At 43.4% G+C, this 55,928-nt stretch carries 63 protein-coding genes and 7 pseudogenes (1 of these 70 only partly in view); 45 read left to right on the plus strand and 25 right to left on the minus strand.

Annotated features, from left to right (window positions below):
• From AACL31_RS11020 to AACL31_RS11070, 11 genes and pseudogenes are all read left to right on the plus strand, one after another.
• Window positions 1-2,140, plus strand: a pseudogene (locus AACL31_RS11020) (phage tail tape measure protein); it begins 246 nt to the left of the window's first position.
• Window positions 2,140-3,021, plus strand: a complete 882-nt coding sequence (locus AACL31_RS11025) for a phage tail protein (protein ID WP_310513020.1) — start codon at window positions 2,140-2,142, stop codon at window positions 3,019-3,021. The pseudogene AACL31_RS11020 and the gene AACL31_RS11025 overlap by 1 nt, the downstream one beginning before the upstream one ends.
• A 14-nt stretch (window positions 3,022-3,035) precedes the next feature.
• The gene (locus AACL31_RS11030; protein WP_310513019.1) at window positions 3,036-3,278 is read left to right on the plus strand and encodes a tail protein X; all 243 of its coding nucleotides are present in this window, start codon (window positions 3,036-3,038) and stop codon (window positions 3,276-3,278) included.
• Window positions 3,266-3,502 carry a hypothetical protein gene (locus AACL31_RS11035; protein WP_339053131.1) on the plus strand — a complete coding sequence of 79 codons (237 nt, stop codon included), beginning with the start codon at window positions 3,266-3,268 and terminating at the stop codon, window positions 3,500-3,502. The genes AACL31_RS11030 and AACL31_RS11035 overlap by 13 nt, the downstream gene beginning before the upstream one ends.
• A complete protein-coding gene (locus tag AACL31_RS11040) occupies window positions 3,481-4,299 on the plus strand; it encodes a phage late control D family protein (protein WP_339054011.1) in 819 nt (272 codons plus the stop codon). Before AACL31_RS11035 ends, AACL31_RS11040 begins: the two co-directional genes overlap by 22 nt.
• Window positions 4,256-4,897 carry a phage baseplate assembly protein V gene (locus AACL31_RS11045; RefSeq protein ID WP_339053132.1) on the plus strand — a complete coding sequence of 214 codons (642 nt, stop codon included), beginning with the start codon at window positions 4,256-4,258 and terminating at the stop codon, window positions 4,895-4,897. Before AACL31_RS11040 ends, AACL31_RS11045 begins: the two co-directional genes overlap by 44 nt.
• A gap of 19 nt (window positions 4,898-4,916) precedes the next feature.
• Complete coding sequence (locus AACL31_RS11050) at window positions 4,917-5,279, plus strand: GPW/gp25 family protein (protein WP_310513017.1); 363 nt, start codon at window positions 4,917-4,919, stop codon at window positions 5,277-5,279.
• Window positions 5,270-6,393 (plus strand): annotated as a pseudogene (locus AACL31_RS11055) (baseplate assembly protein). The gene AACL31_RS11050 and the pseudogene AACL31_RS11055 overlap by 10 nt, the downstream one beginning before the upstream one ends.
• On the plus strand, window positions 6,383-6,949 hold the full coding sequence (locus AACL31_RS11060) for a phage tail protein I (protein WP_310513015.1): 567 nt from the start codon (window positions 6,383-6,385) through the stop codon (window positions 6,947-6,949). Before AACL31_RS11055 ends, AACL31_RS11060 begins: the two are co-directional and overlap by 11 nt.
• Window positions 6,950-7,045: 96 nt before the next feature.
• Window positions 7,046-7,912, plus strand: coding sequence for a phage tail protein (locus tag AACL31_RS11065; RefSeq protein WP_339053133.1), 867 nt, complete (start codon window positions 7,046-7,048; stop codon window positions 7,910-7,912).
• Complete coding sequence (locus AACL31_RS11070; RefSeq protein ID WP_339053134.1) at window positions 7,912-8,445, plus strand: tail fiber assembly protein; 534 nt, start codon at window positions 7,912-7,914, stop codon at window positions 8,443-8,445. Before AACL31_RS11065 ends, AACL31_RS11070 begins: the two co-directional genes overlap by 1 nt.
• 226 nt (window positions 8,446-8,671) lie before the next feature.
• Here the strand turns inward: AACL31_RS11070 and AACL31_RS21035 are convergent.
• A pseudogene (locus AACL31_RS21035) lies at window positions 8,672-8,894 on the minus strand (phage tail protein); the annotation flags it as partial.
• Between the two features lie 224 nt (window positions 8,895-9,118).
• Here AACL31_RS21035 and AACL31_RS11080 point away from each other — a divergent pair.
• The gene (locus AACL31_RS11080; protein ID WP_339053136.1) at window positions 9,119-9,709 is read left to right on the plus strand and encodes a recombinase family protein; all 591 of its coding nucleotides are present in this window, start codon (window positions 9,119-9,121) and stop codon (window positions 9,707-9,709) included.
• A gap of 85 nt (window positions 9,710-9,794) precedes the next feature.
• On the opposite strand, the pseudogene AACL31_RS11085 reads toward AACL31_RS11080, so the two are convergent.
• The 8 genes and pseudogenes from AACL31_RS11085 to AACL31_RS11115 all read right to left on the minus strand — a co-directional run.
• A pseudogene (locus AACL31_RS11085) lies at window positions 9,795-10,100 on the minus strand (anti-CBASS protein Acb1 family protein); the annotation flags it as partial.
• On the minus strand, window positions 10,097-11,719 hold the full coding sequence (locus tag AACL31_RS11090) for a TerL protein (protein ID WP_339053137.1): 1,623 nt from the start codon (window positions 11,717-11,719) through the stop codon (window positions 10,097-10,099). The gene AACL31_RS11090 and the pseudogene AACL31_RS11085, both read right to left, overlap by 4 nt.
• Window positions 11,720-11,882: 163 nt before the next feature.
• Complete coding sequence (locus tag AACL31_RS11095) at window positions 11,883-12,356, minus strand: DUF2280 domain-containing protein (protein WP_339053138.1); 474 nt, start codon at window positions 12,354-12,356, stop codon at window positions 11,883-11,885.
• A 69-nt stretch (window positions 12,357-12,425) separates the two neighbouring features.
• Window positions 12,426-12,491: a hypothetical protein gene (locus AACL31_RS21040; protein WP_409014156.1), complete on the minus strand. Its 66-nt coding sequence runs from the start codon at window positions 12,489-12,491 to the stop codon at window positions 12,426-12,428.
• 131 nt (window positions 12,492-12,622) lie between these two features.
• Complete coding sequence (locus AACL31_RS11100; RefSeq protein WP_339053139.1) at window positions 12,623-13,003, minus strand: hypothetical protein; 381 nt, start codon at window positions 13,001-13,003, stop codon at window positions 12,623-12,625.
• Entirely contained in the window at window positions 12,973-13,455 is a 483-nt protein-coding gene (locus AACL31_RS11105; protein WP_339054012.1) for a lysozyme, read from the minus strand. The genes AACL31_RS11100 and AACL31_RS11105 overlap by 31 nt, the downstream gene beginning before the upstream one ends.
• Window positions 13,456-13,512: 57 nt before the next feature.
• Window positions 13,513-13,581: pseudogene (locus tag AACL31_RS11110) on the minus strand (hypothetical protein); the annotation flags it as partial.
• Entirely contained in the window at window positions 13,572-13,763 is a 192-nt protein-coding gene (locus AACL31_RS11115) for an HP1 family phage holin (RefSeq protein WP_339053140.1), read from the minus strand. The gene AACL31_RS11115 and the pseudogene AACL31_RS11110, both read right to left, overlap by 10 nt.
• A 200-nt stretch (window positions 13,764-13,963) precedes the next feature.
• On the opposite strand from AACL31_RS11115, the gene AACL31_RS11120 reads away from it, so the two are divergent.
• Window positions 13,964-14,113, plus strand: a complete 150-nt coding sequence (locus AACL31_RS11120; RefSeq protein ID WP_339053141.1) for a hypothetical protein — start codon at window positions 13,964-13,966, stop codon at window positions 14,111-14,113.
• Here AACL31_RS11120 and AACL31_RS11125 read toward each other — a convergent pair.
• Together AACL31_RS11125 and AACL31_RS11130 are read right to left on the minus strand one after the other, a co-directional pair.
• Window positions 14,094-14,663 (minus strand): hypothetical protein, encoded by a 570-nt coding sequence (locus AACL31_RS11125; RefSeq protein ID WP_339053142.1) that lies wholly within the window; start codon window positions 14,661-14,663, stop codon window positions 14,094-14,096. The genes AACL31_RS11120 and AACL31_RS11125 overlap by 20 nt on opposite strands.
• 115 nt (window positions 14,664-14,778) lie before the next feature.
• Window positions 14,779-15,210: an antiterminator Q family protein gene (locus AACL31_RS11130; protein ID WP_339053143.1), complete on the minus strand. Its 432-nt coding sequence runs from the start codon at window positions 15,208-15,210 to the stop codon at window positions 14,779-14,781.
• 225 nt (window positions 15,211-15,435) lie between these two features.
• On the opposite strand from AACL31_RS11130, the gene AACL31_RS11135 reads away from it, so the two are divergent.
• Window positions 15,436-15,669 carry a hypothetical protein gene (locus AACL31_RS11135; protein ID WP_310513069.1) on the plus strand — a complete coding sequence of 78 codons (234 nt, stop codon included), beginning with the start codon at window positions 15,436-15,438 and terminating at the stop codon, window positions 15,667-15,669.
• Here the strand turns inward: AACL31_RS11135 and AACL31_RS11140 are convergent.
• Window positions 15,638-15,877 (minus strand): hypothetical protein, encoded by a 240-nt coding sequence (locus AACL31_RS11140; RefSeq protein ID WP_310513645.1) that lies wholly within the window; start codon window positions 15,875-15,877, stop codon window positions 15,638-15,640. The two genes, AACL31_RS11135 and AACL31_RS11140, sit on opposite strands and share 32 nt — an antisense overlap.
• Window positions 15,878-16,254: 377 nt before the next feature.
• Here AACL31_RS11140 and AACL31_RS11145 point away from each other — a divergent pair, with 377 nt between their 5' ends.
• The gene (locus tag AACL31_RS11145) at window positions 16,255-16,554 is read left to right on the plus strand and encodes a hypothetical protein (RefSeq protein ID WP_310513657.1); all 300 of its coding nucleotides are present in this window, start codon (window positions 16,255-16,257) and stop codon (window positions 16,552-16,554) included.
• A gap of 141 nt (window positions 16,555-16,695) precedes the next feature.
• Here AACL31_RS11145 and AACL31_RS11150 read toward each other — a convergent pair whose 3' ends face one another.
• A complete protein-coding gene (locus AACL31_RS11150; protein ID WP_339053144.1) occupies window positions 16,696-17,010 on the minus strand; it encodes a hypothetical protein in 315 nt (104 codons plus the stop codon).
• Here AACL31_RS11150 and AACL31_RS11155 point away from each other — a divergent pair.
• The 6 genes from AACL31_RS11155 to AACL31_RS11180 all read left to right on the plus strand — a co-directional run bounded on the left by AACL31_RS11155 (window position 17,001) and on the right by AACL31_RS11180 (window position 20,660).
• Window positions 17,001-17,225 (plus strand): hypothetical protein, encoded by a 225-nt coding sequence (locus AACL31_RS11155; protein ID WP_310513635.1) that lies wholly within the window; start codon window positions 17,001-17,003, stop codon window positions 17,223-17,225. The genes AACL31_RS11150 and AACL31_RS11155 overlap by 10 nt on opposite strands.
• Window positions 17,226-17,237: 12 nt before the next feature.
• Window positions 17,238-18,191 carry a hypothetical protein gene (locus tag AACL31_RS11160; RefSeq protein WP_339053145.1) on the plus strand — a complete coding sequence of 318 codons (954 nt, stop codon included), beginning with the start codon at window positions 17,238-17,240 and terminating at the stop codon, window positions 18,189-18,191.
• Window positions 18,184-19,482 (plus strand): DUF2800 domain-containing protein, encoded by a 1,299-nt coding sequence (locus tag AACL31_RS11165; RefSeq protein ID WP_339053146.1) that lies wholly within the window; start codon window positions 18,184-18,186, stop codon window positions 19,480-19,482. The genes AACL31_RS11160 and AACL31_RS11165 overlap by 8 nt, the downstream gene beginning before the upstream one ends.
• 15 nt (window positions 19,483-19,497) lie before the next feature.
• Window positions 19,498-20,052: a DUF2815 family protein gene (locus AACL31_RS11170; protein WP_310513679.1), complete on the plus strand. Its 555-nt coding sequence runs from the start codon at window positions 19,498-19,500 to the stop codon at window positions 20,050-20,052.
• Between the two features lie 134 nt (window positions 20,053-20,186).
• A complete protein-coding gene (locus AACL31_RS11175) occupies window positions 20,187-20,381 on the plus strand; it encodes a hypothetical protein (protein WP_310513699.1) in 195 nt (64 codons plus the stop codon).
• A gap of 45 nt (window positions 20,382-20,426) precedes the next feature.
• Window positions 20,427-20,660 (plus strand): hypothetical protein, encoded by a 234-nt coding sequence (locus AACL31_RS11180; RefSeq protein ID WP_310513681.1) that lies wholly within the window; start codon window positions 20,427-20,429, stop codon window positions 20,658-20,660.
• A 36-nt stretch (window positions 20,661-20,696) separates the two neighbouring features.
• On the opposite strand, the gene AACL31_RS11185 is transcribed toward AACL31_RS11180, so the two are convergent.
• Window positions 20,697-21,209: a hypothetical protein gene (locus AACL31_RS11185; protein WP_339053147.1), complete on the minus strand. Its 513-nt coding sequence runs from the start codon at window positions 21,207-21,209 to the stop codon at window positions 20,697-20,699.
• A 105-nt stretch (window positions 21,210-21,314) separates the two neighbouring features.
• Between AACL31_RS11185 and AACL31_RS11190 the strand changes: the two genes are divergently transcribed.
• The 12 genes from AACL31_RS11190 to AACL31_RS11245 all read left to right on the plus strand — a co-directional run bounded on the left by AACL31_RS11190 (window position 21,315) and on the right by AACL31_RS11245 (window position 31,469).
• Window positions 21,315-22,127 carry a BRO-N domain-containing protein gene (locus AACL31_RS11190; RefSeq protein ID WP_339053148.1) on the plus strand — a complete coding sequence of 271 codons (813 nt, stop codon included), beginning with the start codon at window positions 21,315-21,317 and terminating at the stop codon, window positions 22,125-22,127.
• A 286-nt stretch (window positions 22,128-22,413) separates the two neighbouring features.
• Window positions 22,414-23,322, plus strand: coding sequence for a BRO-N domain-containing protein (locus AACL31_RS11195; protein WP_339053149.1), 909 nt, complete (start codon window positions 22,414-22,416; stop codon window positions 23,320-23,322).
• Window positions 23,323-23,386: 64 nt separating this feature from the next.
• Window positions 23,387-24,085, plus strand: a complete 699-nt coding sequence (locus AACL31_RS11200; RefSeq protein ID WP_339053150.1) for a hypothetical protein — start codon at window positions 23,387-23,389, stop codon at window positions 24,083-24,085.
• A gap of 12 nt (window positions 24,086-24,097) precedes the next feature.
• Entirely contained in the window at window positions 24,098-26,161 is a 2,064-nt protein-coding gene (locus AACL31_RS11205; RefSeq protein WP_339053151.1) for a DNA polymerase, read from the plus strand.
• 28 nt (window positions 26,162-26,189) lie between these two features.
• Window positions 26,190-26,411, plus strand: coding sequence for an ANR family transcriptional regulator (locus AACL31_RS11210; protein ID WP_310513200.1), 222 nt, complete (start codon window positions 26,190-26,192; stop codon window positions 26,409-26,411).
• Window positions 26,402-26,683 (plus strand): VRR-NUC domain-containing protein, encoded by a 282-nt coding sequence (locus AACL31_RS11215; protein ID WP_339053152.1) that lies wholly within the window; start codon window positions 26,402-26,404, stop codon window positions 26,681-26,683. Before AACL31_RS11210 ends, AACL31_RS11215 begins: the two co-directional genes overlap by 10 nt.
• A 61-nt stretch (window positions 26,684-26,744) precedes the next feature.
• On the plus strand, window positions 26,745-27,533 hold the full coding sequence (locus AACL31_RS11220) for a KilA-N domain-containing protein (protein ID WP_339053153.1): 789 nt from the start codon (window positions 26,745-26,747) through the stop codon (window positions 27,531-27,533).
• 307 nt (window positions 27,534-27,840) lie between these two features.
• Window positions 27,841-28,614: a BRO-N domain-containing protein gene (locus AACL31_RS11225; RefSeq protein WP_339053154.1), complete on the plus strand. Its 774-nt coding sequence runs from the start codon at window positions 27,841-27,843 to the stop codon at window positions 28,612-28,614.
• A gap of 64 nt (window positions 28,615-28,678) precedes the next feature.
• Entirely contained in the window at window positions 28,679-29,425 is a 747-nt protein-coding gene (locus AACL31_RS11230; RefSeq protein WP_339053155.1) for a Rha family transcriptional regulator, read from the plus strand.
• A gap of 20 nt (window positions 29,426-29,445) precedes the next feature.
• A complete protein-coding gene (locus tag AACL31_RS11235) occupies window positions 29,446-30,828 on the plus strand; it encodes a DEAD/DEAH box helicase (RefSeq protein ID WP_339053156.1) in 1,383 nt (460 codons plus the stop codon).
• 195 nt (window positions 30,829-31,023) lie between these two features.
• Window positions 31,024-31,200 (plus strand): hypothetical protein, encoded by a 177-nt coding sequence (locus tag AACL31_RS11240; RefSeq protein ID WP_310513667.1) that lies wholly within the window; start codon window positions 31,024-31,026, stop codon window positions 31,198-31,200.
• 23 nt (window positions 31,201-31,223) lie between these two features.
• Window positions 31,224-31,469: a hypothetical protein gene (locus AACL31_RS11245; RefSeq protein ID WP_339053157.1), complete on the plus strand. Its 246-nt coding sequence runs from the start codon at window positions 31,224-31,226 to the stop codon at window positions 31,467-31,469.
• 235 nt (window positions 31,470-31,704) lie between these two features.
• On the opposite strand, the gene AACL31_RS11250 is transcribed toward AACL31_RS11245, so the two are convergent.
• Entirely contained in the window at window positions 31,705-32,937 is a 1,233-nt protein-coding gene (locus tag AACL31_RS11250) for a site-specific integrase (RefSeq protein WP_339053158.1), read from the minus strand.
• A gap of 166 nt (window positions 32,938-33,103) precedes the next feature.
• A complete protein-coding gene (locus AACL31_RS11255) occupies window positions 33,104-33,364 on the minus strand; it encodes a Gfo/Idh/MocA family oxidoreductase (protein ID WP_310512740.1) in 261 nt (86 codons plus the stop codon).
• A gap of 252 nt (window positions 33,365-33,616) precedes the next feature.
• Here AACL31_RS11255 and rsxA point away from each other — a divergent pair, with 252 nt between their 5' ends.
• The 9 genes from rsxA (at window position 33,617) to osmB (ending at window position 42,157) form a co-directional block, all read left to right on the plus strand.
• Window positions 33,617-34,198, plus strand: coding sequence for an electron transport complex subunit RsxA (gene rsxA / locus AACL31_RS11260; RefSeq protein WP_310512739.1), 582 nt, complete (start codon window positions 33,617-33,619; stop codon window positions 34,196-34,198).
• A complete protein-coding gene (gene rsxB, locus AACL31_RS11265; RefSeq protein WP_310512738.1) occupies window positions 34,198-34,812 on the plus strand; it encodes an electron transport complex subunit RsxB in 615 nt (204 codons plus the stop codon). The genes rsxA and rsxB overlap by 1 nt, the downstream gene beginning before the upstream one ends.
• A complete protein-coding gene (gene rsxC / locus AACL31_RS11270; RefSeq protein ID WP_310512737.1) occupies window positions 34,805-36,565 on the plus strand; it encodes an electron transport complex subunit RsxC in 1,761 nt (586 codons plus the stop codon). The genes rsxB and rsxC overlap by 8 nt, the downstream gene beginning before the upstream one ends.
• A 26-nt stretch (window positions 36,566-36,591) precedes the next feature.
• A complete protein-coding gene (gene rsxD / locus AACL31_RS11275) occupies window positions 36,592-37,677 on the plus strand; it encodes an electron transport complex subunit RsxD (RefSeq protein WP_339053159.1) in 1,086 nt (361 codons plus the stop codon).
• 9 nt (window positions 37,678-37,686) lie between these two features.
• On the plus strand, window positions 37,687-38,313 hold the full coding sequence (gene rsxG, locus AACL31_RS11280) for an electron transport complex subunit RsxG (RefSeq protein ID WP_310512735.1): 627 nt from the start codon (window positions 37,687-37,689) through the stop codon (window positions 38,311-38,313).
• A gap of 5 nt (window positions 38,314-38,318) precedes the next feature.
• Window positions 38,319-39,053 carry an electron transport complex subunit E gene (locus AACL31_RS11285; protein WP_310512734.1) on the plus strand — a complete coding sequence of 245 codons (735 nt, stop codon included), beginning with the start codon at window positions 38,319-38,321 and terminating at the stop codon, window positions 39,051-39,053.
• Window positions 39,046-39,687, plus strand: coding sequence for an endonuclease III (gene nth / locus AACL31_RS11290; protein ID WP_310512733.1), 642 nt, complete (start codon window positions 39,046-39,048; stop codon window positions 39,685-39,687). The genes AACL31_RS11285 and nth overlap by 8 nt, the downstream gene beginning before the upstream one ends.
• A gap of 140 nt (window positions 39,688-39,827) precedes the next feature.
• On the plus strand, window positions 39,828-41,777 hold the full coding sequence (locus tag AACL31_RS11295; RefSeq protein WP_310512732.1) for an exoribonuclease II: 1,950 nt from the start codon (window positions 39,828-39,830) through the stop codon (window positions 41,775-41,777).
• Window positions 41,778-41,935: 158 nt separating this feature from the next.
• Window positions 41,936-42,157, plus strand: coding sequence for an osmotically-inducible lipoprotein OsmB (gene osmB / locus AACL31_RS11300; RefSeq protein WP_310512731.1), 222 nt, complete (start codon window positions 41,936-41,938; stop codon window positions 42,155-42,157).
• A gap of 59 nt (window positions 42,158-42,216) precedes the next feature.
• Here the strand turns inward: osmB and yciH are convergent, their stop codons facing one another.
• The 4 genes from yciH to AACL31_RS11320 are packed head-to-tail and all read right to left on the minus strand — an operon-like array spanning window position 42,217 to window position 44,809.
• Window positions 42,217-42,537, minus strand: coding sequence for a stress response translation initiation inhibitor YciH (gene yciH, locus AACL31_RS11305; RefSeq protein WP_032115011.1), 321 nt, complete (start codon window positions 42,535-42,537; stop codon window positions 42,217-42,219).
• Window positions 42,534-43,271, minus strand: coding sequence for an orotidine-5'-phosphate decarboxylase (gene pyrF, locus AACL31_RS11310; RefSeq protein WP_310512730.1), 738 nt, complete (start codon window positions 43,269-43,271; stop codon window positions 42,534-42,536). The genes yciH and pyrF overlap by 4 nt, the downstream gene beginning before the upstream one ends.
• Before the next feature lie 44 nt (window positions 43,272-43,315).
• The gene (gene lapB, locus AACL31_RS11315; RefSeq protein ID WP_310512729.1) at window positions 43,316-44,485 is read right to left on the minus strand and encodes a lipopolysaccharide assembly protein LapB; all 1,170 of its coding nucleotides are present in this window, start codon (window positions 44,483-44,485) and stop codon (window positions 43,316-43,318) included.
• A 6-nt stretch (window positions 44,486-44,491) separates the two neighbouring features.
• Window positions 44,492-44,809, minus strand: coding sequence for a LapA family protein (locus tag AACL31_RS11320; protein WP_310512728.1), 318 nt, complete (start codon window positions 44,807-44,809; stop codon window positions 44,492-44,494).
• A gap of 543 nt (window positions 44,810-45,352) precedes the next feature.
• Between AACL31_RS11320 and ribA the strand changes: the two genes are divergently transcribed.
• Window positions 45,353-45,955, plus strand: coding sequence for a GTP cyclohydrolase II (ribA, locus tag AACL31_RS11325; RefSeq protein WP_310512727.1), 603 nt, complete (start codon window positions 45,353-45,355; stop codon window positions 45,953-45,955).
• 64 nt (window positions 45,956-46,019) lie between these two features.
• Here ribA and acnA read toward each other — a convergent pair whose 3' ends face one another.
• From acnA to AACL31_RS11340, 3 genes are all read right to left on the minus strand, one after another.
• Entirely contained in the window at window positions 46,020-48,698 is a 2,679-nt protein-coding gene (acnA, locus tag AACL31_RS11330) for an aconitate hydratase AcnA (RefSeq protein ID WP_310512726.1), read from the minus strand.
• Window positions 48,699-48,935: 237 nt separating this feature from the next.
• Complete coding sequence (gene cysB / locus AACL31_RS11335; protein ID WP_310512725.1) at window positions 48,936-49,910, minus strand: HTH-type transcriptional regulator CysB; 975 nt, start codon at window positions 49,908-49,910, stop codon at window positions 48,936-48,938.
• 224 nt (window positions 49,911-50,134) lie between these two features.
• Window positions 50,135-50,599, minus strand: coding sequence for a superoxide dismutase family protein (locus AACL31_RS11340; RefSeq protein ID WP_339053160.1), 465 nt, complete (start codon window positions 50,597-50,599; stop codon window positions 50,135-50,137).
• A 23-nt stretch (window positions 50,600-50,622) separates the two neighbouring features.
• On the opposite strand from AACL31_RS11340, the pseudogene AACL31_RS11345 reads away from it, so the two are divergent.
• Window positions 50,623-51,288, plus strand: a pseudogene (locus tag AACL31_RS11345) (topoisomerase DNA-binding C4 zinc finger domain-containing protein); the annotation flags it as partial.
• Window positions 51,289-51,389: 101 nt separating this feature from the next.
• Window positions 51,390-51,713, plus strand: coding sequence for a superoxide dismutase family protein (locus AACL31_RS11350; protein ID WP_339053161.1), 324 nt, complete (start codon window positions 51,390-51,392; stop codon window positions 51,711-51,713).
• A gap of 55 nt (window positions 51,714-51,768) precedes the next feature.
• Here the strand turns inward: AACL31_RS11350 and topA are convergent, their stop codons facing one another.
• Both topA and sohB read right to left on the minus strand, forming a co-directional pair.
• Window positions 51,769-54,369 (minus strand): type I DNA topoisomerase, encoded by a 2,601-nt coding sequence (gene topA, locus AACL31_RS11355; RefSeq protein WP_339053162.1) that lies wholly within the window; start codon window positions 54,367-54,369, stop codon window positions 51,769-51,771.
• Window positions 54,370-54,906: 537 nt separating this feature from the next.
• Window positions 54,907-55,827, minus strand: a pseudogene (gene sohB / locus AACL31_RS11360) (protease SohB).
• Between the last annotated feature and the right edge of the window lie 101 nt (window positions 55,828-55,928).

A 55,928-nucleotide genomic window follows, 5' to 3' on the forward strand; every position in this document is an offset into this window, starting at 1 on the left:
CATCGCCGTTTGCATCGCACGCTGATGGCCAGTCAGATGGCCGGGCAACAACGCCACGCCCTGATGGGGCAAGGATTGGCGTTAGGGGCCACCACGGCGGCAGCGGTGGGCGCGGTCGCGCCGTCTGTCAAGCAGTCGATGACCTTTCAGGACAATCTGGTCGATATGGGTATCACCGCCGGTTACGACGGAGCCACCCAGGCCGCACTGGGCAAAGATATCCGCGCCTGGAGCCAGCAATACAACCAGACCCAGGCCGATTTACAGGCCGCCACCAGTGCGCTCATTGGCAATAACATTGACAGCCTGGACGATATTCGTGCCTATCTGCCACATATCGCCCGAGGCGCAACCGCCACCCGCACCTCCGCTGAACTGTGGGCGCAGGCGGCGGTGACCACCCAGCAGTCGCTGGGCATTGCGGCAAAAGATTTTGCTGCGGTACAGAACATCATGGCGCAAGGGGGCAAGGCCGGGTCATTTGAAATTGCAGACCAGGTGAAGTGGTTGCCTGAGCTGGCCCCACAAATGGCCAACATAGCCCAGGGTAAAGCGGCGGTGGCCGAGATGGTCGCTGCCTTGCAGGTAGCCAAAATGGGTGCCGGTAGCACCGATAAAGCGGCGAACAATTTTAATAACTTTCTTGAAAAACTGTATGCCCCGGAAACCCAAAAACGTTTTGGGGATGTCGGTATCGATATTGAAAAATCCTTGATGCAGCAAAAAGCGCACGGGATTTCGCCGATTGAAGGGATGATGAATACCCTGCAACGCTATCTGGCGCAGAAGAGTCCCGAGGCGCTGGCACAATTTAAATCGGCGATGGCGCTGCAGGACGATACTGCCCACGATAAGGCGTTACTGGCCCTGCAGCAAAACTTTGGCTTAGGTGAACTGTTTGCCGATATGCAGGTGATGGCCTTTGTGCGTCCGATGCTGGCCAATATGGACAAGTACCGGCAAATCCGCGCACAAGCCCTGGCAGCCGCGGACAAGGATGTATTAGGCAGTGACTATAAAAAACGTCTTGAATCACCGATTGAGCAGATGAAAAAGCTGGGTATCGCCAGTCAGGATTTGTCGCTGAGTCTCGGTGATGCCCTCAAACCGGCGGTAGGGAGTTTAGCCGCGACGGTACTCCCTTATGTGCGCGCCGCCAATGCCTGGGTCAAAACCCACCCGCAACTGATTAGCGGTATCGCCAAAACCGTGGGCGGTCTCCTGCTGTTTAAGGGCGCACTGCTGGCTGTTCGTCTGGCACTTAATTTGCTGGGTTCATCGATACGCCTGCTGTGGGGCGGGTTTACCCGGCTGCGTACCGGCTGGTTATTACTCCAGAGTGCTTTCGGCATGGGTGGACGCTTAAGCCGCCTGGCGGGTGGGGTAGGTCGATTGGGTAAGGTCTTGGCCGGTGGGCTGGTGACGGGCCTGCGCCTGGCCGGACAGGCGCTGCTGTGGCTGGGGCGGGCACTGATGTTTAACCCTATCGGCCTGACTATCACCGCAATTGCCGCCGGCGCTTACCTGATTTACCGCTACTGGACGCCGATAAGCGCTTTCTTTCAGGCGCGTTGGGCTGAGGTGAAACAGGCGTTTTCCGGCGGTATTGCGGGCGTTGGCGCACTTATCCTTAACTGGTCGCCGTTGGGTCTGTTGTATAAAGCCTTCGCCGGTGTGATGGGGTATTTCAATATTGAACTGCCCGCTAATTTTACCGATGCGGGTCGCCAGCTGATTGAGGGTCTGGTCAACGGGATCAAGAGTCGTTTAACCGCCGCCAAAGAGACCATTGTCCATTTTGGTGACAGTGTGTCGGGCTGGTTTAAGGAGACGCTCGGCATACACAGCCCCTCAAAGGTCTTTGCCGGATTGGGGGATAATATTGTGCAGGGGGCGGTGCTGGGCATTACCCGCACCACGCCCGCGTGTGCCCCACTGGCCTGATACCCCGATCTCCCCTGCCGGTCAGGGGAAGGCATTTTCAGGCATACAGATCACCTTTGCGCCGCAGATTGTGATGAACGGTCAGTCGCAGACGACCCCGGCGGCGTTGCGTGATGCCTTGGCTATCAGTGTACGTGAGCTGGAAAAACGCCTGGCGCAGCTGATGCACCAACAACAACGGCGGGGCTTTTACTGATGCTGGCGATCCTGGGTGAGATTGAAGTGCAGTTACAGACCGGCTTTACCGCGCTGGAAGCCACCCTCGGCGGTGAGTTTGCCGAGCAGGCGCGCATTGGCCGTAAACCGGGTCTGCAGTGGGTCGGTGACAAGTGCGATGAATACAGTTTAAGTGTGCGGTTTCATCAGCAGTACTGTCAACCGACCGCGCAATGGCAACGGCTACAGGCCGCCTGTCGTGCCCATCAGGCACTGGCGTTTGTGCTCGGTAATGGCGAGTACCTGGGGCATTTTGTGATCAGCACGCTCACGGGCCGCACGGTGTTGGCGCATGCCGACGGGTTTGCCCAATGCCTGGAGGTCGATATCAGTCTGCGTGAATTTACCGGCGATCTGCGCCAACCACTTAAGCCGCCGGCGATGGCCACGACACTGAACAGAAAAGCCACCGGGCTAACCCGGACGATCGCCACCGGTACACCGCTATCGCGGGCGGTGGGTCTGGCCCGTCAGGCGCAGTCGGCACTGGCCACGGCCTCACAGGCGATCCGGGTGGCGCGCCAGATGAAAGCGGATCCGGTCGCGGCGTTAACGCGCGTCCCTGGGGTCATGAATAGCTTAGGTGAGGTGGCCACCCCCTTGATACAGGCGCACCCGTTGTTGGCCGGCCTAGAAGCCCATTTCCCTGCGGCCAGTCACCTGACCCGTGCGGCGGGCAAGGTGGCGACCACGGCCAGCGAGGCGAAAAACACGCTCAGTGCCCTGACCCCCAGTACCGGCCAGGCACTGCCCGGTGCACTGGATACGGTGGCCGGTCAGGTGGGCGGTGCCCTCAGTACCTGGAACGACGTCGCACCGGTGCTGAGCCGTCTGACGAGCCATCTGGTGACGCGCCGCTAAAGGAGAACAGGACGATGTCTGCAAGCCAACATGAACAGGAACATAACCCAGGCCTCTGGCAACATATTACCCGTGAGGGCGAGCGCTGGGATACGCTGGCCGCCCACTATTACGGTGACGCCTTGGGCTATGTGCGGATCATTGCCGCCAATCCGGCTATTCCGATCACACCGGTGTTGCCTGCCGGCATCACCCTGGCTATCCCGCTGATTAACACCCAGGACAGCGTGGAGGAGACACCGCCATGGTTACGTTAACGACACAACGACAGCAGGCGGTACCGACCCCGACCTGGACCCTGCATTATGGCCAAAAAGACATCACGCACGATATCACCCCGGACGTGCTCGGGATCCGCTTTACCGATCAGCTCAGTGGCCAGTCTGACGAGCTGACGGTCGAACTGGAAGACAGCGCCGGGCATTTGAGCAGACCACCCTGGCGGCCATCGCCCGGCGGATTGCACAAAAACACCACCTGACACTGGAAGGGCAGATTGCACCGCTGCCCCTTGATCGGGTGACGCAGCAACATGAAACCGACCTGGCTTTTTTGCGCCGTCTGGCGGAGGAATACGGCTATATCGTCAAAGTTACCCCCCACACGCTGGTTTTTTCTGAACGTATCAGATTGCGAGAAGCCTCGCCGGTTAACGTCATTACCCCGCAAGCCGTCAGCCATTACAGCCTGCGCGATACGCTTAACCGTATCTATCAGCAGGGCAAGGTGAAATACCAGGACAGCCAGCGCAAACAACTGGTCACGGTCGGTATCAAGGCCGATGGCACGATAGGCGAAGTGGCGCGAGAAACGGCGCCTCAAAAACAGGGACGTTCAACCAGCGCCGATACCTTAAGACTGCACAGCCGGGCACGGAGCCAGGAAGAAGCGACCGCCAAGGTGTGCGCGGGCCTGAACCGGCATAATGAATATCAACGGGTGGCGACGGTAGCGCTGGCGGGCAATACGGCGTATCGAGCCGGGTTAACCGTGCGGCTTGACGCTTTTGGTCGCCTGTCCGGGGTGTGGCTGATGACGGAAGTTCGCCATGCCCTGTCGCGCCAAAGCGGTTATACCTGTGAACTCACCCTGGGCCAGGGGCCGATGGCGCGCACGAACAGGAAAACGACTCGCGCGGATCAGTCGGCGACCCAACAGGTGATTGGGGTAAACGCCGATGGCAGCGTGGGTCCGCTGAATGAAAAAGAGACGATACGCGGAGAAAAAAACAACGATGAAAGGACTGCAATTGATGTTCGGTACCATCAGCCAGATTGATGAGCAAAACGTCAGGGTACGGGTATGGCTGCCGACCTGTGATAATCTGCGCACCGCCTGGCTGCCGGTATTGCAACGCAATACCCAGAATAACAAGGATTACGGGCTACCGGATTTAGGTGAGCAGGTGAGTCTGCTGCTGGATGCTGACGGCGATGACGGCGTGGTGTTAGGGGCGGTGTATTCCGATGTTGACCCACCCATAGTGGCAAACCGCGATAAACGGCGGGTGGATTTTGCCGACGGGACTTTTGTCGAGTATGACCGCAAAAACCATGCGATGGCTATCGGGGGCGAGATACAGACCCTGACGCTGACCACCCAGGCCTCTGTGCTCATTCAGACGCAAAACGCGACGGTGAAGGCGAGTCACACCCTGTTACTGGATGCACCAAACACCGTCGCGACGGGCAACCTGACGGTGCAAAAGCAACTGACGTACCAGGGCGGCATGAGCGGTTCGGGCGGCAGCGGCGCGACAGCCATCATTGACGGCACGCTCCAGGCCAGTGGTGATATCCAGGCGGGTCGGGTGTCGCTGCAACACCATCAACACAGCAACGGACATGACGGTAAGCCCACCGGCAAGCCGTTATAAGCGAGGGGGAACACGTTTGATGAACATAATGACAGGTCCTGGCACCGCAGACTGGCAACCCGCGCTGCACGCGCCGGGTGAACGGGTCAGCGGCGTCGAGGATATTCAGCAGTGTCTAAGACTGATTTTAGGCACCCCGAAAGGTAGCGACCCGCATCGACCGGATTTTGGCAGTGATCTGCATCGCTATCTGGATATGCCGGTCGAACGGGCCTTGCCGCATGTGGTACGGGAAACGGTGGAGGCCATCAGACGCTGGGAGCCCCGATGCGAATTACATCAGGTCACGCTGGAGGCGCAGGGTGAGCGGGTCAATCTCCTGCTGCGCTGGCGACTGCCGGGCCGTCAGGCTTATCAACAAACGGAGGTGGCATGGCGTTAACCCTCGAGAAGCCGGTTTTTGTTGCAGCGGATGCGCAGGCCATTACCCGCGAGATGATTGCCGCCTATGAAGCGACCAGCGGTAAAACCCTGTGGCCGGCGCAGGCCGAGCGGTTATTGATAGACCTGTTTGCCTACCGGGAAACCCTGGTGCGCAGTGCCATTCAATCCGCCGCCGAACAAAACCTGGTGGCCTTTGCCCGTGCCCCGATGCTGGACTATCTGGCCGAGCTGGTCGGCGTTTACCGTTTACCGGCTCAACCGGCACGCACCACGGTGCAATTTTCACTGGCGGTTCCGCCCTCAGTCACGATACCGATACCGGCAGGCACACGGCTCAGCGCCACCGACAGTCTGATATTTACCACCGACAGCGAGGTCAGGCTGACGCCGACGGCATCAACGGTGACGGTGAGCGCCACCTGCAGCGAGGCGGGGATACAGGGTAATGGCTGGCAACCGGCGCAAATCAGCACCCTGATGGAGGCCATCGATGACGGGGATATCCAGGTGACCAATACCACGCCGAGCGCGGGCGGCTCAGACGCTGAAGACGATGAGCATTTACGCAACCGTATTCGTCTGGCCCCGGCGTCCTTCAGTACCGCCGGTTCACGCGAAGCGTACCGTTTTCATGCCATGAGTGCCCATCCGGGGATTTGTGATGTGGCGGTGACCCGACCCAAACCCGGCACGGTCAACCTGTATCCGCTGCTGACCAGCGGGCTGCCGGACAAGACGGTACTGAGTCTGGTGACGGCCCTGTGCTCGGAAGAGCGGGTGCGCCCGCTGAACGATACCGTGCAGGTGCTGGCCCCCGAAAAAGTTGACTATGCCATTACCGCACAACTGACCTGTTATGCCAGCCAGCCGGGGAAGCCGGTACTGAAACAGGCGCGGCAGGCCGCCGAGCAGTATGTCGCCCGCCAGGCTAAACAGCTGGGACGGGATATTGTGCCGAGCCAGATTATCGCGGCACTCTCGGTACCGGGGTTTACCGGGTGCAACTCACGAGTTTCAAGACCCTGGAGCCGACGGTACTGTCTGCCCAGCAATGGGCGCATTGTAGCGACATTCAGTTAACCCTGGGCGCGGAGAGTGCTGATGACCGATAACAGCCTGTTACCGCCGCTGCTGGCGGTAGAGAAACATTTTCAGGCGCTGGCAGCACAGGCCGCACGGTTACAGCAGATTGACCTGACGCCGCTGCTGGTTTATCTGCTGGATATGACCGAGGCGTCGGCCTTGCCCTGGCTGGCTGAACAACTGGCGTTAACCGGGGTCAATGGCTGGCATTTAGCAGAATCGGATGATGCGCGCCGGGCGATGCTGAAATCGGCCATCACGCTGCATCGCTATAAGGGTACCCCCTGGTCGATTCGTGCCATGATACGGGCGCTGGGGTTTGGGGAGGTGACGATAACCGAAGGGGGAGCGGCGCTCAAACAGGAACAGGCAACCGCGTATCCTGATAGCGAGACGCACTGGGCGCTGTATCGGGTGGTACTCAATACGTTGATTACCAATGACCAGGCGGCCAAATTACGCGAGACGCTCGCGGCGTTTGCGCCGGCGCGCAGCGAACTGGTGGCGCTGGATTATACGGCGGTACCGCTGCGCTATAACGCTCAGACGACCTACAGCGGGCGCTATAATCATGGCAGCAGTTAATAGTATGCAAAAACACTTAATCAATAGACAAAAAAAAACTACACTGTGACTAAAAAAACCACCAGGATGGAATCAGACCCTATGGAGAACGATGAAATGAGCTATTTAAAAGAAACGGCTGCCTGGGAAGACGGTATCTACCAGATAGAGACCTCCGACCCGGTATTGGGTGGGCCAGATGGCATCACCAACCGACCCGCGCGTGAACTGGCGAATCGTACCGCCTGGTTAAAGCAGCAATTAGAAGAGGCCGAAGCGGCGTTGACTGCGCATACGCGCTCGAGAAACCACCCGGATGCGAGCGTAAGTGAAAAAGGTTTCGTCAGGCTCAGCAACGCCAATCAGAGCAGCAGTGAAACGGAAGCGGCGACTCCGAAAGCGGTAAAAATTGTCAATGACAGGCTGAACGCGGTGATCGACAGTGCACCCTCAACATTAGACACCCTGAATAAACTGGCAAAAGCCATCGACAATAACCCTAAATTTGCTGAAAAACTCAATCAGCTTCTTGAGCAGAAGTTATCAAAAAATGACAACGGCGCCGACATCCCAGACAAAAATCTTTTTTTAAAAAACCTTGGTTTATTGGAAACGGTAGATTGTGCAAAAAACGCACTGGATAAACGAACCGGCGGAACTATCAACGGAGGTGTCACATTAGGGCAAAATTTAACCATTTCATGGGGCGGCAGAAGGGCCACTTATCATGAAAACGGTGATATTACTGGCCCACTCTGGGGAGGGACTTTAAGAGGATGGCTTGATAATACCTTTGTGCGTGATATTCGATTAGGAAGTTTAGAAAGTGTGGCGGCATGGAATGGCCCCGGATATTACGATCAGGCCGGTTATGTCTTAACGGGTGCCAGCAATTTCAATCACGATCATTATATTGATACTCTTTACCGCCGCCCTTTACAAAAAAATATTAATGGTCAATGGATGAATGTGAGTAGCATATAATGCAAAATATTAAAAACTTTAAACGATATCACCCTGATTCTGTTGATAAAAAATGTCTAGAATACGCTGTTGGTGCGATTTTTCTTATCTCAGAAGATGATCAGGACTGGTATGAGTGCCAGAAGTTATTTCAGCCCGATACGATGAAAGTTGAGTATGAAACCGACGGGATTATACGCTCAATGGGCTACGATATCAGTGCCTTCTGTCCCGATGGGTGCAGCATATCTGAAGTATCCGAATGGCCTAAAGAGGCCGCCCATAACCGAAAATGGTGTTTTATCGATGGTGAGGTTGTTCCACGTGTTTATACCGCAGATGAACTTATGGAGCAAGCTACCCATAAGCGAGATTATCTACTTGAACAGGCAGCAAAAATTATAGCCCCGCTTCAGGACGCCGTAGACCTCGACATGGCGACAGAAACCGAAAAAGCGGCACTGTTGGCCTGGAAAAAATACCGCGTGCTGCTAAACCGTGTCGATATCAGCAAAACGCTGGATATTGCGTGGCCGGAAGCTCCGAAAAGATAAAAACTTTATGCTGCCCTGACAATGTAGTTAAACGCGACATTTCGCGGCCTTGTTTCTGAAGCGGTTCTCAAACCAGACTGAAAACTGGCTGAGCAATCAACAGCGAATACGCCGCTGGTTCCTCCAGTAATGCTACTACTGGCCATTCTTCTTCCCATTTTGAAAATCCCACTGGCTGATGATTGACCGACAAACTGAATGCCGGTTATGTTTCCAGTGAAATTTTGAAGGGTATCACCTTGTACGCTTAATATTTTGCGTCCGTTATCCACTTTTCGTCCTGCATCCCAGCCCCGAATAAATTCGCCACGTAAATCAGGGAGCTTTCCCGACGGGTAAGCCAGCGCTAAAAGTGGACATTGTTTTTTATCGAAGCGCTCACCGTTACAGATACGCCAACCTATCGGCGGTTTTTCAGTAGGCCAAGGCAGAGGAACGCCGACAGGGATTTCGACACGCAATACTTCGGGAGTAACAGCATGAACATCTGTAGCGGTTAGCTGCACATCCTGAGTCAGCGTTTTGCCGTTAATTTTACGCTGATTGGGTGTTGCATTTTTAGCCAAACTTATTATTTCCAATAAACCAAGGTTTTCTGTAATGAAGAGTTTTGCTAACATTTTGACCAAAAGCAGCGATGACAAGGCTTACAGAGGGAGGAGAAAGGGCTAAAATGGCAAAAATAGGCTATATGAGGGTGTCAAAAAATGACCAAAACACCGATTTACAGCGAAAATCACTCATTTGTACAAATTGTGAACAGATTTTTGAAGATAAAATCAGCGGAAAAATAGACCAGAGACCCGGATTAAAACGGGCACTAAACGCACTGAAATCGGGTGACACATTGGTGGTCTGGAAGCTAGATAGACTGGGTCGCAGCATTAAACATTTGATTACTTTAATATCCAAACTGGAAGATGAAGGTATTCATTTTCATAGTTTGACGGATTCCATCGATACTTCTTCGTCAGCAGGTCGTTTTTTCTTTCATGTGATGAGTGCATTAGCACAAATGGAGCGAGAACTAATTGTTGAACGTACTCAGGCAGGTTTAGCCGCAGCGAGAAGCAGAGGACGTATCGGCGGTAGACCTTGCTCATTATCTTCTGCACAGCAAGAGCAGGCTAAAAAATTACTTGAGTCCGGCCATAGTAGAAAGCAGCTGGCGTTACTGTATGGAGTTTCATTGACCAGCATCTACAAATATTGTCCCGTTGATCGTACCACTCAAACAGACCAAAGTGCCTCCGATGAAAAATGACAGTGTAATTTCGTTGCACTGATGGAAACAAAAGTAGCCTGCCATTTATCGCACGTTTTGGCTTCAAATATCGCACGCCGCATCAATTGAGACTCTCCCAGATTTCCAGTTCATCAAATAAAGATTCGATTTCCCCTTTGTCGCTCGACTCCATTTGTGAAGTAATGCGAACACCTTTTCGGGTCATATCATCGGCGACGGTATCGACCGCCGCACCAATGATCCACGATGAGCGATAAGCATATTCGAGTAATAACCGGTTTCGACTTGTCCAGTCAGGGCGATAAGTTGAATCCGCATGTTGATTGGGGGTTTGCATCCCGACACGGGCGGTAAAATTCTCATACCCGTCAGCCGTTTTTTGAGAGTGTGATTTTTTCTTTTTTGTCATGCGCTTCTACCCAGTAGTGTCCAGATTTCAAGTGCCGTGTTCATTGGGGCAAAGTTGATCATCACTGAATCGGCTAGATTGGGTGACTTTGTCCCATCGGGTTGTTTATCTATTACGATTTTTCCCACCGCGTTAATGGAATAGGTTGGCTGCGATAATTCAACGATGAGTTTGTCTTTGAGTCGCATTGCGCCATTAATGGCAATCAGTTCATCCGGTTTGAAGGGTTGTTTTTCGACTACCGCTCGGTAAACATTTTGGAAGCGTTTGCGTAAATGCCACCAACTTTGCGCTTTGGCATTGGCAAAAAAATCCTTGTTTAATCGCGCATTCTGGCCGTCAAATCCGGCGATCGCTTCTTTGTCTGGGTCAAACACCCCGCCACTGCCGCGAAACGGCACGGCGTCAATACGTGCGGCGCTTTTTTGTCTGCGCTGGTCATTGATAATTCGCGCATCCCCTCTTACGCCCGCACCTAACCCATCCTCATCAAAGCGAAAACTCTCAAGCTGATACTTATCCGCTAACTGAAAAACGGTTTCAACGCTGCCGAAAATATCGCTGCCTTTTCCTGACCACTCTTCGATACCCTCAAGCAAAAAACCATGCCGCCAAGAAAAGGCGTTCTTGTCTCTGCCCTCATCCGCCACATCAAAGGCCCCTAGACGTATTCCGGTTGGGTTAATGCCAAGTTTCGTATGGGCATCAATTGCTGCTTGTACCCACTCTGCCGGAATCAGCACCCCTTCAACCGACGCCTGATAGTTCAAATCCAACTCTTGCGCCACAATGACCGGATTATCAATTTTCTGGCATTCTTTCTCGTACCATCCATCATCCTTGCGCGGGTCACTTCGCCAGTGAAAGGTAAACACCGGAATACGGCCACTATGACGTTTTTGGGCAAACGGATTAGCCATGCCGTTAACCGAGCTCAAATCAATGCGGCAACGGGTGGTTTGCGATAAGGCAGCATCAATCAGTAACGGTCTGGGCAAAAAGGCGGCTTCATCGACGAAATAGAGTGTCGTGCGGTCACCCCGTCCGATATTGTCCCCTGCTTCACCCTTGATAATGGCACCTGTGTTTGGGAAATTGACCCGCATGTAGGGGGCGTGTTTTTTCGCTTCCCAACCGCCCCTAAACTCTTGAGGTAACGATTCCACAAACTTGCGCGCTTTCCAAAATAGCGCTTTCGGATCACCGGTGCTGTCAACGTACTCTTCTTTGCGGGAGCCAAAGCCAATCACCATTTCCTTGTTGAAGAGACATAACGCACAGGCTAACGCAATTGACGTCCAGCTTAAGCCCATTTCGCGGCTTTTTTCGGTAATGCCATTTTCACGCCCACGCCAGCGGGTCATTATCCAGTCAATCCAGGCTTCCTGTTTCGGGAACAGCAAAAAAGGAATAGTCACCGGTAGTCCATAATCAATATTGCGCGGATCTGTTGTCATGCCCCAGTCGATAATAAACTGCGCGGGATTATCCTTGTAAAATCGGGTTAATAGTTCAAAACTTTCCGGCTGCTCCCGAAGACGTTGTAGTCGCTCCGCGCGCCACTTAAACACCTGGACATAATCCGGCTTTTTAAAGTCAAAAGGGAACGGTAATGGCATAGGGATTTGTCCAGAAAAAAGCGAGTCAAAAAAATATATCGCACATAACTGCGTACATAAAAAATAAAAACAGGAAATTAATTAACGTAGTATATTGATATTAATACATAATATTTATCTAAATATTATTTCTAGTAAAAATAAGTAAGCGATTTTTAGCCCTTTACCCCATCAATTTTTTATAGGCTTCTGCCGCCTGTTCGGGGGTCATCTCATGCGTGATTAATTCAACCTGATTATGTGAAGTTCCTGAATGTTCTATTTTCTGTTTATTGGTATACGCGTCACCACATTCTTTAGCTGCTTGCTCTATCATTTGCGCCGTGAGTAAAAAATTATCCATCGATTCTGTTCGAATCGCCATACGGTTTAACACACGCAGTCGATACGCTTTATTGGCAATAGGAATATCACTAATCTCTTTTTTGAATCGCTCTCGCGTGAAGTGAAAGAGATCAACCCATTTTTGACCAAGGCTTTTTCCAATCGCTTTTGTGGGGTCATAGGAAGAGACCTGTTGTACGGTGAGCGTTAATCCAAATTCCAGTTTCACCTGTTTGAGCACCTGAGTTGGCCTATCGAAACAGGCTAACGACTGCACGATGAAGGCCTTAACCTCTGGAGATAATGCCGCCATTGGTTACCCCTCCTACTAAGTTAATATAATTTATTCTGGTTAATTTCAATCGAAAACACGTTTACTGATTTATTGACACTGTGTTTTGATGTACTGCTGTAAATATTCTGTCTGCTTTTCGTTCTCAACTATCATTTCTCTGCTCTTCAATTCGCTTTATTGCCTGTTTGTCAAGATTACACTGTTCAATCACTGTCAGTAACTGCTCATTGAGTATCAGGCTATCACGTCATGTCATCATACCCGCAATCGCTGGCGGCAAGCAGTCAGCGAGTAGGTGAGAGGGTATCGGAATGTGAGGAATCTGAACGTATTCGATTTGTGTGCTGCTGCAACTCGACAACAGCACCATTAGGGATAATGCGATTGGCGCAATCCCGATTGGCGACATGCGTTTTAATTGCTGCTTGTGTTGCTTCAGAGTCAACCGCTTTACGCTGACGGGTTTCACTATTAATTCGTGCAATATCATTGATTACCCTTATTGACTGAAAAGCATTAGTCGTGATGGCTACCTGTTTATTGAGGTCAACAGTGAGTTTTTTATTTAATGCCCTGACTTCGTTTAAGGATGTCAACAACCAAGATGCCCATAAGATTAGTCCTGCAATAATCACTACGACAAATGCGTAAGGTCGCCATAACATATTACGCTCTCTATTTCTCGACGGGTCATTAACCCTTTCCAAACTTCGCCTTTTACATAAACCCATCGTTTCATCTCGTCACAAGCACCCGTTCGGTCATTTGTGTTGAGCTTTTTAAGCAAGGTGGATTTAGCAAAATTGCCGACGCCCACGTTGTAGGCAAATGAGTAAAGGGCTGCCTGAGTGAGCGTATTGATACTGACCTTAATCAACGGGTCAACATAACGTTTAACCACTTTCAAATCGTCATCAAGCCACTTGTTGCAATCTTCTTTGGTGTAAGTTCGGTTACGCTCAATATCGTTGCCTGTGTGCCCGTAACAGACGGAAAGCACACCACCCCCATCGAAATAGGGTTTGAGTCTCAACCCTTCAAAATGGGTTATCATGCTTGAGGCTAGAAACAACGCACTACCGCCTGTTGCCATCACTATTTTTTTCGATATTTTCATACTGACGCTCCTTGAGTTTGTACTCCTTTTTGTGCGGTAGTACACGTTGATTAAAAATGTCCCTATCGTGCAGACAATACCGACAATAGCCACCTTTCCTTGATGTGGATGATGACCTATTGGCATTTCTGGAAAAACAAGGTGAGGAGTGCGCTAAAGAAATTTACAAGTCGAATACGGTTAATAGAGAAAATGCTTATAAACTGCTGAATATCTTGACACTCCTCAAGGGTAAAAAAACCTAAAATGGTCGTCATAATGCCCCAGAGATAGGCCGTTGGGGTTGAGTATTTTTCAGGCATGCGCATATACCCTCCTTGTTGAGGGTTCCATTGCTTGGATTAAACAGGGGAGCCAACCGCCTTACTCGTTTCGATTATTAGATTTGTCAGTATTGCGGTGGCGTAAATGCTAAAGCGAAATAAAGCCAGTTAAGCGACTGGCGGCACATATCCGTATTTGATATTGTTAAATCGTCAAATAAACCAATGTCAAAATAAGGAAAATTATGTCTGACCAAAAACAATCACCAAGTGAAAACAACACCCAATCTTCTAACGCCGGAAAACCCACGCCAGAACAAGGTGCTAAAGACTTCACAACAAAACGTATGGTTGTCGGGGATTCAGCGAAAAATATCAAAAAAAGTAATAAGTAATTGCAGATATTGTCATTGATAATATTGGAGTGAGGATTGTTGCGATCCTCACTCTATTTAAATGTTTTCTAATTTTGATGTTAATATCAATCAATTCATCCGCGGTAGCACATAAATCAATTAGCCGGTAACGCCGTATGAGCGTTAAGGGTTTTCTTTGCGCTTTGAACCCTTTGATTTCTAAATTTTTATAATCGGTATCACAAATGGCTTTGTAAGGTTGCGTATACAATCTGTTTGGCGAAGTAAACACAGCACCTCTAATATTTGGTCGTAAGCAGAACAAGACCAGATACCCTGCACAGAGCACCCAACACATCAGGAAGGTAGCTAAACCCATCGTTAAATACGCAAAAATTGGCTTTTGCGTTAAGAGCAAAAAAGCGGAACCGATACCCACTATCAAGATATTCAGCAGTTTATAAGCATTTTCTCTATTAACCGTATTCGACTTGTAAATTTCTTTAGCGCACTCCTCACCTTGTTTTTCCAGAAATGCCAATAGGTCATCATCCACATCAAGGAAATAATCACTTGGAAGTTTGTTCATCCCCACCCCACAAAAAAGAAAACCTCGCAAAAGCGAGGTGAGCAAAAAATACTTAATCGAGGTTTTATTTATCAGCGTACATTTCGGCTGGACGCAAAAATTCATCATGGGCACTTTAGCATACCTTTTGCGGCCGCACCAGTGTTTGATAACTGTTTGTATGATATTTGTACAATACATCGATATCTAATTGAATATCAAGGGTTTCTAAGCATCCCAAAATAAAGCCTTCCGCAATTTGCATTCTTTTTCGCACCTCATCCTCTCGTACCGCAAACTTTCGCGCGATAGCACGCTTGGATATCCCACGGATATAATAATCCTCGATGTAATTCAGCTCTCTCGCCATCCCCACCGTGTTAAGGCGACTGACGCACACATCAATCACTAACCCATCTGCATCACTGCATGATAAACGATTTGCCCCGGTAAACGGCATGAAGCGATCAAAGCCCGATGCCACCGGCAACCAACTTACCGCGGCATACGGATTACCCGCACACCAGCCGCCCCAGTGGAGTAGTATTTTCTTGATGTCTCTGCTCATGGTTTTTTCGCTCCTGTTGTGAACGGGAATGTTTTACTAATTTAATCTTCATATCCCCGTATGCGTCTGTAATGAGCATACTGCTTCTCCGCTTTCTCCCAGAATATTTTCGTCCCTTCTTCATGTTCCGATAACACTAAGTAAAACCATGTAGTACATTCTTCACACCTAAATTTCAAACGAACACCACTACGTTTAGGATTACATTAAATTAAGAGGTCAAACATGGATAACGAACAGTTAAGTAGGAAAACCGTGATTATTGACGGGAAAGAAATTGATAAAGAAATTGTTCATCACTGTATGGATACGGTGGAGCAAGCTGTTTTAGACGTTGTGACACATTTAGTGAAAAACGGTGCAGAAAAAGAAGACGTTATTAATGCTGCAAAAACTACCGCCGAGGCGATAGTAGTTGGAATGGTTTTTAATCTTTCTGGCCTAGCTTCTTCCAAATAGCTAAAGACTTCTTGCTGCCAGCATCCTCAATAATTTTTTGATAAACATCTTCTAGTTTAAGAACTTCAATAAGATATTCTTCAGGGGTAAATTTTTTATCACAACGTCTAAGGTATTCGACCGCTAAAGCGCGAGCATCGTATTTATAGCATACAAATTTTTCATTTTTATTGGACATTACTTTTTCCTTATAAGTTAATCGAACCATAAGGATACCACCTCGCCTGACGTGGTTAAAAGCAGGCAATGAATAAATTACGTTAACAAGCACCGCGCTTTAGCCCTTTTTACGGTGAACAAAATGCTCAGATATATCAATATTTCGATTAGGTTTTTATTTATAATTCTTGCTCTCCCAATCGTTTTTTATCTTGGTGTAGTTCAAAATACTGATTTGAGTTTTTTTATTGGTAGATGGGAAGCCAAGGCTGAAAAACTCCTCGCTTTACTACAAACATTCTTGGATAAATATTTCCCTGTAGCGTCAGAGCAAGAAAGATGATGCGCCAAACAGTCGGTTTTGGGGTGTGTGAATAACCAAAATACAGCCATTAAGTTAAAAACCAACACCAGGGCACTACCAATATGGCTGTAGATATAATCCGGATACCTCCGGCACACACCGCCAAAACCGATTGGTATTTAGGAGAAATGATGAAATTTGAAGAATTGAGTGAAAAATCTCAAGAGAAAGCCAGCGAAGCGCTACTGTATGCATTACAGGCAGAAATGGATTCAAATCGCGCTATCGATAATGTCAGGGCGAAAGCACTTGCATCGGCTATCAGAGACGGTTTTATTGCACTTGAAACAGAAGAGCTAGAAAAAAGAGCTAGTAAAGATCCTGGTAAAAACAATAAGAATTTTGGGTTTGCCAATTCATGATGTATACGGTAACCAGGCTTCCCAATCGTCAACCAGGCTAGTCACTCATTATTGATATACCTGTTTTGTGTGTTGTCGTAAACCACAAAGGGGGCGAGCCTGACGCGCCAGAAATATCAGGCAACTCAATAAAATAGTTGATCACTTGTAATCCCTAACATACTCATAAGGGAAATCATAATAGACATTGCATCTATGACAATGGAAAAGCGCGCTATGCAAAGACGTAGTAACTGGTTTAGTGATCGCATATTGAAGTATCGATTTCACGCCAGACTCATAGCAATGAATACAAAGATAGTGAGGTTTTTGCTCAGCACTTTCAGGTATTTTGCTACGGTAGACTATCGTACCCGGTTTAGGGTTATAAAGTTCATAATTAGATTTTTCAATCAACCATTGCTCTTTGTTATTAACCTCTTTTTCAAGCTCAATGATGCGATTCTTTGCCATCATCAAAAGTTCTTGAAATAGTATTTTTTGCCGGTAAACAATCAGGCATACCCTATCTAGCCCATTCCATCGGAAAAACCACCATGCAAAAAGCAAAAATCCTGTCATCGGAGCGATTTCCGATGAACAACAACGTCCGGCGTTTACGCTATTTACAAAAATTAGAAGCGCTAAAACGTAATAGCAATCACCAATTCCCTGTCACTGTATATCGTTGAGGTCGACGCAAAATGCTTACCGCAAATAGTCCCCTGCTGGCAAGACTGGCAGAAAACCACACGCAAATGGTTATCGCCCATAATCAACTGGCCGAAGCCCATAAAATGTTAATCAGTCAGTTAGTCGGACACCCTGAAAATAACCCGAGTGACCCGAGCGGTCCACATGAACCAACAGGGGGAAATAAACCGAAACCCTTCACACCGGATGTTAAGCCACAACCTGTTGCGCCATCTGCTATGACTGAGCCTCAAGAAGTGATTAAGTCTGAAATTACCATCGAAGTGCCCGCTAGAGCGGAAGACAAGCCAGTCCCGGTTATTGCCGAGAAAAAGGTTCAAACCCCCAAGGTAGAAACGAAACCTGCTAAAGTCGTTAAACCGATTGTTGAAGCACCTAAAGTGGAGCCTAAACTTGAACCTAAGCCCGAACCGGTGGATATTGAATCACTTGATTTGCGTCACATCGTCGCCCTGTCGGTCTTGTTTGGGGATAAAGCAGTTAAACCTGACAATGCGCAAGTCGCTAAAGCCACCGCAACGCTTGCATCTGAGAAAGCAGATAGTGTTACCGGGCAAATTGATGCACTTTATTGCGCCTTGAACGGGTTACCTAAAGTGACATTTCTTCCTAAAGCCAAAACCTTCGACGTATGCCTAAAAATACTGGCTAACTGGGATAATCTCTTTGGCATTACCGATCGTCGCGAATTTGCCTTGTCATTACTGCGTGAATTGCCTACCCCAGCAGAAGTCAAACCGATTGATTTTAAGGCACTTCGCAGTGAGGCTTCGGCCTGCATTACTCAACTGGTCAAAGGCGGATATCGCAATGAAGCGCTGGATATCCTCGCCTCATTCAACGCTAAAAAGATGGGTGACGTTACCGATGACAATCTGGTTCAGTTTATCGAGAAAGCCCAACGCGTTTTAGCCGCTGATAACGCCGAGGGTAGCGATGGCTGAACATGCAAAACTTTCCCCCTCCTCAGCGCATCGATGGCTTTATTGTAGCGCCAGTCTCGCAGTAGAAGCCACCTTACCCGATAAAACATCGCCGTTTGCGGAAGAAGGTCGCGCAGCGCATGCGTTAGCGGAAAGTATCTTAACAATGCGCCAAAACCCGTTTAGTGACGGGCGTAGACGAACATCTGGATTTGATGCGAAAGACTATATCGGCACGTATCCCTTGTTGAAAGCTAATTCGCCACAAGTGGATGAAGAGATGATTGAGCACGTCCAGACCTATATCGATACCGTCTGGAGGCTTGCGGACGGGAAAATCTTACAGGTTGAGGAGCGAGTTGACTTTTCAGCCGTCATTGACGTAGAGAATTCGTTTGGTACCGCCGATGCGATTATTGTCAGCGAGGATGAGTTACAAATCCATGACCTGAAATACGGTAAAGGCGTTAAAGTCGATGCCAGGCAAAATGCGCAACTTATGCTCTATGCGCTAGGGGCGTTACATCAGTTTGACCTTATTTATGATTTTAACACGGTTCGTCTTTTTATTCATCAGCCCAGACTTAACCATCTGTCCGAATGGGCGCTATCGGTTGAGGACTTAAAAGACTTTGGGGACTTAGCCAGATTGAGGGCGCAAAAAGCCATGGAGATGGTAACCCTTGCCGAGCGCAACGGGCTTGATGCGCTACCGGATAGTGCCTTTTCACCGGGCATCAGGCAATGCCAGTTCTGCAAAGCAAAAGGCGGATTGTGTTTTGCCCAGGCGCAATTTGTCCATAATGAAGTCAGAAGCGATTTTGTCGATTTAACCCAACCGCTCGCACCACAATTAAGTGATGCGCCAAAACGTATTACGTTACTAACCCCTGGGCAAATGGCAACACTCTACCCGCATGTCGATTTGATAGAGAGCTTTTGTAAAGCCTTACGCAATCGGGTCGCTGAGGCATTACATAATGGGCAATCAGTACCGGGCTTTAAACTGGTTACGGGCAAACAGGGTAATCGCACCTGGTGTGATGAACGTGAAGCCGAAGCACTGTTAAAAGGCGCCAAACTTAAACAGGAACAAATCTACCACAAGAAAATTATCAGTCCGCCACAGGCTGAGAAACTACTTAAAAAAGACAAACCGAGTCGCTGGGCAAAACTGGAAGCGCTTATTGAGCGAGCAGACGGGAAACCCGTTATCGCACCGGAATCTGACCCTCGCCCTGCCCTTGTTATTAATCCCTTAAACGACTTTGACGATGTGACCGAAGCGGCACTCGCTGATAAATCCATCTAATTAAAAGGTAACGTGATGAAAATTAAATTAAACAACGTACGTCTGGCTTTTCCTGAATTATTTGAACCTACGCAAGTCAGTGGTCAAGGAGCGTTCAAATACCGTGCCAATTTCCTTATCGCCAAAAGCCGTACTGACCTGATTGAAGAAATCAAAACGGGGATTAAGGCGGTCATTAAGGAAAAATGGGGAGCCAAAGAGGTAGAAAAAATTTATAACAGCATCTGCCACTCCAACAACCGTTTTTGCTTCCGCGATGGCGACAATAAAGAATACGATGGCTATGCCGGAAATATGTACATCACCGCCAGTAATAAAGATCGTCCGTTAGTCATTGACGTAAATCGTACACCACTCACCGCACAGGACGGTCGTCCCTACTCTGGCTGTTACGTTAACGCCACCATTGAATTTTATGCCTATGACAATAATGGTAAAGGGGTTTCAGCCTCCTTAAGAGGGGTTCAGTTTTTCCGGGATGGCGATGCCTTTAGCGGTGGAAGCGTGGCCTCCGTTGACGAGTTTGACGACCTGAGCATGGCTGAGGAAGAAGACGATATCGCCTTTTAAAACACCAGAGAAACCACTGCGGCCTGAAGTGGCTAAATAATCAGGCATCGATTAAAAATATGAGTAGTTTTTACTCTATTTAGCTTACGGGAAATTTGATATGTAAAGTGTAAATAACTCAAGGAGGCTTAAAAATGAAATTAGATAATATGACTGAAGTCCTTACGCTCACTAACCCCAGTAACAACGGCCGTTATTTACTTAACTTAGCGCAACCCGTTTATGCCGATGAGGAAACCAAGACATTAATCAATATGATTCAACTACTGGCAGAAGAAAATCAATACCTGAGAAAAGAGAATAAACGACTGGCAAAAATGCATCGGTAAGTTGGGGGCTGTACAGATGTTAAAGATTCAATCAAGGAGTAAAAGATGAATTATCTTACCGGAAAAGAAACCTCTATAGATTCAGTATTAAAAAATATTGAGGAGTTGAAAACAGCAATTTATGGCTTACACAAACTAGCAACAATCAAAGCTAAACATATAGAAATACAAGGTGTTTTTATTGAAAAAATCAGGATTGCAGTAATTATCAGAGAGAAAATCGCTGTTTTATTACACAGCATTGCTCAAGACGCTAACTGCCTTAAAAGAAACATTTAAGCAATCAACACACTTATTACTGGCATATTGATAAAATTAACCGCCCCATAATTTAGGGATTATTTCTTTAAACAGTAAACCGAGAATACCCGCCAATAAGAACCATTGCAGCCGGTCAAATTTTTGTTCCAGTCTGTCAAACCGTTTTTCTGAAAAATCAAGGCGCTTATCTATCTGAGCAATATCCTTACGGACATCAGCGATTTGAGCATCCGTTTTCTCAGAACGAACAGCCATGTCTTTACGAACATCAGCTATCTCAGCCGATAAGTCTTTACGAACATCAGCTATCTCAGCCGATAAGTCTTTACGAACATCAGCTATCTCAGCCGATAAGTCTTTACGAACATCAGCTATCTCAGCCGATAAATCCTTGCGGACATCAGCAATATTGCGGTTGACCTCAACAATATCCGCTTTAGTCGCAACATCTGCAACCTCATGCGATCTACGTACGACAAGTGAAATGGCTCTGGCTTGTTCTCTGGAAATGCCAGCACTTTCTAGTTCTTCCGATGCTTGTAGTGCATCAAATGCAACCTGACCCATAACGTTATCCTCCCGTGTTTAGGTAAGTATAACGGGTTTAGGGTTCAATCTGCAAAATCTTTCACATTAATACCTTCATTCGTTCCATTACGGAGAAATATTTTTATGTCTAAAATTACCAAAACCGAATTAATGACTTTCAAAACCGATGATTTAGGTATTGAATTACAGGGAACCCTTTATCAAGGCAAACCAGTATTCTTTGCCGTAAAAGTTGCTGAAGCTTTAGGATATGCACAGCCAGCAAAAGCATTAAATGATCATTGTAAGTCATTGATTAAACTTAATTGTGCTGAAACGGCAGAATTAAGTTTAGGATTCAGACCTAAAGGAATCATCCTTGTACCTGAAGGGGATGTTTTCCGTCTGATACTTAAAAGCAAACTTCCTTCCGCTGAACGTGTTCAGGATTGGGTCTGTGAAGACGTTTTACCAGCATTACGTCAACACGGAAGCTATAGCATTAAAAAGCATCACAAAGACGAAGGTAGCGGATTACCTGAATTTCGTAAAGCAAAAGCAATAGAAATTCAGGCGAAAGCCATACAAATTCAAATGGAAAATGTGAAGAAGATATTTGAATGGGCAACAAACCTTTCCGATAACGCCAGACAAACTATCATAGCCGGACTGATTAACCCTATTGCGGGTAGTGAAGTGATCCCCTTGCCGCTTATCACCGAAAAACATTATACAGCAACAGAGATTGGTAAAATGTTTAATGTTTCCGCAAATAAGATTGGGCGTATCGCTAATGACAATAAGATGAAAGTTAAAGCATACGGTGATACCTATCTCGATAAATCCCCTTACAGCAATAAAGAGGTTGAGTCCTTTCGCTACAACGACAACGCAATCAAGAAATTCAGGGAAATTCTTGTCGCTGAACAGGAAGCAGCAAAAAGCGAACTTATTTAAATACCCATTGACGAAAGAAGAAATCATGCGCTATAGTTTATTTGCATCTGATAAATCAGATGCCGGGATTAGTACCCCGCCGTAAACTACCGCGACATGTACACGCCGCGAGCGTGTTTTTTAATGTCGTAGTCTAGCCGCATTCAATGGTGGGCTGGATGGGGCAACCGAAAGGTTGGCCGGTCGGTGGTTTCCGGTAGTACTAACCCTGTTCAGTTCACCGCCAATATAGAGATTAGTACCTCTAGGTGGTGAGTAAATTCAAACCACTATCGGAGGTCATATTATGACTACCGCACAAGCCATCTCATTTTCTTTCCAAGAAACTTATAATGTACGTATTCAGATAATCAGCGGTGAACCTTGGTTTTGCCTGAAAGATGTATGTGAAATTTTATCTATTATTGTCGCAAGCCCTGAACGTTTCCGAATGGATGATAAAGGGATTACAAAACATGTAACCCCCACAAAAGGCGGAAACCAATTACTGGTTTATGTCAATGAACCTAACCTTTATCGTGTGATTTTCCGTAGCAATAAGCCCGAAGCAAAACAATTTCAGGATTGGGTATTTAATAAAGTCCTCCCATCGATCCGTAAAACTGGCAGATATGATCGCCATCAACCTCAACCTCAACCTCAACCTCAACCTCAACCTCAACCTCAACCTCAACCTCAACCTCAACCTCAACCTCAACCTCAACCTCAACCTCAACCTCAACCTCAACCTCAACCTCAACCTCAACCTCAACCTCAACCTCAACCTCAACCTCAACCCCAACCAAAAGCCGTAGAGCGTTTTAGCCATTCAGATACGCGCAATCTAACACATTTAGTCTGGTGTATGACAAATGGCTTCCGGTTTGAGCGTTCATGGAGTAATGCGGTGTGGCTGGCTTTGCGCGAAGTGACGGGCACGCCCTCACCAGAACGTTTTCAGGTAGCGCATATACCTTTAATGGCTGACGAATGTCGCCGGATTTACTACATCACAGAATCATTACGCCAAATTATCAATGACGCTGAAAAACAGGTTATCAAACGACTTTTACGTAAGCGTGAGAATATCGATACCGTTTTAGCGGAAATAAAACAGCTTTTTGAGCAATTTCACCATCAACAAATCGGGATAATCACCGCGCGCACCGATCAGTGGTACGAAGGTGAATTGACCCACTTCTTAGAACGTCACTAATTAATCTTAACGCCCCTTGCTAAGGGGCAATCTTTCATCAATTTAACTATTGAGGAATTTTCTTATGTCAAATTTAATGAATGTACCAAATGTCACACTTTCCAACAACGAAACGATTGACTCGCAACAATTACTGCTAATGGTTAACGAAACACGAAAAGAATATGGTGAATCACCTATTAGAAATAACGTCTTTATTGATCGCATTAAAGATGAACTTGAAGGAGAGACCTACAAAATTTTTGTAGGTCAAAAAAACGGCGCTGATATTGAAATTATCGAAATGACGCTTAAGCAAGCCCTCCGCGTTGCCGCCCGTGAATCTAAAGCGGTTCGCCGCTCGCTGATTGATAAACTGGAGCAGCAAAGCAAACCACAAAGCGCCAATGAAATTATTGCAGCAATGGCATTGGCTAACGTTGCACAGGAGCGTCGGTTAAAGAGTATCGAGCATCAGGTAGAGCAAGTCTCAGAAGAAATCGAACAAATCAAACAAGGCACTATCCCAGCCGGTTTCCAGGGCTATAGCTATCTTAAAACAAAGTACGGCTTAAGCGATGCCAAATGTCGGCAATTAGTCATGGCGTGGAAGGTGCCTTGCAAAAAAGTGCCCCATGTTGCGCCAGGCGGCCAAATTACCCAAATGTCAGTGGTTGATGAAGCGGCATTTAAAAACGCGTTGGATAACATGATGCTTGAGGCTGAGAAACGCGGCAGTCAGTGGTATCACCCTAAAATGGGGCGTTTTTCCGTAACCGCCTGATAAGGATGGATTATGCAAAATTTACTATTTTGCGATTTAGAAACCTATAGCGATATTCCGATTAATTGTGGCACGCATCGCTATGCTGAAAATGCAGAAATTTTACTTTTTGCTTATGCTTACAATCATCACCCCGTAAAGGTCTGGGATGTGACGCAAGATAAAACGATGCCGACAGATTTGAAAGCGTATCTTAATGACACAGAAATTTTAACTGTCTGGCACAACGGCGGCATGTTTGATACGGTAATTTTAAAACAGGTGTTAAATATTGACTTACCGTTATCCCGCGTTCACGACACATTAGTACAAGCACTGACACATGGCTTACCCGGTGCGCTCGGTTCGCTTTGCGATATCTTCAACGTCAATAGCGATAAGGCCAAAGATAAAGAAGGTAAAGCGCTTATACAGCTATTTTGCAAACCGCGCCCTAAAAATAGCAAAATACAACGCGCCACGGCGTTAACACATTTTGAAGAATGGCAGCGGTTTAAAACTTACGCAGGCTCAGATATTTTAGCGATGTGCGAGATTTATCAGCATTTACCACGTTGGAATATGAATTTTGATGAAAAAGCGTTATGGCAGTTAGACCAGAAAATTAATCGCCGTGGGATGTGTATGGACGTTGAACTGGCGAAAAGCGCCTTGACTACCGTTGAAAACGAGCAAAAACGGTTATCAACCGTCGCTCAGCAATTGACGGGTAACGCCGTACAGTCCGCGACCCAACGCGATGCACTGTTACAGCATATCGTTTCGGCATTTGGCATCACGTTACCGGATATGCAAGCCAGCACGCTACAGCGCCGCGTTAATGACCCTGATATTCCACCGGCTTTACGCGAACTACTGTCAGTCCGTCTGCAATCGTGTACAAGCAGCACCAGTAAATATAAGGCGCTGTTAAAATCGGTAAGCGCAGATGGACGACTTCGAGGAACCAAGCAATTTTGTGGTGCCTCACGCACCGGACGATGGGCGGGACGTATTTTTCAGCCGGATAATCTCCCCAGACCCACGCTTGACCAAAAGACGATTGATAACGGCATTGACGCATTAAAAGCCGGTTGCGCCGAGCTGATTTGTGATGACATTATGCAACTGACCAGTTCTGCGCTTAGAGGGTGTATTATCGCGCCACCCGGTAAAAAACTGGTTATCTCGGATTTGTCGAATATCGAAGGCCGCATGCTGGCATGGCTGGCAGGGGAAAACTGGAAAGTCAATGCTTTTAGCGAGTTTGATAACGGCAAAGGCAATGACCTCTATAAACTCGCCTATGCGCGCGCATTTAATCTTTTACCTGAGAACGTCACTAAAGCTCAACGACAAATCGGTAAGGTGATGGAACTCGGCTTAGGCTATGGCGGTGGGGTTGCGGCATTTTTGACATTTGCCCTCGCCTACGGTCTGGATTTAGATGAACTGGCGGAAGCCGCATTACCTAACATACCGCCTAACGTTAAGCGAGAGGCGATGCGCTGGTATCAAAAATCCGTTGAAACGGAGAAGACTTATGGCCTCAGCGAAAAAGTCTTTGTTACCTGCGATTCCCTTAAGCGCATGTGGCGCAATGCCCATCCACAAACCGTATCATTCTGGTACGACATTGAAGACACTGTAAAACAAGCCATTCAGTCACCGGGGATAGTGTTTAAGTGCCGTAAACTTAGCCTTCGTCGCGATAAAGGCTGGCTCAGAATTTGTCTACCATCAGGTCGTAGTCTTTGCTACCCTTCTGCGCGAATAGAGAATGGACAAATCACCTACATGGGGACTAATCCCTACAGCCGAAAATGGGAACGGTTAAAAACCTACGGCGGTAAAATTACTGAAAATATCTGTCAGGCCGCCGCACGCGATGTCTTGGCCTATAGCATGCCACGCATTGAAAAGGCGGGTTATGCGATTGTCTTAACCGTCCATGATGAAATTATCAGCGAAGCGCCGGATACTCCTCAATTTTCCGCCGAGGGGTTAAGTAAGCTGTTAAGTCTTAATCCGGATTGGGCTTTTAATTTACCGCTTAGTGCAGCGGGGTTTGAGACTTATCGTTATCGCAAGGAATAAATAACACACACAGGATAAAATAAACATCATGGCCTTTATGAAAAACGACAGCCCACTTTATTTCAAGGCAGCACAGGATGCGGTACACCTTGAACAGTCAGGCCAATACCATGAAGCGGCGCGCGCATGGTCACAGGCAAACCGACTGGCGCGTAATCGCAATAATCGTATCTGGAGTGAACACCGCGGCGATTTTTGCTTGATGCAAATCAAACGGGAACATATTAAAAGGATGTATCCATGCGGTTAATCAGGGAAGAGAGCATTGAAAAACATTTGGTCAGTGAAGTACGAAAAATCGGTGGCATTGCCTATAAATTTGTTTCACCGGGACGACGAGGCGTACCTGACCGATTAGTTGCACTCCCCAATGGCAAGATTATTTTCGTGAAATGTAAAGCACCGGGCGAAAAACCCACCCCCTACCAATTACGCGAACACGCACGGCTTTTTGCCCTAGGCCATCAGGTCATCGTACTGGACAGTCACGATTTAAGCAGCATCTTACCCACTGTGGACTAAGAACCCTTTAAGTCACTATATCTTATTGATTCTCTTTGTTTAACTACGGAGGCGTGTTTCCATGTCTAAATTAGTTGTTATTGAAAATACCGTTGTTCGTCAAGACGCTTTCGGGCGTTATTGTCTAAATGATTTACATAAAGCCGCTGGTGATCTTAAAAAAGACAGTCCTGCATATTGGCTTGCTAATAAACAAACTCAAGAATTAATTGAACAATTTTTGAGCGAGGGCGGAATTCCGGTATCGGTCATTCGAGGAGGTGTCGAGCAAGGAACTTACGTTGCTAAAGAACTAGTTTACGCCTACGCCATTTGGATTAGCGCAGCTTTTAATCTTAAAGTTATTCGTACTTTCGATGAAGTTATCGCTACACCTACACAACCGCTAACCGATAAAGTGCAAGCTGGTTTAGCCATGATCGCTTTTTACAAACAAGAGCTGCGTATCGCCCCTTCTGGTCTACTTGGTGCAATGAAAAAATTGCAATCTTCCCTTGGTATGCCAGATGTACTACCTGCTTACGCCGTTGATGCACCTGAAGGAAGCATGACAGTATCAAGCGAAGTGACGCACTCTTTTACGGAGCTTTTACTGCTGCATGGTAAGCCTTACAGTCCGCCATCCGGCTTTAAACGTTTGCAATTATTAGGTATTGTTGAGCGTAAATCACGCCCAAGTAGCAAACATCCTGACAAGGAAAAACTATTCTGGTCACTGACGGAAAGAGGATTACAGTTTGGAAAAAACTTAACTGACCCAAACCATCCCCGTCAGACTCAGCCCCATTTCTATGATAGCCAATTTCCCAGATTGCTAAGCATCATGATGAACGGAATTGCAGCAACATAATAAAATATTGACATTTTAAATACCCATTGACGAAAGCAAAAATCATGCGCTATAGTTTATTTGCATCTGATAAATCAGGTGTCGGGATTGAGACCCCGGTAACTAAACAGGCGCATAGCACGCCGACAGCGTGTTTTTTTATGCGTCAGTCTGCCATAGCAAGAATCAATGGTGGGCTGGATGGGGGAGCCGAAAGGCTCGCCGGGTCCTGTTTAGCCGGTAGTCTCAACCCTGTTCAGTTCACCGCCAATATGAGTTTGAGACCTCTAGGTGGTGATTATCCTTAACTAAACAGGTAATCATTACTATGACTACTTTAATTTTCCGTAATACTATTCTTGAAACTATTTCCCATAACAGAGAAATTTGGTTTACTTCTGCTGAACTTGCTAGAGCACTGGAATATACAGAAACGGATGCAGTAACAAAAATTTTCAATCGCAATAAAGATGAGTTTTCCGAATGTATGACAACGACGGTCAATTTGGGCGTCGTTAGAAAAACGGGAACGGTTAGAATGCCAGTTCGCATCTTTTCTCTAAGAGGTGCACACCTAATCGCTATGTTTGCCCGTACACATATAGCAAAAGAATTCAGAAAATGGGTGCTAGATATCCTCGATAAACAAGCCGTTAATCAAAGCCCCAACTTTACTCCTCAATACCAACCAAAAGCCGTAGAGCGTTTTACCCATTCAGACACCCGTAACCTGACGCACTTAGTCTGGTGCATGACAAATGGCTTTCGGTTTGAGCGTTCGTGGAGTAATGCGGTGTGGCTGGCTTTACGTGAAGTGACGTGCACGCCATCACCTGAGCGTTTTCAGGTGGAGCATATACCGCTGATGGCTGATGAGTGCCGACGCATTTACTATATCACCAAGTCATTGCGCCAAATTATTAATGACGCTGAAAAACAAGTTATCAAACGGCTTTTACGCAAGCGTGAGAATATCGATACCGTGTTAGCGGAAATAAAACAACTTTTTGAACATTTTCACCATCAACAAATCGGGATAATCACCGCCCGCACCGATCAGTGGTACGAAGGTGAGTTGACCCATTTCCTAGAACGTCACTAATTAATCTTAACGCCCCTTGCTAAGGGGCAATCTTTCATCAATTTCATTATTGAGGAATTTTTACATGCAAAATTTAATAACTTTCCAAAGTTTAACTATGTCAAGCCTTGAGATTGCGGAACTGGTCAACAAACGTCACGACAACGTAAAACGGACTATTGAAACATTGGCTAAGAGTGAGATTATTCAACTTCCTCAATCTGAGAAAATTGAGAATAAACAATCAAATAGCCCAAATCGCTTCACTGAAGTTTTTATTTTTGAAGGTGAACAAGGTAAACGTGACAGCATTATTGTTGTTGCTCAACTTTGCCCTGAATTTACGGCTCGCCCGGTTGATCGTTGGCAAGAACTGGAACAGAAATTAAACACCCCTTCATTACCCACTAACTACATCGAAGCGCTTGAAGCCTTGGTTATCTCAGAAAAGGAAAAGGCTGTTATTACTGACCAGAGAAATGAAGCTATCCGTACCAAGTCCCATATTAGTCGCAAAAGGGAAGCTACTGCACTTCAACGTAATTCAGCCTACCAGCGCATTGCTAATCGTGCGACACGAGAGCGTGAAAAAATGGCCTCCCGATTTGGCGCAAGTAAAGAATGGGCTTCTCAACAGGCAGTGTGGAGAGCGACGGGAAAAATGTTTGGCTGGAAAGTGTTAAATGCCTGGCTCGACAAACACGATATTTATGACGCACTCACCTCGAGATACCCAACCTGTTTCAATCCTGACCAAAACCGCCGTGAAGTGATTTATCCGAGGGATGTGTGGCTTGAAATACACGGTATCGATATCGCTGAATTATTTTAAAAACAGCTAAAAGGCAATTTATGAAAACCTTCACCCCTCGACCTTACCAAAATCTCATTATCAATCACCTGCTGGATATCAAACGCTCAAATGTCTGGGCGGGGATGGGAATGGGTAAAACAGCAGCAACCCTGACGGCATTAGAAAATCTCTATTTATCAGGCAGTGAAACCAAACCCACACTGGTATTAGCCCCTTTACGGGTAGCCCAATCCACTTGGCCTGACGAAGCGCTTAAATGGGGCCACCTGCGTAATATTGAAGTGCAGCCCATTATTGGCACTGCAAAAACGCGGATGACAGCTCTCAAAAATACCCATGCCAGCGTATTTACGGTCAATTATGACAATCTCGTCTGGCTGGTTGAAACACTAGGTGACAGCTGGCCTTTCGGCACGATTATCGCTGACGAGAGCACCCGGTTAAAATCATTCCGGCTACGCAAAGGCGGTAAACGCACCGCTGCACTCGCCAAAATCGCCCATAAATCGGTTCATCGATGGGTAAATCTGACCGGTACGCCTTCACCGAATGGCCTGATGGACTTATGGGGGCAAACCTGGTTTGTTGACCAGGGCGAACGGCTAGGCAGAACCCATAATGCGTTTACGTCTCGCTGGTTTAACCGTATCCAGTTCCCCGGGCAACAGTGGAGCAGGTTTGCGCCTTTAGGGTTTGCTCATCAACAAATTCAGTTAGCACTCAGCGATGTCACGCTATCCCTTAATGCCGCTGATTGGTTTGATATCGACGAACCCGTACACAACGTTATTAACGTTGAACTACCCGCGAAAGCGCGAGCACACTATCAGGCCATGGAAAAAGAACTGTTTCTTGAATTGGGCGAGAGTGCGATTGAAGCGTTAAATGCCGCGGCCAAAACAATAAAATGTTTGCAAATTGCCAGTGGTGCTATTTATAGCGATGACAATCGCAACTGGACAGCGATACACGATGTCAAAATCCAGGCACTGGAGAGTATTGTTAATGAATCAGGAGGGACGCCAGTACTGGTCGCTTACCATTGGAAACATGACCTTGAAAGATTAGTAAAAGCGTTTCCAAAAGGCAAAATGTTAGACGCTAACCCACAAACCCTTACCAACTGGAATAGTGGCAAAATCCCGTTGCTTTTTGCCCACCCCGCAAGCTGTGGACACGGCTTAAATTTACAGGACGGCGGTAACATTCTGGTCTTTTTCTCCCATTGGTGGGACTTGGAGCAGTACCAGCAAATTATCGAGCGTATCGGCCCCACGAGTCAAGCGCAAGCCGGACATAATCGCCCTGTCTTTATTCATCATATCGTCGCTAAAGATACACTCGATGAAGTGGTGATGGCGCGCCGTAATTCAAAACGGGCAATACAGGATTTATTACTGGAAGCGATGAAGAGAAAGTAAAAAAGACCAGCGCAAGGCTGGCCAACACCAGGTAAAAAAATTGTGAATAGCAAACACACAACCAAATAACTATGCCAAAGTATATCAAGACTGTATATATAAACAGACTTAACCTTAAATTTACAAAAATTTATATTTTAATATCAAATAGTTATCATTAACATTACCATTCTCATTAACAACGGAGAGCCCACCATGTGGATTTTAATCCTAGGCATGTATGCCAGCCCTTATGCATCGAGTAACTTTGCAAGTGTTCATACTCAGGAATTTGACACTGAGAACATGTGCCAATTCGCCGCTAAACAGTTTGAAAGGGAATTTGAAACTTTCAAGGATATCAACGCCAAAGCGATTTGCGTTAAGAAATAAGCTAATTTTACAAAGGCCAAACCATGAAACTTAACATCATCAAATTATTAATCACGACATTATTGTTTATCAGAGCAGCGTTCTCCTTCGAACTGATAGTTGGACATCTTGCGCACGCCGATACCGTCATTGACCCACAAATCAGGTTTAAACGTGGCGAATTAGGCAATATCCATTTAGGCGGGCAAGAGCTACTGGTTATCGGCATTATGATAGTGCCAGCACTCTTTGTCTATTTAGGGGTATTCCTCGACACATTGAAGAAATAGCATAGAGCGAATAAGCATTATCCCACCTGAATTTACCCCACTCAAATTACCCATACCGAAAGGTAAGCGTTTAACAGTAATAAAGGAGAATATCCTATGAATGAATCCCCTTTTGTCAAAACCAGTGAACTGGCAAAAAGGTACAAAGTGTCAACTCAAACTATCAGACTATGGGCGGGTAACGGATACCAACGGCGAGAAGGTTTTCCACGCCCTCGGTTTAGATCTGATGAGCTTAATTTTGCCCGGCAGGATATTCTGGATTGGGAGATGGGTAAACGATTTGATTAACTTTATTCCACCAGCGATCATAAGCCTCTCGCTGTTCCTCTAGGTAGGTATGCTTGTCGTATACCTGCCAAATCCCCGGTAGTTTATGCCCTAACATGATCTCAGCAACATGGGGCTGGGTTAATTCCGCAACCCCCGTACGCATGGTTTTACGCAAATCGTGAATTGACCAGTGAGTATAGTTCTCAAATCTGCGAGCCATTTTTTTGTTGAGATTGCTAATAAAACTAATATGCCCACTGACACACAAAGGTTTCCCTTCTGAGACGGTAAATAAATAATCACTGCCATAATTCAATTTTTTAGCAGTTCTGATCAATTCCTCTGCCGCGGGGATAATAGGCCGGATAATGGGCTTTTTGCTTTTACACCCTGTTTTATGATTCTCTGGTGGCACTGTCCATATTCCTTTAGTAAAATCGAAATCAGCCATTTTTGCTTTTAGCAATTCACCTATCCGGCAACCAAACAATAACGCTAGGTTGATTATCAGGGCATTTCTAGGGTTATAGTCTGGCGCATCAATTAACGCAAATAATACCCTGAGCTCGTTGCTACTCAACACTCTCTCGCCTTGTTGCGTTTTTACCCCTAAATCCTGTGAGGTAACATCGATAAGTGGATTTAAAGAAATAATCCCCCTGCGAATTCCCCACCGATGGGCAGTTTTGGTATAACGTAAAATCCGTGCTCCTATCGCCGGTTTCGCTTTCACCACCTCTTCAATTAGCGATAGCCAGACATGCAAGTGCGTTTCGTTGTGGGGTAAATTGCCGATCTTGGGGAAAACATAAATTTCAAATGACCGTAATATCTCACCGGCTTTAACCTGTGAATTTTTAAGCGATTTCTCCCACCAGTCACGAATAACGGATTCAACCGTTCGCGCTTCAACTGATTTTTGTTTACGAGTGCGTTTGACCACTTTCGGGTTTCTGTGCTGCTCTAGTTCACCACGGTAAAAAAGCGCACTATCACGCGCATCTTTTAAACTAATTGCCGGATAGGTTCCAATGTCTATCCGATCACCTTTCCCCTGCCAACGATAGCGATATTGAAAAATGACTTTACCTTTTGGTGTCACGCGAACCGATAAACCCTCTCTGTCGGATTTAGTCACCATTTTAGCTTGTGGCTTACCATTTACCGCTCTTAACCAAGAATCACTTACCGCCATATTTTTTTCTCCTTACGTCTTTTTTATATAATATTTCATGTACACCAATATGTACATAAATTTGATGACACAAGGAATATAATAGGTGACTGAAAACAGTCATTCTATACTGAGATAAAAAATAAAAGCATTATAAAACAAAGTATTAATTTTAATTTATCGACTGTCAGTGGCTGTTGACGACTGTTATTGAAGATTGTCTATTAGGTGTTGGAATAACAACCAAAGAGACTTCTGGCTGCTCAGCCAAAAGTTGTTCAAGTGAAGCAAAAACAGGGACATTAGGCCAATCTTTTTTTACTTTTTGTTCATCACTACTTACAATAGCTGATAATTGAAATCCTTCTATTGTGGTAATAAAAGGAACATGAAAGGTTTTACCGGCAAAACCGTAACCAATCAAACCAACCTTAATCGGTTTATTCATAACTACCCCTTAAAACAATGACATGTCAAACTTAAAACCATATATTACAACCAGACCAGCCGATGCATATTATTTAGCGTACCTTTTTATTTTTTAGCTGCAATCACTATTTTTCATTTTCTTAAAAATCATTAACTGACTAAAATTGACTTTCACACAAGATCGATAACCTATATGACTATCAGTTGCTATCATAGCCGACCATTTAGGTTTACAACTTCGACTGACTAAATAAAAAATTTAGGCGTTCAGATGACAGATTATTTTTTATTATTTATCGCTACCGTTTTGGTAAATAATTTCGTGCTGGTAAAATTTCTTGGCTTATGCCCTTTTATGGGGGTTTCTAAAAAACTAGAAACCGCTATTGGTATGGGATTTGCTACAACATTTGTGATGACTTTAGCATCCATCTGTTCATGGCTAATGGATACATTGGTTCTAATACCGTTAGATTTAATCTATTTACGTACTTTAAGCTTTATATTAGTTATTGCTGTTGTTGTTCAATTTACTGAAATGGTGGTACGCAAAACCAGCCCGACACTATACCGTCTTTTAGGTATTTTTTTACCGTTAATTACCACAAACTGTGCAGTTCTTGGTGTCACTTTATTGAATATCAATCAATCACATAATTTTTTACAATCTGCCGTTTACGGTTTTGCTGCTGCAGTAGGATTTTCTTTAGTAATGGTGCTATTTTCTGCCATCCGTGAACGTATCGCAGTGGCAAATGTTCCGGCTCCCTTTCGCGGTTCATCGATTGGTCTCATTACAGCCGGCCTAATGTCTTTAGCATTTATGGGATTTAGTGGTTTGGTAAAATTCTAATGAGTACTTTATTAATTGCAATCGGTGTTATTGCCGGATTTGGCCTTATTTTTGGTCTTATTTTAGGATTTGCCGCGCTTCGCTTTAAAGTAGAAGACGATCCAATAGTAGAAAAAATTGATCATATTTTACCACAAAGTCAGTGTGGCCAATGTGGCTATCCAGGTTGCCGCCCCTATGCCGAAGCAATTGCCAATAATGGTGAAACCATAAATAAGTGCGCGCCCGGCGGCGAACAAGCTATGTTAAAAATTGCCGAATTACTTAATGTAGAGCCACAAGCGCTTGATGAAGATAAATTAACGCCAGAACGAAAAGTTTCTTTTATTGATGAAGCCAACTGTATTGGCTGCACTAAATGTATTCAGGCTTGCCCCGTTGATGCAATTATTGGAGCAACGCGCGCTATGCATACAGTGGTAGAAGATCTCTGTACCGGTTGTGATCTTTGTGTTGCCCCTTGCCCAACAGACTGTATTACGATGCTACCAATAAAAACCACCATCAAAAACTGGAAATGGGATCTCACCACTATTCCAGTAAAAAATATTACTACATCATCGAACTCAACAACGACCGTTACATTTGCTAGCAAGGAGCAAGCAAATGTTTAACTTTTTCAAAAAACTTACATCAAATAAAGAAAAAATTTGGTCTTTTTCAGGTGGCATACATCCGCCTGAAATGAAAATACAATCAAGCCAAGTTCCGTTAGTTACGCTCCCTTTAGCTGATGAATTGATTATTCCTATTCAGCAACATGTAGGCTCAGCGGGTGATATCATTGTTAAAACCAATGACTATGTTTTAAAAGGACAAGCATTAACTAAAGGTTGTGATCGTCGGATCCCTGTCCATGCTACGACTTCAGGTACTATTACTGACATAGCCCCCCATATAACCGCACACCCCTCCGGCCTAAAAGAGCTTTGTATTCGGTTACAGCCAGATAGTAAAGATCAATGGTGTGAGCGCAAACCTCTACCCAACTACTTACAATATTCGGCTAAAGTCTTATTGTCACATATTGAGCAAGCCGGTATAGCAGGATTAGGCGGCGCAGGCTTTCCGACGGCAACAAAGTTGAAAAATGGCAATAAGTTAATTAATACGTTGATTATCAATGCCGCAGAGTGTGAACCTTATATAACCGCCGATGATCGATTAATGCAGGAGCATGCTGATGAAATTATCGAAGGTATACTGATACTGATACATATTTTAAGACCGAAAGAAGTCCTGATTGGTATTGAAGATAATAAGCCCGCAGCAATAGCCGCCTTAAAAGAAGCACTTTTAGGCCAACAAGCTATGATTAAATTACGGGTGATCCCAACTAAGTATCCTTCAGGCGGTGCTAAACAATTAACTAAGATATTAACCGGCAAGGAGATACCCAGCGGCGTTCACTCTTCGTTCATTGGTATATTGATGCAAAATGTTGGTACTGTGTTTGCGATTAAACGAGCCATTATCGATGGAGAACCATTAATTGAACGGGTAGTTACATTAACCGGCGATGCTATACAAAAGCCTGGTAATTATTGGGTTCGTTTGGGTACCCCGATCAATTTTCTATTACAACAGGTCGGTCTGGTGCCACAATCAGAGCAAATGGTTATTATGGGAGGGCCACTAATGGGCTTTACTTTGTCTGATTTAACCACTCCTATTGTTAAAATTAGCAACTGTATCCTTGCTCCTACCATAGCAGAAATCGGTGAACCTAATATTGAAGAAGCTTGCATTCGCTGTGGTCTTTGTACCCAAGCTTGTCCAGCTAATTTATTACCACAACAGCTTTATTGGTTTAGTCGAGGACAGGAGCATGAAAAAGCGGAACAATATAATTTATCCGATTGCATAGAATGTGGTGCTTGTGCTTATGTTTGCCCAAGTAATATTCCACTTGTCCAATACTATCGACAAGAAAAGGCAGAAATTAAAGCCATTACTCAAGAAAAGCAACGTACATCGGATGCTAAGAAACGGTTTGAGGCTAAAAAAAGCCGGCTTGAACGAGAAAAAATTCTGCGTCAGCAGCGGCATAATCAAGCTGCGGTTAAGCCTGAAGCAACAGACAAAGCCGCAATTAATGCTGCATTAATGCGAATTAATGCACAAAAAAATCAGGCTGACAATAGTAGAACTGAATCATTGAATAACCAAGCAGCGATTGAAGCGCGTCAAGCCAGAAAAGCCCAACTGCGCGCTATTCAAGCTGCCAGACAAGCAGCAGAAAGCCAATCAGCTGTAACAACAGAAACAACAAGCGAGCCGCAGCCAGCTGATCCACGCAAAGCGGCCGTTGCCGCCGCTATTGCTCGGGCTAAAGCCAAACGTGATGCGCAGAGTAAAACTCCCTAATAATTGAATAATATATGAGCTGAAAAATGAAAGTCAGACCAATATCGACTAATAGTCGGGTCAACCGATTAAAAATGACGACTTCACCCTTTACGCATGAAAAACAAAGTACCAGTAAACTCATGCTGTGGGTTGTTATTGCTGCCATTCCCGGTATTGCCTGCCAAATTTACTTTTTTGGTAGTGGAACGATTTACCAAATTTTACTCGCTATCATAACCGCATTTATTTGTGAGGCGGCAGCTTTACAGCTACGAAAATTACCGGTTATAACCCATTTAAAAGATAATTCCGCCTTAGTAACCGCCTTATTATTGGCTATTAGTATTCCACCATTATCACCCTGGTGGCTGGTAGTTTTAGGTACGGCCTTTGCCATATTAATAGCTAAACACATCTATGGCGGATTAGGCCAAAATCCATTTAATCCAGCCATGGTAGGTTATGTGGTATTATTGATCTCATTTCCTGTTCAAATGACAAGTTGGTTACCGCCGACAGAGCTTCAATCGATCCATGCCGATACTTTAGCTAGCCTACAAGTCATTTTTTCCGGCCATACCGATACAGGAGCAACTTTAAACCAATTAACGTTAGGTTTTGATGGTGTAACTCAGGCGACACCACTCGATAGCTTTAAAACGGGTTTACTAACATACTCAATTAGCCAAATACTGCAACAACCTATTTTACAAGGTTCTTTAGCTAGCATCGGTTGGCAATGGGTTAATATTGCTTATCTGTTTGGTGGCATTATTATGCTTTATCGCCGAATAATCAGTTGGCAAATTCCGCTGGCATTTTTAGCCACGCTAATATTCTGCTCATTATTGAGCTGGCTTATTATGCCATCACAATACGCTTCTCCTATGATACATCTCTTTTCAGGAGCAACCATGCTTGGTGCCTTTTTTATCGCCACCGATCCAGTTACGGCGGCAACTACACCGCGTGGTCGTCTTATTTATGGTGCAATGATTGGATTATTAATTTGGATCATTCGTGTTTATGGTGGTTATCCTGATGCTGCTGCTTTTGCGGTATTACTGGCCAATATCGCTGTACCGCTGATTGATCACTATAGCCAGCCGCGTGTTTATGGCCATAAATAAGGAGTGGTTATGTTAAAATCCATTAGACATCATGGCTTGATATTGGCTGTTTTTGCTGCCGCTACCACTGGACTGACAGCAGTGGTTTATACCATCACCAAAAGTACCATTAATAACCAGCTACTTATCCAACAACAAAAACTGTTTGATCAAATTATTGCTCCTGAATTTTATGATAATAATTTAACCAAAGAGTGTTACTTAGTAAGTAAAAATGAAGCATTAGGTAGTGAACTGCCCCATCATCTCTATATTGCCAAAAAAGAGGGAAAACCGATTGCTGCCATCATAGAAAGTATCGCACCAGATGGTTACTCAGGAGCAATAAAATTGCTAGTCGCAGCCGATTTTCATGGTAAAGTGCTTGGTGTTCGTGTAACTGAACATCATGAAACACCTGGATTAGGTGATAAAATTGATATTCGTATTTCAAATTGGATCAACTATTTCTCAGGTAAAAAAATTGACTCAGAACATAGTCCCCATTGGGCGGTAAAAAAAGATGGCGGCAATTTTGACCAATTTACTGGTGCCACCATTACACCAAGAGCAGTTATTAATGCCACTAAGCGTGCTGCCTGGTTTATACAGTCGGTGCCGCAAAAATTATCAACTTATCCAGCATGCGCAAATTAATTACCATGAATGAAACTAAGAAACTTTTTATCCATGGATTATGGAAAAACAATTCAGCACTGGTTCAATTATTAGGTCTGTGCCCGTTGCTAGCGGTTTCTTCGACAGCCACCAATGCGTTAGGATTGGGACTGGCGACAACATTAGTGCTGTTTTTCACTAATATTACCGTCTCAACTTTTCGTCATTGGATCCCAAGCGAAATACGTATTCCAATCTATGTAATGATTATCGCATCGGTCGTCTCCTCTGTGCAGATGTTAATTAACGCCTATGCTGTTGATTTATATCAATCTTTAGGTATTTTTATTCCGCTGATTGTTACTAACTGTATTGTTATTGGGCGAGCTGAAGCTTACGCCGCCAAAAATAATGTCTATAACTCAGCAATTGATGGCTTAACGATGGGAGCGGGTGCCACGATAGCACTGTTTTTTTTAGGTGCCATGCGAGAAATTTTAGGTAATGGTACGCTGTTTGATGGTGCAGATTTGCTGTTAGGAGAATGGGCGAAAATATTACGTATTGAAGTTATTCATCTTAATTCTCCCTTTTTATTAGCTATATTACCCCCAGGGGCTTTCATTGGATTAGGTTTGATGCTAGCAGGTAAATATTTAATCGATGAAAAAGTAAAAAAATATATTAGTCACAAACAACAGCAATCTGCGGTAAAATCGGCGGCTTTCCCCAATAAAAATCATTTAGCCAAGGATCGAGAGCAAATAAAATATGAATAAACAAAAGCGGATAGACATCCTGACTCGCTTACGTGACAACAATCCAACACCAACAACGGAGCTTGTTTTTAATTCGCCTTTTGAATTACTTATTTCTGTATTACTTTCCGCTCAAGCTACCGATATTAGTGTCAATAAAGCAACGGCAAAACTCTACCCGATTGCAAATACCGCTGAAAAAATGCTAGCCCTAGGCATCGATGAAATAAAGCATTACATAAAAACAATTGGCTTATTTAATACCAAAGCTGAAAATATTATTAAAACCTGTCAGATATTAATTGATAAATATAATGGCCAGGTACCAGAAAATCGCGAAGCCTTGGAATCCTTACCCGGTGTCGGCCGCAAAACGGCAAATGTGGTATTGAACACCGCCTTCGGCTGGCCAACAATTGCTGTTGATACCCATATTTTTCGCGTTTGTAATCGCACCAATTTTGCCCCAGGTAAGAATGTTATCGAGGTTGAACAAAAATTAATCAAAGTAGTGCCGATTGAATTTAAAGTGGATTGCCACCACTGGTTTATACTACACGGCCGTTACACGTGTATTGCCAGAAAGCCACGCTGTGGCTCTTGTATTATTGAAGATTTATGTGAATTTAACGACAAACAATACCCCACAACCTAACGATTAACAAACGGATTTTCAAGACAACTTTATATATGCCATTTATTGAAGTGACAAATATTATTATTCTGCTTGCCCATAGCACTCAACTTGAGCAAAATGTGGGTAAATTTTAATTTAACGACGCAAATACGGATAGTATGTTTCAAGATAACCCGCTGCTAGCGCAGCTAAAACAGCAATTACATGCCCAAACGCCTCGTGTTGAAGGGATTGTCAAAAGTACCGAAAAAGGTTTTGGTTTTCTTGAGGTCGATGGAACGAAAATTTATTTCATTCCACCACCACAAATGAAAAAAGTAATGCATGGTGATCGAATTATCGCCACCATTCACACAAATAAAGATCGTGAAATTGTTGAACCAGAACAATTAATTGAGCCCTTTCTTACCCGATTTGTAGGACGTATTCAAAAAAGAAATAATGATAATCGGCTTTATGTCAAACCCGATCAGCCAGTATTAAAAGAAAATATATTTTGTCGTCCGGCGCAACATCTAACTAATGATTTGATGCAAGATGATTGGGTAATAGCAGAAATCCGTCGTCATCCATTAAAAAATCAAGGCGGATTTCAAGCAGAAATAATCCAATATATTACCCATGGCGATGACCATTTTGCCCCTTGGTGGGTAACATTGAGTCGGCATCAATTAGAGCGCGAAGCGCCGGAAATGCAAAATTGTACCATTGAGGAGCAGACAGCAGAACGCCATGATCTTACTCACCTCAACTTTATTACCATTGACAGTGCCAGTACCGAAGATATGGATGATGCGCTTTATATAGAGCGTATTGGCGATGATCAATTGCGTCTATTTGTTGCTATTGCCGATCCTACCTGTTATATCCCGGTAAATAGTGAGTTAGATACCATTGCCCAACAACGTTGCTATACCAATTACCTACCTGGCTTCAATATTCCGATGTTGCCACGTGAATTATCAGATAATTTGTGTTCTCTGCGTCCTAATGAGCGCCGCCCTGCACTAGTCTGTCAATTTGATATTAAACAAGATGGACAATTGGCTGATAATATTCAATTTTGCCTGGCATGGGTCGAGTCAAAAAATAAATTGGTATACGATGATGTCTCTGACTGGCTAGAACAGCAACAAGATAAATGGCAACCCGAAAATGAAATCATCAAACAGCAAATATTATTGCTCAATGAAATGTGCGAAAAACGTGCTGCCTGGCGCCTAACTCATGCATTAGTATTTAAAGAGCGTCCTGATTATCGCTTTGTACTTGATGAGAATGGTAATGTCACGAATATATTGGCAGAGAAACGGAGGATTGCTAATCGTATCGTCGAAGAAGCGATGATTGCAGCCAACCTTTGTGCAACAAAAGTATTAAAAGATAAATTAGCAACCTGTGTTTTTAATGTTCATAATGGCATTGAACCCAGTCAAATTGATAACGTTGTTGCCATTTTGCAAGAACATGATATCGAACAAAATGCCCAAACACTGTTAACACTTGAAGGATTTTGTCGTTTACGGCGTTTATTAGATGGCCAACCCACTCAATTTATAGATAGTCGAATACGCCGTTTTCAAGCTTTTGCTGAAATTAAAACTACGCCAGCTGCCCATTATGGTTTGGGATTTGATGCCTATGCAACCTGGACATCCCCTATCCGCAAGTATACAGATATCATCAATCACCGCTTTTTAAAAGCCATAATCAATAATGAGCAGCATAATATCACAAAACCTTCTGAAACTTTGATGGCAAAAATTACTGATCGCAAGCGCGCTAATCGTTTAGCTGAACGCGATGTCGGTGACTGGTTATATGCGCGTTATCTAAAACCTTTCGCCAAAACTAACACTATTTTTGCTGCCGAAATAACCGACATTACGCGAGGTGGGCTCCGGATCCGTTTAACCGATAATGGCGCCAATGCCTTTATTCCGGCACCTTTTATCCATTCTGTACGAGAAGAAATACAGTGTAGTCAAGAAGCAGGCGCTATAATTATTAAAGGTGTTGCTGTTTATAAACTTAACGATGTGATTAATGTTCAACTTGAAGAAGTTCGAATGGAAACCCGCAATATTATTGCACGACTGGTATCCTAAGGACATTTCACAGATAGCTTACTGATAATAAGCTATCTTTAGAGAATAGCGGCTTTATTATTTTTGCAATTTCATTTAGCTTGCCGAAAAATCTGATTAAGGAAAGTTGCTATCTAGGTTAATTTGAATTTAATTGATTATATCAATAGGATAGAAGAATGAAGAGTTCAAAAAAACACACATTACTGATGTTAATATCTGTCATTTCCCTCATGTCTATTACAGCCTGCTCTAATATGTCAAAACGCGACAAAAATACCGCTATCGGTGCTGGCATAGGGGCAGTAGGTGGTGCTATTCTGACTGAAGGTAGTGGATTAGGTACGGTAGGTGGTGGTGCTATTGGTGGTCTAATTGGTCACCAAGTCGGTAAGAAATAGTCGCGCCCAACAAACTATAATAGAGCCAGTTAATTATCTGGCTTTATTTATAAATATAATTAACCGCCGGCCAGTTTAACTTTCATTCCCTTAGCTTCTAATAATTGCTTAATAAGCTCGCGTTTATCACCCTGAATCTCAATATTGCCTTGTTTAATTGCTCCGCCTGAACCACATTTCTTCTTTAATTCAGCAGCAAGCATCATTAATTGATCTTTATTCAAATCCAAGCCAGTAATAACACAAACGCCCTTACCTTTTCGGCCTGAGCTTTCACGTCTGATACGAACTATACCGTCGCCTTTGGTTGGCACTGATTTTTTTTCTACTTCAACTATTCTGCCAGTTTCCGTCGAATAAACTAAACGCGAGTCACTCATTTTATCCATCCAATTGAACGATTAATTTGCGCCAGCGTTAACACTGGATCGGCACTATGGGTAATAGGACGACCAATAACCATATAATCAACGCCAACATTAATAGCCTGCACTGGCGTCATAATTCTCCGCTGATCATAGGCTTCTGCACCAATGGGGCGAATGCCTGGCGTAATTGATAAGAAATCGCTACCACAAGCTGATTTCAGTGTTGTTACTTCGTGTGCTGAACAGACTACACCATCCAACTCACACTCCTTGGCTAATTTTGCTAGCTGCAAGGCGCGATCAGCCGGCAGTTGTGTAATACCAATCTGGTGCAGATCCGCTTGTTCCATACTGGTTAATATGGTAACCGCAATCAATAGTGGAGCATCTTTACCATATTCAACTAGTGCTTCTTTAGCCGCCATCATCATTCTGACCCCACCACTAGTATGTACATTAACCATCCAAACCCCGATTTCCGCCGCTGCTTTAACAGCTTGCGCCACCGTATTAGGAATATCATGAAATTTCAAATCCAAAAAAACCTGAAACCCTCGGTTATGTAAAGTTTGAATAAATTGTGGGCCATATAAAGTAAACATCTGCATACCCACTTTCAGGCGGCAATCCTGCGGGCTGAGGTTGTCAACAAAAGATAATGCCTTAGCCAGATCATGATAATCTAATGCAACAATAACCGGGGAATTAGTAGAGACAGGAAGTTTATTTTGCGTGCTGGCTATCATTTTTAACCTTTTTAAATTTAATGAATGCAATATATGTTACGTTGTCACTGACCATCAAGGCCTTTTATTGGTTTGATCGTATCCCAAGAACGGCATGAAGGACAATACCAATATAAAGAATGGGTAGTAAAACCACATTTGCGGCAACGGTAATCAGGTTTAGAGCGGATTTGCTCGCCAACCATATTGCGCAGTAATTCCAGACTCTCTTTTGCTCTGCCTTCTTCTGCGTCTGCCAAATGATAATCGATCAGTTTATAAAACAATCGCATCGTTGGATGACGTTCAAGTTGCTGTTTAATAAATATTTGCGCTTTTTCTAGCCCTTTTCTTTTTTCAATTATTTCCGCCAGATAACGCTGAGCAGTTGCTCCGCAATCGCCAGCAACACATTGCTGGATATAAGCTTCCCAATCATGCCAATTCGCTAAATGATGATAACATTCATAAAGCATGGTTAAAGTTTCACTGACTAAATCTCTATCTTGATCAAAAACTTGTTTAAGTACTGAAATGGCTTTTTCATATTCAGCGCGAGCGATATGAATGCGCCCTTTCATAATAGAAACTCGAGTAGCGTTTTTATTTGATTGAGCGGCTTTATTTAGTAAAAGAAATGCGCCATCAAGATCGTCACTACTCAGCTCCAATAGTGCCAGTTCGCAATAAAAATGAGCTATTTCTTGTTTAAATTGAGGATTGCCCATTTTGACCAATTTTTCGGCAACCTCGATTGCTTTATACCAATCGCTAGTTGCTTGATAAATAGTAAGTAAAGATTGTAACGCACTAAAGCGAAAATCTTGCTCATCAACTAGCTGCAAAAAAATATTTCGCGCCCGATCATAAACTCCTGCCGCTAAATAATCTCGCCCAAGCTGCTGTGTGGCTAATAGTTTCTGCTCAAAGGATAATGAGTTACTTTCAAACAAGGATTGATGAATACGGATAGCCCGTTCAATCTCCCCCCTTGAACGGAAAAGATTGCCTAATGTCAGATGAGCCTCAAACGCCGAGCTATCTTCTTTAAGCATATCTAAAAACAGATCAACGGCTTTATCTTGTTGATTAGATAGCAAGAAATTGACACCAGCTACATATTCACGGGATAAACGATCAGCATTTTGTTGTTTATCTTGTTGAGCACTTCTGCGTCCCATATACCAACCATAGGCAGCGGCAATAGGCAGTAGCAGAAATAGCAGCTCTAACATAAAAAATTACCTTTTTTCATTTGTAACAACTGCCACTTTAGTATCGTGTTCACTTTGAGTTGATTCGGTTAATTGACTTTCTAAACGTCTAATCTTACGTCTTGCATTTGATAATGAAATTAATGCCTTAGCGTAAAACATCCCGCAAATAAGCCAACCCAGCAAGAATCCAACCGCAAAAAGGACGGCTAGTAATGTCGATATTGGATAGTCACCTTTAGCAATCAAATAATTAAATGTTACTATCTGATTATTGCTTGAGCCAAGTGTCACGGAAACAATAAAAATGGCTACAGCAAGTAATAAAATTAAAAAATATTTCACATTTTTTCCTATTGTTGCTTAATGATAGAAAAGCGCTGGAAACACTTTTCGTTGCTTAACTTAGCATCTAAACCCAATAAAGAAAGTGAATTATATCAACACTCACCTTTTTATTTAAATAAACATTTCAATGGTAGATAACATAATGAGTTACCACAAAAATTTTCCTATAACATGTTAATGGTGCAAAATATTTTTAATCAAAAAATTCCTTATTGAATTTATCCCATTTAACGAAATACTAGTGTTGCTGACTATTTTTTTCAATAAATGAAAAAATCTCAGAACATTTATTTATATTAGGCACCGGTCTCAATCCGCAAACCTCAATCTAAATTGATAAACAAAATGTGCTTATAGTTAAAATAGTTAATTTTTTAATAATCATATTGTAGTAATATGAACATAAACTTATCTACTGATGATATCCACTAGCCTAGTAAAATATATAGGTAAAAATAATTTGATAACTATATTTAACTATTTTTTAACGCGCTTTTCCTTAATTTTAAATCCAGAGTTTCGTTCATTATGTATAACACTATGCAGTTAAAACGTATAGCTGAAGCCAAATTACCTACTCCTTTTGGTGAGTTTCTACTTGTTGGTTTTGAAGAAATTGTTAATGGTAATAATCATATCGCACTTATTTATGGTGATATTACTGATGGAAAACCCGTTCTTTCCCGTATTCACTCGGAATGTTTGACCGGAGATGCCTTATTTAGTTTACGTTGTGATTGTGGTTTTCAACTAGAAGCAGCACTTAATCAAATTGCCGAAGAAGGTAGCGGAGTACTACTATACCATCGTCAAGAGGGGCGTAACATCGGATTATTAAATAAAATCCGCGCCTATGCTCTGCAAGATCAGGGGCTGGATACTGTCGAGGCCAATTTAAAACTCGGGTTCAAACCCGATGAACGTGATTTTACTGTCTGTGCTGACATGTATAAATTATTGGCGATAAATGAAGTGAGATTATTAACCAATAATCCTAAAAAACTAGAAATTATGAAAGAAGCTGGAATCAATGTCGTTGAACGAGTTCCTCTCATTGTTGGTCGTAATCCCAAAAATAGTGACTATCTCAATGTAAAAGCCAGCAAATTAGGTCATATTCTATCTGATAATGCGAAAAAATAATCAATCAATTATTATCAAAAACTGTCTGCTTTTAACAGAGCAGTTTTTGATGGTTTAAATCCGTTTATTTTAACATTTGACGAATAACATACTGCAGAATACCGCCATGACGAAAATATTCTAATTCAGTCATCGTATCAATGCGGCAACGCATCGCTATTGTCGTTTTCTGATCATTTTTATCAGTAATGGTTACTGTAATCATCTCGCCTGGGGTAATCGATTGCAAGCCTGCAATGTCAATTGTCTCATCACCGGTCAATTTTAACGTTTTACGGTTTACATTAGCCGGAAATTCTAACGGTAAGACCCCCATACCAATCAAATTAGAGCGATGAATTCGTTCATAAGATTCAGCAATAACCACTCTTACCCCGAGTAATAGGGTTCCTTTAGCCGCCCAGTCACGACTAGAACCAGAACCATACTCTTTGCCAGCAATAATTGCTAAAGGTATCTTTTTTTGCTGATATTGCATGGCGGCATCATAGATTGCTAGCTGAGTCTGTGTTGGTATATAGCGAGTAAATCCCCCTTCAACCCCAGGAAGCATCTCATTACGAATACGAATATTGGCAAATGTGCCTCTCATCATAACTTCATGATTACCTCGCCTCGAACCATACGAATTGAAATCTGTTGCTTGTACGCCATGGGACTGTAAATAACGGCCAGCTGGACTATCCGCTTTAATATTTCCAGCTGGTGAAATATGATCGGTCGTAACAGAATCACCCAAGATTGCAAGAATATGAGCAGCATGAATATCAGTGATCGGCGCCGGCGCAAGCTGCATGCCATCAAAAAACGGAGGATTACGAATATAAGTTGAATCAGGTTGCCATGAATAAGTGGCTGAACTTTTTACATCAAGTGCCTGCCATGCTTCATCGCCATCAAAAACTGCATTATATTCTTTATGGAACATGTCAGATTTTACTAACTGTATTGCATCAGCAATTTCCTGACTGGTAGGCCATATATCTTTTAGTAAAACATCTTTACCATTTTTATCTTGTCCCAACGGCTCATCAGCAAGATTTACTTGCATATTACCCGCTAACGCATAAGCTACCACTAAAGGTGGTGATGCCAACCAATTGGTTTTTACTAATGGATGGATCCTACCTTCAAAATTTCTATTGCCCGATAGCACCGCACCTACAGTTAGATCATGTTTTTTGATTGCTTCTTCTATTGGCGCCGGTAGTGGCCCTGAGTTACCAATGCAAGTGGTGCAGCCATAGCCAACTAGATTAAAACCTAATTGATTTAAATAATCAGTCAATCCCGCTTTAGCTAAATAATCAGTAACCACTTTCGAACCTGGTGTTAACGAAGATTTTACCCAAGGTTTACGCACTAAACCTTTTTCAACCGCCTTTTTAGCAAGTAATCCTGCCGTCATTAAAACACTTGGGTTTGAAGTATTGGTACAGGAAGTTATCGCCGCAATAACAACCGCTCCCTCTTGTAACTGAAAATTTTTACCATCATAACTGACGGATGGCGCAGGCTCTTTGGTTGATTTATTTAATTCAAGCTCGACTGAATCTTTAAACGCATGCGGAACCTGGCTTAATTCAACCCGATCTTGAGGGCGTTTGGGCCCAGCCAGACTGGCTTCCACCGATGCTAAATCTAATACTAAGGTACTGGTAAAAATAGGCTCTTCACCTGGATGGCGCCATAATCCTTGTGTTTTAGTATAATTTTCAACTAAAGCAATTTCATCTTCCGAACGCCCTGTTAACCGCATATAGCTTAAAGTAATTTCGTCAACCGGGAAGAAACCACATGTAGCGCCATATTCAGGAGACATGTTGGTAATGGTAGCCCGATCCGCGAGCGGTAAATCAGCTAAACCATCACCGTAAAATTCAACAAATTTACCCACTACGCCATGTTTACGCAGCATTTGGGTAACAGTCAAAACTAAATCAGTAGCGGTGATCCCTTCGTTTAGTTTGCCAATTAATTTAAAACCAACTACATCTGGAATGAGCATCGAAATCGGTTGTCCCAACATTGCGGCTTCTGCTTCAATACCGCCCACTCCCCAACCTAAAACCCCCAAACCATTGATCATCGTGGTATGAGAATCCGTACCAACCAATGTGTCTGGATAAGCGAACAATTTTCCTTCTCGTTCTTCATACCATACCGCCTTACCTAAATACTCCAAATTTACCTGGTGACAAATACCTGTTCCGGGCGGCACAACTCTAAAACGATTAAATGCCTTTTGTCCCCAACGTAAAAATAGGTAACGTTCATGGTTGCGTTGCATTTCAAATTTTACGTTATCACTAAAGGCTTGAGGAGTGGCAAATTCATCGACCATAACCGAATGGTCAATAATTAAATCGACCGGCGATAATGGATTTACCTTATTAACATCACCACCTAATCGTTGCACGGCTTCGCGCATTGCAGCGAGATCAACCACTGCTGGCACACCAGTAAAATCCTGCATCAAAACTCGGGCTGGTTGATAGGCAATTTCACGCTCAGCATGCCCTGTATGCTGCCAATCAACCATAGCCTGCAAATCTTTTAATACAACAGATTTTCCATCCAGATGGCGCAACAAATTTTCAAATAGTACTTTAAGTGATTTTGGCAGATTCGAAATATCACCTAACTGTTTGGCTGCAATAGGTAAGCTAAAATATTCATAGTGTTTGTAAATACTTCCAGCGGAGAGTGTGGATGCACAGTCCGTTCTTAGACTTAACGACATAACTCCTCCTTTTATTATTTTTTATCTAGATAACTAAGATGACGCATCTTATAAAGATAATATATTAGAAATATTTTTCGGTTATGTAACTCATAATGATCATTAAATATGATTTTGTTCAAAATAAATTAAAAGTATTAACGCTAAATAGCCCTGGCTTGATGTGGAATTAGTGCATAAGAAAAAATATAAAATAAAAAATCATGAATAGAAAATAAACTCTAATTTTTATTAAAATTATATTGTTGGTAATTGAATCTCTTTAAACATTTCTTCAATTTCTTCATTTGAACGTAAAGCAATCGCTTTATCAACAACATCAGGCGTTAAATGTGGTGCAAAACGCCAAATAAAATCATACATATAGCTACGTAAAAAACTATTACGATGAAAACCTATTTTTGTAGTGCTATAGCTAAACTTATCCCGCATATCAATAATAACTAAGTCCTGATCTTGATTAGGGTCAACTGCCATGCTAGCAATAATTCCTATACCTAATCCCAATCTTACATAAGTCTTAATAACATCAGCATCAGTGGCGGTAAAAATAATCTTAGCCTGTAAACCTGCCTTATAAAAAGCCTCATCCAATTCAGAGCGGCCTGTAAAAACATGGGTATAAGTCACAATCGGGTATTGAGCTAGTTCACTAATGGTAATATTTTTCTTGTCAGCTAGAGGATGATCAGCTTTAACGACAACCGAACGATTCCAATGATAACAAGGTAACATCACTAAATCTTTGTAAAGATGTAACGCTTCAGTCGCAATAGCAAAGTCGCTATTTCCTTTACTGACATCTTCCGCAATTTGTATTGGCGAACCCTGACTCATATGTAATGAAACTTGTGGATAATGTTCGATAAATTGTTTAATAACCGGAGGAAGAGCATACCTTGCTTGAGTATGTGTGGTAGCAATGGCTAATATGCCACGATCAGGATAAGTATGTTCACCAACGACTGCTCGGATAGCCTGCATTTTCGTCATCACTTCTCGAGCAATTTTAATTACTTCCTTTCCGGCTGGGGTAACATGAGTTAAGTGTTTACCACTGCGTCCAAAAATTTGCACTCCCAATTCATCTTCAAGCATACGAACCTGTTTGCTTATACCTGGTTGTGATGTGTATAACCCTTCTGCTGTTGATGAAACATTTAAATTATGATTTTCAATCTCTACAATGTAACGTAATTGCTGTAATTTCATCTTATTCAGCGTCCTCATAAATTGAATAAAGGATTAATTATTTAATAACTTCTAGTAATTTTATTATAACAAAAAGAAATAATTATATGTTTATTAGTTATAATGAATATAAATTTTGGCAAGATTATTAATTAACTGAATGCTAAAATAAAAAGCCAAACAACGCCGTTTACTATTACTAAAGATTTCCTAAACTAACTTTGAATGGCCTAAAATAAATTAATTTATTTAATAATACCGCAAACTACCCTTAAACCACCACCGCCTAATGTTTCTGGATGATCTGAATAATTATCTCCACCTTCATGGATTATTAATGCTCTATGCTTAATTTGACTTATTGATTTTAACCGCGGCGCTAAAATGGCATAGTCAGCACTACCTTTATGTTGGGCTGTTTTATTAGGTTCAAAATGGCCACCGGCTTTTCCTGCTGCAATTAACTTTCCATCTTTTTGCAAAGCATCACAACTAGGATATTCGTGAACATGGAAACCATGTATTCCAGGCGCTAATCCTTGTAATTTGGGGGTAAATAATAAACCAAATTTTGTTTCCGTAATCTTAATTTCACCTACCGATTGGCCGTTATCTTTTTTAGTAACTATGTTCATTGGAACTATCATTGTATTGGCTAGCGATGTTGCAGCAAAAAAAGTGCCCATAATTAGTAACATTTTCAATTTCATATATTAATCCAGGTTATATCCTGGTAGCAGAAGAAGAGGATGTGGAAACGCATGCTTTGCGAGCCCGCCGGCGATGCCCTAAATGTGGTACCGCGATGGATAGCTACCTTATTGATAATAAACGTAAATTACATGTATGTGGGAATAATCCAGTATGTAATGGTTATCAGGTTGAAGAAGGTGAATTTCGCATTAAAGGCTATGATGGGCCAATTATTGAATGTGATAAATGTGGCTCAGAAATGCATCTGAAGATGGGTCGATTTGGAAAATATATGGGCTGTACCAATGAGGCTTGTAAAAATACTCGCAAGATCTTGAAGAGTGGTGAAGTGGCTCCGCCTAAAGAAGATCCTATTCCATTGCCGGAACTAGTTTGTGAAAAATCTGATGCTTACTTTGTATTAAGAGATGGGGCAGCGGGAATATTTTTAGCCGCTAACACTTTTCCAAAATCAAGAGAGACCCGCGCACCATTGGTTGAAGAATTGGTACGTTTTAAAGATCGTCTGCCAGCTAAATTTAGCTATTTAACCCTGGCGCCATCGGTCGATCCTGAAGGTAATAAAACGATTGTTAGATTTAGTCGTAAGACTAAACAACAATATGTTTCCTCAGAAAAAAATGGTAAAGCCACTGGCTGGAGTGCATTTTATATCGATGGCAAATGGATAGAAAAAAACAAATAAAAATTTATCTATTTTCTTAATTAAACAAGGCTACTGAAATCAGTAGCCTAATTTTTAGTTTATATATCGTCGCTATTTCAAATCATAACCTGGATTAATATATGAAATTGAAAATGTTACTAATTATGGGCACTTTTTTTGCTGCAACATCGCTAGCCAATACAATGATAGTTCCAATGAACATAGTTACTAAAAAAGATAACGGCCAATCGGTAGGTGAAATTAAGATTACGGAAACAAAATTTGGTTTATTATTTACCCCCAAATTACAAGGATTAGCGCCTGGAATACATGGTTTCCATGTTCACGAATATCCTAGTTGTGATGCTTTGCAAAAAGATGGAAAGTTAATTGCAGCAGGAAAAGCCGGTGGCCATTTTGATCCTAATAAAACAGCCCAACATAAAGGTCCATATATAAACTAAAAATTAGGCTACTGATTTCAGTAGCCTTGTTTAATTATAGAAAATAGATAAATTTTTATTTGTTTTTTTCTATCCATTTGCCATCGATATAAAATGCACTCCAGCCAGTGGCTTTACCATTTTTTTCTGAGGAAACATATTGTTGTTTAGTCTTACGACTAAATCTAACAATCGTTTTATTACCTTCAGGATCGACCGATGGCGCCAGGGTTAAATAGCTAAATTTAGCTGGCAGACGATCTTTAAAACGTACCAATTCTTCAACCAATGGTGCGCGGGTCTCTCTTGATTTTGGAAAAGTGTTAGCGGCTAAAAATATTCCCGCTGCCCCATCTCTTAATACAAAGTAAGCATCAGATTTTTCACAAACTAGTTCCGGCAATGGAATAGGATCTTCTTTAGGCGGAGCCACTTCACCACTCTTCAAGATCTTGCGAGTATTTTTACAAGCCTCATTGGTACAGCCCATATATTTTCCAAATCGACCCATCTTCAGATGCATTTCTGAGCCACATTTATCACATTCAATAATTGGCCCATCATAGCCTTTAATGCGAAATTCACCTTCTTCAACCTGATAACCATTACATACTGGATTATTCCCACATACATGTAATTTACGTTTATTATCAATAAGGTAGCTATCCATCGCGGTACCACATTTAGGGCATCGCCGGCGGGCTCGCAAAGCATGCGTTTCCACATCCTCTTCTTCTGCTACCAGGATATTTGATAATTCATCTTCAGGAATTAAATTAATGGTTTTTTTGCAGCACTCTTTTGCTGGTAAGCTGTAACCAGAGCATCCCAGAAAAACCCCCGTAGAAGCTGTTCTAATTCCCATTTGTCGGTGACAGTCAGGACATTCAATCGATGTTAATACCATCGGATTGGGGCGCATGCCACCTTCCTCGGGTGCTTTATTTGCGCTTTCTAGCTGTTCGGTAAAAGCAGCAAAAAACTCATCTAATACACTCTTCCACTCGATACGATCTTCTGCTATCAAGTCAAGCTGATCTTCCATTCGCGCAGTAAAATCATAGTCCATTAATTCACTAAAATTTTCATCTAATCGGTCAGTAACTATTTCACCTATTTTTTCAGCATAAAAACGGCGATTTTCAATTTTTACATAGCCCCGATCTTGGATAGTTGAAATAATAACCGGATAGGTTGATGGCCGGCCAATGCCACGTTTTTCAAGTTCTCTAACCAGAGAAGCTTCGCCAAAACGTGCTGGAGGTTTAGTAAAGTGTTGGCTAGGACACAATTTATCCAATTCAAGCTGACTACCAACTTTGACCATAGGTAATATTTTATCTTCATCACCTTTGCGCAATGCGGGCATAACTTTAGTCCAACCATCAAAACGCAAAATACGCCCTTTAGCCTTCAACTCAAAATCTCCAGCTTTGACGGTTATTGTCGTTGAATCAAATTCAGCTGGTGTCATTTGACAAGCAACAAATTGGTTCCAAATCAGCTGATATAGTCTTTTGGCATCCGCTTCCATCTCTTTTAGAGCATCAACACCAACGTCAATATTAGAAGGACGAATAGCTTCATGTGCTTCCTGCGAACTTTTTTGATTGGTGTAAACATTCGCCTGTTTAGGCAGGTATTTGCTGCTAAATTTATGGTCAATATAATTGCGAGCCATACTTAAAGCATCCTGACTTAAGTTAGTTGAGTCAGTACGCATATAGGTAATATAACCTGCTTCATAAAGACGCTGTGCCATCATCATGGTTTTTTTAATGCCAAAGCCAAGACGTGTACTTGCCGCTTGTTGCAGGGTTGAGGTAATAAAAGGGGCGCTGGGTTTACTAATTGTGGGCCGATCTTCACGATCTGACACCTGATAATGGGCATTTTTTAATAATGCAACGGCAGCATCAATTTGTGCTTTGGTGACGGGCTTAAAAGGCTTACCCTTTTCATGTGTCACTTCCATTCGAATCAATGCCGTATCTACGGTCAGTAATTCAGTATGCAGCTGCCAATACTCTTGCGGGACAAATGCTTTAATTTCCCGTTCCCGTTCTACAATCAGACGTACAGCGACTGACTGAACACGACCGGCAGAAAGGCCGCGAGCAATTTTTTTCCATAATAGCGGTGAAACCATATAACCAACCACCCGATCTAAAAAACGCCGAGCTTGTTGAGCATTAACACGAACAATATTTAATTCACCAGGATTATCAAAAGCTTGCTTAATTGCATTTTTAGTAATTTCATTAAAAACTACTCGACTAAAGCGCTGATTATCACCGCCAATCACTTCTCGCAAATGCCAGGCAATCGCTTCCCCCTCACGATCGAGATCCGTTGCCAGATAGATATGCTCTGCGTCGGAAGCAAGCGATCTTAATTCAGCAACGACTTTTTCTTTGCCAGGTAAAATTTGATAATTGGCTTTCCACCCATGATATGGGTCAACTCCCATTCTATTTACAAGCGCCTCATGCTCATCTTTTTTTACTTTTTTAACCTTGTTGGCTGAGTTTGTATTCTTTTGTGAGCTGGAACCACCACTTTTTGGCAAATCACGTATATGCCCTACGCTACTTTTAACAACGTAGTTATTACCAAGGTATTTGTTGATAGTCTTGGCTTTTGCCGGGGACTCCACAATAACAAGAGCTTTACCCATAGTTATCTTTACCTAAAATATTGTCTAAGCGTACTGACTTTCCAGCCAGATGGAATGAAATCTCTTTTTATATTGCGTCAGATTCACAATATATCAACTTTTTTTGCTTAAATACTTTGCCATAAAGATAAAAATCTTTGTTAATTCATACTGTAATCAGATTCAATAGTACAATTTTGTCAGCAAAACAATGACAAAAGTAAAGCATCGTAAGTAATAAAAAGCCTACACTCTACCTGATAAAAAATGATGCGCAACCACTTATTTTATTCATAGGTATTGTTATGACAACAAAAACCACCTCAATAAGTTATGAATAGATTATAAAAAAAATCAATAAAATTATATAAAAAGTAGCAGAAATCTAGTTCAAACAGATATATAAATAAAATTTTCAGAAAGAAATTAATTTCCAAATAAAATAGCTTAGTAGTGCTGTATAAAATTGTTTATCATGTTTTTAAGTAATTAATTAATATTTTATTACATTATAAAAATACCGGCTGAAAACGCCGGTATGTATTTCTTATTCATAATTTAAAGCAGTGGCCTCTGTCCTCTTTGCCACCAGTGTATTAACAACTTATCTGCATTTTCTACCATGCTGCCCATTAAACGATCAACAAAACGTCTGGCCGGAGTATAAGTTACCTCAATAATTTCACGAGCATCAATTTGATTGATAATAATGTCATCACTAACGCCTATTTCATCAATTACAAAATCTTTAAATAGCTGATGTGTTTCATTTAAATCTTGTACAAACTTCTTACGTCCTTGCTCGGTATTTTCACCTAATAAAGTTAGTGTACGTTTATACTCTCCGGCTGTATGTAATTCTACATCAATATCCTTTTTCTTCAGTAATCGATGAAAATTGGGTACTTGCGCAACTACACCAATAGAGCCAATAATCGCAAAAGGAGCCGCCACAAGCCATCATATAACCGCCACTGGCTGCCACTTTATCCACCGAAACAATTAATTTAAGGCCTTTTTCCCGTAAACGATTTAGTTGAGAGGCAGCTAAGCCATAGCCATGCACAACGCCACCTGGACTTTCAAGCCTAAGCAATACTTCATCTTTGTTATCAGCAATTGCTAAAATTGCAGTAATTTCTTCACGTAATGCATTGACTTCATGAGCATTCATGCTGCCTTTGAAATTAATTACAAAAAGACAAGGTTTTTTTAACGTTGTTTGACCAACTTTAGCATCTGATTTCTGCTTTTTTTCTTCAATTTTACGTTGTTTTTTATAGGTTTTTAACCAAACTTTATATTCAGCGTCACTCATCTTAACCTGTTGCATCTCACGCTGACGTTGACGATAAGCTTCACTTAAATCAATAAGTTTTAAATCACTTTTTTGCTCTGTTTACGCTGTCCAAAGCTAAAAATAACCAATGAAATTAATATAATAGCAACAAATAATCCATACGATGAAAGAAATTCCACAATTCTATCCTTCTTTACAGAATATAAACAATAAGGGTATTGTAACTAAAAACTTGATAAAGTGCTTATAGCTCTTATTAATAAATTTGAATAATCAAAAG

Origin of the sequence: Arsenophonus endosymbiont of Crataerina pallida (assembly GCF_964020125.1) — a bacterium.
Classification (GTDB): Bacteria; Pseudomonadota; Gammaproteobacteria; order Enterobacterales; family Enterobacteriaceae; genus Arsenophonus; species Arsenophonus nilaparvatae.

Bases quoted from the DNA above. Each gene is read 5' to 3' on its own strand.
- AACL31_RS11025 (WP_310513020.1), top strand. From the start codon at position 2,140: ATGCTGGCGATCCTGGGTGAGATTGAAGTGCAGTTACAGACCGGCTTT.
- AACL31_RS11030 (WP_310513019.1), top strand. From the start codon at position 3,036: ATGTCTGCAAGCCAACATGAACAGGAACATAACCCAGGCCTCTGGCAA.
- AACL31_RS11035 (WP_339053131.1), top strand. From the start codon at position 3,266: ATGGTTACGTTAACGACACAACGACAGCAGGCGGTACCGACCCCGACC.
- AACL31_RS11045 (WP_339053132.1), top strand. From the start codon at position 4,256: ATGAAAGGACTGCAATTGATGTTCGGTACCATCAGCCAGATTGATGAG.
- AACL31_RS11050 (WP_310513017.1), top strand. From the start codon at position 4,917: ATGAACATAATGACAGGTCCTGGCACCGCAGACTGGCAACCCGCGCTG.
- AACL31_RS11060 (WP_310513015.1), top strand. From the start codon at position 6,383: ATGACCGATAACAGCCTGTTACCGCCGCTGCTGGCGGTAGAGAAACAT.
- AACL31_RS11065 (WP_339053133.1), top strand. From the start codon at position 7,046: ATGAGCTATTTAAAAGAAACGGCTGCCTGGGAAGACGGTATCTACCAG.
- AACL31_RS11070 (WP_339053134.1), top strand. From the start codon at position 7,912: ATGCAAAATATTAAAAACTTTAAACGATATCACCCTGATTCTGTTGAT.
- AACL31_RS11080 (WP_339053136.1), top strand. From the start codon at position 9,119: ATGGCAAAAATAGGCTATATGAGGGTGTCAAAAAATGACCAAAACACC.
- AACL31_RS11090 (WP_339053137.1), bottom strand. From the start codon at position 11,719: ATGCCATTACCGTTCCCTTTTGACTTTAAAAAGCCGGATTATGTCCAG.
- AACL31_RS11095 (WP_339053138.1), bottom strand. From the start codon at position 12,356: ATGGCGGCATTATCTCCAGAGGTTAAGGCCTTCATCGTGCAGTCGTTA.
- AACL31_RS11100 (WP_339053139.1), bottom strand. From the start codon at position 13,003: ATGTTATGGCGACCTTACGCATTTGTCGTAGTGATTATTGCAGGACTA.
- AACL31_RS11105 (WP_339054012.1), bottom strand. From the start codon at position 13,455: ATGAAAATATCGAAAAAAATAGTGATGGCAACAGGCGGTAGTGCGTTG.
- AACL31_RS11115 (WP_339053140.1), bottom strand. From the start codon at position 13,763: ATGCGCATGCCTGAAAAATACTCAACCCCAACGGCCTATCTCTGGGGC.
- AACL31_RS11120 (WP_339053141.1), top strand. From the start codon at position 13,964: ATGTCTGACCAAAAACAATCACCAAGTGAAAACAACACCCAATCTTCT.
- AACL31_RS11125 (WP_339053142.1), bottom strand. From the start codon at position 14,663: ATGAACAAACTTCCAAGTGATTATTTCCTTGATGTGGATGATGACCTA.
- AACL31_RS11130 (WP_339053143.1), bottom strand. From the start codon at position 15,210: ATGAGCAGAGACATCAAGAAAATACTACTCCACTGGGGCGGCTGGTGT.
- AACL31_RS11135 (WP_310513069.1), top strand. From the start codon at position 15,436: ATGGATAACGAACAGTTAAGTAGGAAAACCGTGATTATTGACGGGAAA.
- AACL31_RS11140 (WP_310513645.1), bottom strand. From the start codon at position 15,877: ATGGTTCGATTAACTTATAAGGAAAAAGTAATGTCCAATAAAAATGAA.
- AACL31_RS11145 (WP_310513657.1), top strand. From the start codon at position 16,255: ATGGCTGTAGATATAATCCGGATACCTCCGGCACACACCGCCAAAACC.
- AACL31_RS11150 (WP_339053144.1), bottom strand. From the start codon at position 17,010: ATGATGGCAAAGAATCGCATCATTGAGCTTGAAAAAGAGGTTAATAAC.
- AACL31_RS11160 (WP_339053145.1), top strand. From the start codon at position 17,238: ATGCTTACCGCAAATAGTCCCCTGCTGGCAAGACTGGCAGAAAACCAC.
- AACL31_RS11165 (WP_339053146.1), top strand. From the start codon at position 18,184: ATGGCTGAACATGCAAAACTTTCCCCCTCCTCAGCGCATCGATGGCTT.
- AACL31_RS11170 (WP_310513679.1), top strand. From the start codon at position 19,498: ATGAAAATTAAATTAAACAACGTACGTCTGGCTTTTCCTGAATTATTT.
- AACL31_RS11175 (WP_310513699.1), top strand. From the start codon at position 20,187: ATGAAATTAGATAATATGACTGAAGTCCTTACGCTCACTAACCCCAGT.
- AACL31_RS11180 (WP_310513681.1), top strand. From the start codon at position 20,427: ATGAATTATCTTACCGGAAAAGAAACCTCTATAGATTCAGTATTAAAA.
- AACL31_RS11185 (WP_339053147.1), bottom strand. From the start codon at position 21,209: ATGGGTCAGGTTGCATTTGATGCACTACAAGCATCGGAAGAACTAGAA.
- AACL31_RS11190 (WP_339053148.1), top strand. From the start codon at position 21,315: ATGTCTAAAATTACCAAAACCGAATTAATGACTTTCAAAACCGATGAT.
- AACL31_RS11195 (WP_339053149.1), top strand. From the start codon at position 22,414: ATGACTACCGCACAAGCCATCTCATTTTCTTTCCAAGAAACTTATAAT.
- AACL31_RS11200 (WP_339053150.1), top strand. From the start codon at position 23,387: ATGTCAAATTTAATGAATGTACCAAATGTCACACTTTCCAACAACGAA.
- AACL31_RS11205 (WP_339053151.1), top strand. From the start codon at position 24,098: ATGCAAAATTTACTATTTTGCGATTTAGAAACCTATAGCGATATTCCG.
- AACL31_RS11210 (WP_310513200.1), top strand. From the start codon at position 26,190: ATGGCCTTTATGAAAAACGACAGCCCACTTTATTTCAAGGCAGCACAG.
- AACL31_RS11215 (WP_339053152.1), top strand. From the start codon at position 26,402: ATGCGGTTAATCAGGGAAGAGAGCATTGAAAAACATTTGGTCAGTGAA.
- AACL31_RS11220 (WP_339053153.1), top strand. From the start codon at position 26,745: ATGTCTAAATTAGTTGTTATTGAAAATACCGTTGTTCGTCAAGACGCT.
- AACL31_RS11225 (WP_339053154.1), top strand. From the start codon at position 27,841: ATGACTACTTTAATTTTCCGTAATACTATTCTTGAAACTATTTCCCAT.
- AACL31_RS11230 (WP_339053155.1), top strand. From the start codon at position 28,679: ATGCAAAATTTAATAACTTTCCAAAGTTTAACTATGTCAAGCCTTGAG.
- AACL31_RS11235 (WP_339053156.1), top strand. From the start codon at position 29,446: ATGAAAACCTTCACCCCTCGACCTTACCAAAATCTCATTATCAATCAC.
- AACL31_RS11240 (WP_310513667.1), top strand. From the start codon at position 31,024: ATGTGGATTTTAATCCTAGGCATGTATGCCAGCCCTTATGCATCGAGT.
- AACL31_RS11245 (WP_339053157.1), top strand. From the start codon at position 31,224: ATGAAACTTAACATCATCAAATTATTAATCACGACATTATTGTTTATC.
- AACL31_RS11250 (WP_339053158.1), bottom strand. From the start codon at position 32,937: ATGGCGGTAAGTGATTCTTGGTTAAGAGCGGTAAATGGTAAGCCACAA.
- AACL31_RS11255 (WP_310512740.1), bottom strand. From the start codon at position 33,364: ATGAATAAACCGATTAAGGTTGGTTTGATTGGTTACGGTTTTGCCGGT.
- rsxA (WP_310512739.1), top strand. From the start codon at position 33,617: ATGACAGATTATTTTTTATTATTTATCGCTACCGTTTTGGTAAATAAT.
- rsxB (WP_310512738.1), top strand. From the start codon at position 34,198: ATGAGTACTTTATTAATTGCAATCGGTGTTATTGCCGGATTTGGCCTT.
- rsxC (WP_310512737.1), top strand. From the start codon at position 34,805: ATGTTTAACTTTTTCAAAAAACTTACATCAAATAAAGAAAAAATTTGG.
- rsxD (WP_339053159.1), top strand. From the start codon at position 36,592: ATGAAAGTCAGACCAATATCGACTAATAGTCGGGTCAACCGATTAAAA.
- rsxG (WP_310512735.1), top strand. From the start codon at position 37,687: ATGTTAAAATCCATTAGACATCATGGCTTGATATTGGCTGTTTTTGCT.
- AACL31_RS11285 (WP_310512734.1), top strand. From the start codon at position 38,319: ATGAATGAAACTAAGAAACTTTTTATCCATGGATTATGGAAAAACAAT.
- nth (WP_310512733.1), top strand. From the start codon at position 39,046: ATGAATAAACAAAAGCGGATAGACATCCTGACTCGCTTACGTGACAAC.
- AACL31_RS11295 (WP_310512732.1), top strand. From the start codon at position 39,828: ATGTTTCAAGATAACCCGCTGCTAGCGCAGCTAAAACAGCAATTACAT.
- osmB (WP_310512731.1), top strand. From the start codon at position 41,936: ATGAAGAGTTCAAAAAAACACACATTACTGATGTTAATATCTGTCATT.
- yciH (WP_032115011.1), bottom strand. From the start codon at position 42,537: ATGAGTGACTCGCGTTTAGTTTATTCGACGGAAACTGGCAGAATAGTT.
- pyrF (WP_310512730.1), bottom strand. From the start codon at position 43,271: ATGATAGCCAGCACGCAAAATAAACTTCCTGTCTCTACTAATTCCCCG.
- lapB (WP_310512729.1), bottom strand. From the start codon at position 44,485: ATGTTAGAGCTGCTATTTCTGCTACTGCCTATTGCCGCTGCCTATGGT.
- ribA (WP_310512727.1), top strand. From the start codon at position 45,353: ATGCAGTTAAAACGTATAGCTGAAGCCAAATTACCTACTCCTTTTGGT.
- acnA (WP_310512726.1), bottom strand. From the start codon at position 48,698: ATGTCGTTAAGTCTAAGAACGGACTGTGCATCCACACTCTCCGCTGGA.
- cysB (WP_310512725.1), bottom strand. From the start codon at position 49,910: ATGAAATTACAGCAATTACGTTACATTGTAGAGATTGAAAATCATAAT.
- AACL31_RS11340 (WP_339053160.1), bottom strand. From the start codon at position 50,599: ATGAAATTGAAAATGTTACTAATTATGGGCACTTTTTTTGCTGCAACA.
- AACL31_RS11350 (WP_339053161.1), top strand. From the start codon at position 51,390: ATGAAATTGAAAATGTTACTAATTATGGGCACTTTTTTTGCTGCAACA.
- topA (WP_339053162.1), bottom strand. From the start codon at position 54,369: ATGGGTAAAGCTCTTGTTATTGTGGAGTCCCCGGCAAAAGCCAAGACT.